Annotated in this window: 52 protein-coding genes (1 of these 52 cut by a window edge); 25 read left to right on the plus strand and 27 right to left on the minus strand. The window is 64.9% G+C overall.

What is annotated here, in order from left to right; genetic code table 11:
• The first annotated feature begins 334 nt into the window (after positions 1 to 334).
• Positions 335 to 1504 (plus strand): IS630 family transposase, encoded by a 1170-nt coding sequence (locus ACFFIC_RS14810; protein WP_377051632.1) that lies wholly within the window; start codon positions 335 to 337, stop codon positions 1502 to 1504.
• 258 nt (positions 1505 to 1762) lie between these two features.
• Positions 1763 to 3115, plus strand: coding sequence for a hypothetical protein (locus ACFFIC_RS14815; RefSeq protein ID WP_377051634.1), 1353 nt, complete (start codon positions 1763 to 1765; stop codon positions 3113 to 3115).
• 87 nt (positions 3116 to 3202) lie between these two features.
• Here ACFFIC_RS14815 and ACFFIC_RS14820 read toward each other — a convergent pair whose 3' ends face one another.
• From ACFFIC_RS14820 to ACFFIC_RS14855, 8 genes are all read right to left on the minus strand, one after another.
• On the minus strand, positions 3203 to 4879 hold the full coding sequence (locus tag ACFFIC_RS14820) for a coiled-coil domain-containing protein (protein WP_377051636.1): 1677 nt from the start codon (positions 4877 to 4879) through the stop codon (positions 3203 to 3205).
• A 57-nt stretch (positions 4880 to 4936) separates the two neighbouring features.
• On the minus strand, positions 4937 to 6010 hold the full coding sequence (locus tag ACFFIC_RS14825) for a dsDNA nuclease domain-containing protein (protein WP_377051638.1): 1074 nt from the start codon (positions 6008 to 6010) through the stop codon (positions 4937 to 4939).
• 249 nt (positions 6011 to 6259) lie between these two features.
• The gene (locus tag ACFFIC_RS14830) at positions 6260 to 6442 is read right to left on the minus strand and encodes a hypothetical protein (protein ID WP_377051640.1); all 183 of its coding nucleotides are present in this window, start codon (positions 6440 to 6442) and stop codon (positions 6260 to 6262) included.
• Between the two features lie 60 nt (positions 6443 to 6502).
• On the minus strand, positions 6503 to 7069 hold the full coding sequence (locus tag ACFFIC_RS14835) for a hypothetical protein (RefSeq protein ID WP_377051642.1): 567 nt from the start codon (positions 7067 to 7069) through the stop codon (positions 6503 to 6505).
• Positions 7070 to 7237: 168 nt separating this feature from the next.
• Positions 7238 to 7489 (minus strand): hypothetical protein, encoded by a 252-nt coding sequence (locus tag ACFFIC_RS14840; RefSeq protein WP_377051644.1) that lies wholly within the window; start codon positions 7487 to 7489, stop codon positions 7238 to 7240.
• Between the two features lie 145 nt (positions 7490 to 7634).
• Entirely contained in the window at positions 7635 to 7799 is a 165-nt protein-coding gene (locus ACFFIC_RS14845; protein ID WP_377051646.1) for a hypothetical protein, read from the minus strand.
• A gap of 205 nt (positions 7800 to 8004) precedes the next feature.
• Positions 8005 to 8754 (minus strand): hypothetical protein, encoded by a 750-nt coding sequence (locus tag ACFFIC_RS14850; RefSeq protein ID WP_377051648.1) that lies wholly within the window; start codon positions 8752 to 8754, stop codon positions 8005 to 8007.
• 380 nt (positions 8755 to 9134) lie between these two features.
• Positions 9135 to 9566 (minus strand): hypothetical protein, encoded by a 432-nt coding sequence (locus tag ACFFIC_RS14855; RefSeq protein ID WP_377051650.1) that lies wholly within the window; start codon positions 9564 to 9566, stop codon positions 9135 to 9137.
• Here ACFFIC_RS14855 and ACFFIC_RS14860 point away from each other — a divergent pair.
• Positions 9565 to 9906, plus strand: coding sequence for an SWIB/MDM2 domain-containing protein (locus ACFFIC_RS14860; RefSeq protein ID WP_377051652.1), 342 nt, complete (start codon positions 9565 to 9567; stop codon positions 9904 to 9906). The genes ACFFIC_RS14855 and ACFFIC_RS14860 overlap by 2 nt on opposite strands.
• Before the next feature lie 654 nt (positions 9907 to 10560).
• Here the strand turns inward: ACFFIC_RS14860 and ACFFIC_RS14865 are convergent.
• The 5 genes from ACFFIC_RS14865 to ACFFIC_RS14885 all read right to left on the minus strand — a co-directional run bounded on the left by ACFFIC_RS14865 (position 10561) and on the right by ACFFIC_RS14885 (position 15112).
• Complete coding sequence (locus ACFFIC_RS14865; protein WP_377051654.1) at positions 10561 to 11715, minus strand: epoxide hydrolase family protein; 1155 nt, start codon at positions 11713 to 11715, stop codon at positions 10561 to 10563.
• A 101-nt stretch (positions 11716 to 11816) separates the two neighbouring features.
• Positions 11817 to 12026: a hypothetical protein gene (locus ACFFIC_RS14870; protein WP_377051656.1), complete on the minus strand. Its 210-nt coding sequence runs from the start codon at positions 12024 to 12026 to the stop codon at positions 11817 to 11819.
• Between the two features lie 447 nt (positions 12027 to 12473).
• Positions 12474 to 12935 (minus strand): DUF427 domain-containing protein, encoded by a 462-nt coding sequence (locus ACFFIC_RS14875; protein WP_377051658.1) that lies wholly within the window; start codon positions 12933 to 12935, stop codon positions 12474 to 12476.
• A 133-nt stretch (positions 12936 to 13068) separates the two neighbouring features.
• A complete protein-coding gene (locus ACFFIC_RS14880; RefSeq protein WP_377051660.1) occupies positions 13069 to 13533 on the minus strand; it encodes a hypothetical protein in 465 nt (154 codons plus the stop codon).
• Between the two features lie 1204 nt (positions 13534 to 14737).
• Positions 14738 to 15112 (minus strand): MarR family transcriptional regulator, encoded by a 375-nt coding sequence (locus tag ACFFIC_RS14885; RefSeq protein ID WP_377051662.1) that lies wholly within the window; start codon positions 15110 to 15112, stop codon positions 14738 to 14740.
• A 231-nt stretch (positions 15113 to 15343) separates the two neighbouring features.
• Here ACFFIC_RS14885 and ACFFIC_RS14890 point away from each other — a divergent pair, with 231 nt between their 5' ends.
• Positions 15344 to 15781: a hypothetical protein gene (locus tag ACFFIC_RS14890; RefSeq protein ID WP_377051664.1), complete on the plus strand. Its 438-nt coding sequence runs from the start codon at positions 15344 to 15346 to the stop codon at positions 15779 to 15781.
• A gap of 18 nt (positions 15782 to 15799) precedes the next feature.
• On the opposite strand, the gene ACFFIC_RS14895 is transcribed toward ACFFIC_RS14890, so the two are convergent.
• From ACFFIC_RS14895 to ACFFIC_RS14905, 3 genes are all read right to left on the minus strand, one after another.
• The gene (locus ACFFIC_RS14895; protein ID WP_377051666.1) at positions 15800 to 16066 is read right to left on the minus strand and encodes a hypothetical protein; all 267 of its coding nucleotides are present in this window, start codon (positions 16064 to 16066) and stop codon (positions 15800 to 15802) included.
• A gap of 131 nt (positions 16067 to 16197) precedes the next feature.
• Positions 16198 to 17568 (minus strand): recombinase family protein, encoded by a 1371-nt coding sequence (locus ACFFIC_RS14900; protein ID WP_377051668.1) that lies wholly within the window; start codon positions 17566 to 17568, stop codon positions 16198 to 16200.
• Positions 17565 to 18104: a DUF2924 domain-containing protein gene (locus ACFFIC_RS14905; RefSeq protein ID WP_377051670.1), complete on the minus strand. Its 540-nt coding sequence runs from the start codon at positions 18102 to 18104 to the stop codon at positions 17565 to 17567. Before ACFFIC_RS14905 ends, ACFFIC_RS14900 begins: the two co-directional genes overlap by 4 nt.
• A gap of 322 nt (positions 18105 to 18426) precedes the next feature.
• On the opposite strand from ACFFIC_RS14905, the gene ACFFIC_RS14910 reads away from it, so the two are divergent.
• The 8 genes from ACFFIC_RS14910 (at position 18427) to ACFFIC_RS14945 (ending at position 28418) form a co-directional block, all read left to right on the plus strand.
• Positions 18427 to 19692: a hypothetical protein gene (locus ACFFIC_RS14910; RefSeq protein WP_377051672.1), complete on the plus strand. Its 1266-nt coding sequence runs from the start codon at positions 18427 to 18429 to the stop codon at positions 19690 to 19692.
• 442 nt (positions 19693 to 20134) lie between these two features.
• Positions 20135 to 20326 carry a hypothetical protein gene (locus tag ACFFIC_RS14915; protein ID WP_377051674.1) on the plus strand — a complete coding sequence of 64 codons (192 nt, stop codon included), beginning with the start codon at positions 20135 to 20137 and terminating at the stop codon, positions 20324 to 20326.
• A complete protein-coding gene (locus ACFFIC_RS14920) occupies positions 20323 to 20730 on the plus strand; it encodes a hypothetical protein (protein ID WP_377051676.1) in 408 nt (135 codons plus the stop codon). Before ACFFIC_RS14915 ends, ACFFIC_RS14920 begins: the two co-directional genes overlap by 4 nt.
• A 42-nt stretch (positions 20731 to 20772) precedes the next feature.
• Positions 20773 to 23103 carry a hypothetical protein gene (locus ACFFIC_RS14925; protein ID WP_377051678.1) on the plus strand — a complete coding sequence of 777 codons (2331 nt, stop codon included), beginning with the start codon at positions 20773 to 20775 and terminating at the stop codon, positions 23101 to 23103.
• Positions 23104 to 23347: 244 nt separating this feature from the next.
• Positions 23348 to 24631: a site-specific DNA-methyltransferase gene (locus ACFFIC_RS14930; RefSeq protein ID WP_377051680.1), complete on the plus strand. Its 1284-nt coding sequence runs from the start codon at positions 23348 to 23350 to the stop codon at positions 24629 to 24631.
• Position 24632: 1 nt separating this feature from the next.
• On the plus strand, positions 24633 to 25046 hold the full coding sequence (locus ACFFIC_RS14935) for a hypothetical protein (RefSeq protein ID WP_377051682.1): 414 nt from the start codon (positions 24633 to 24635) through the stop codon (positions 25044 to 25046).
• Positions 25036 to 26496 carry a phage terminase large subunit gene (gene terL, locus ACFFIC_RS14940; RefSeq protein WP_377051684.1) on the plus strand — a complete coding sequence of 487 codons (1461 nt, stop codon included), beginning with the start codon at positions 25036 to 25038 and terminating at the stop codon, positions 26494 to 26496. The genes ACFFIC_RS14935 and terL overlap by 11 nt, the downstream gene beginning before the upstream one ends.
• 272 nt (positions 26497 to 26768) lie before the next feature.
• The gene (locus ACFFIC_RS14945; RefSeq protein WP_377051686.1) at positions 26769 to 28418 is read left to right on the plus strand and encodes an ATP-binding protein; all 1650 of its coding nucleotides are present in this window, start codon (positions 26769 to 26771) and stop codon (positions 28416 to 28418) included.
• A gap of 299 nt (positions 28419 to 28717) precedes the next feature.
• Here the strand turns inward: ACFFIC_RS14945 and ACFFIC_RS14950 are convergent, their stop codons facing one another.
• The 4 genes from ACFFIC_RS14950 to ACFFIC_RS14965 are packed head-to-tail and all read right to left on the minus strand — an operon-like array spanning position 28718 to position 32540.
• Positions 28718 to 29686 (minus strand): Bug family tripartite tricarboxylate transporter substrate binding protein, encoded by a 969-nt coding sequence (locus tag ACFFIC_RS14950; RefSeq protein ID WP_377051688.1) that lies wholly within the window; start codon positions 29684 to 29686, stop codon positions 28718 to 28720.
• 28 nt (positions 29687 to 29714) lie between these two features.
• A complete protein-coding gene (locus ACFFIC_RS14955; protein WP_377051690.1) occupies positions 29715 to 30377 on the minus strand; it encodes an HD domain-containing protein in 663 nt (220 codons plus the stop codon).
• A gap of 7 nt (positions 30378 to 30384) precedes the next feature.
• Positions 30385 to 31371, minus strand: coding sequence for a Bug family tripartite tricarboxylate transporter substrate binding protein (locus ACFFIC_RS14960; protein ID WP_377051692.1), 987 nt, complete (start codon positions 31369 to 31371; stop codon positions 30385 to 30387).
• 29 nt (positions 31372 to 31400) lie between these two features.
• Positions 31401 to 32540 (minus strand): mandelate racemase/muconate lactonizing enzyme family protein, encoded by a 1140-nt coding sequence (locus tag ACFFIC_RS14965; protein ID WP_377051803.1) that lies wholly within the window; start codon positions 32538 to 32540, stop codon positions 31401 to 31403.
• A 119-nt stretch (positions 32541 to 32659) separates the two neighbouring features.
• On the opposite strand from ACFFIC_RS14965, the gene ACFFIC_RS14970 reads away from it, so the two are divergent.
• A complete protein-coding gene (locus ACFFIC_RS14970; RefSeq protein WP_377051694.1) occupies positions 32660 to 33577 on the plus strand; it encodes a LysR family transcriptional regulator in 918 nt (305 codons plus the stop codon).
• Here the strand turns inward: ACFFIC_RS14970 and ACFFIC_RS14975 are convergent.
• Positions 33555 to 34271, minus strand: a complete 717-nt coding sequence (locus ACFFIC_RS14975) for a recombinase family protein (protein WP_377051696.1) — start codon at positions 34269 to 34271, stop codon at positions 33555 to 33557. The two genes, ACFFIC_RS14970 and ACFFIC_RS14975, sit on opposite strands and share 23 nt — an antisense overlap.
• The gene (locus ACFFIC_RS14980) at positions 34271 to 35023 is read right to left on the minus strand and encodes a DUF3489 domain-containing protein (protein WP_377051698.1); all 753 of its coding nucleotides are present in this window, start codon (positions 35021 to 35023) and stop codon (positions 34271 to 34273) included. Before ACFFIC_RS14980 ends, ACFFIC_RS14975 begins: the two co-directional genes overlap by 1 nt.
• 142 nt (positions 35024 to 35165) lie before the next feature.
• On the opposite strand from ACFFIC_RS14980, the gene ACFFIC_RS14985 reads away from it, so the two are divergent.
• Entirely contained in the window at positions 35166 to 35294 is a 129-nt protein-coding gene (locus ACFFIC_RS14985) for a hypothetical protein (protein WP_377051700.1), read from the plus strand.
• A 479-nt stretch (positions 35295 to 35773) separates the two neighbouring features.
• Entirely contained in the window at positions 35774 to 36907 is a 1134-nt protein-coding gene (locus tag ACFFIC_RS14990; RefSeq protein ID WP_377051702.1) for an alpha/beta fold hydrolase, read from the plus strand.
• Between the two features lie 612 nt (positions 36908 to 37519).
• Here the strand turns inward: ACFFIC_RS14990 and ACFFIC_RS14995 are convergent.
• Positions 37520 to 38668 (minus strand): SGNH/GDSL hydrolase family protein, encoded by a 1149-nt coding sequence (locus tag ACFFIC_RS14995; RefSeq protein WP_377051704.1) that lies wholly within the window; start codon positions 38666 to 38668, stop codon positions 37520 to 37522.
• Between the two features lie 558 nt (positions 38669 to 39226).
• The gene (locus ACFFIC_RS15000; protein WP_377051706.1) at positions 39227 to 39421 is read right to left on the minus strand and encodes a DUF3489 domain-containing protein; all 195 of its coding nucleotides are present in this window, start codon (positions 39419 to 39421) and stop codon (positions 39227 to 39229) included.
• An 887-nt stretch (positions 39422 to 40308) separates the two neighbouring features.
• Between ACFFIC_RS15000 and ACFFIC_RS15005 the strand changes: the two genes are divergently transcribed.
• Genes ACFFIC_RS15005 through ACFFIC_RS15045 form a run of 9 tightly spaced genes read left to right on the plus strand, consistent with a single transcriptional unit; the run spans position 40309 to position 51639 of the window.
• Positions 40309 to 41178, plus strand: coding sequence for an N-formylglutamate amidohydrolase (locus ACFFIC_RS15005; RefSeq protein WP_377051708.1), 870 nt, complete (start codon positions 40309 to 40311; stop codon positions 41176 to 41178).
• Positions 41178 to 42428: a M20/M25/M40 family metallo-hydrolase gene (locus ACFFIC_RS15010; protein ID WP_377051710.1), complete on the plus strand. Its 1251-nt coding sequence runs from the start codon at positions 41178 to 41180 to the stop codon at positions 42426 to 42428. Before ACFFIC_RS15005 ends, ACFFIC_RS15010 begins: the two co-directional genes overlap by 1 nt.
• A 25-nt stretch (positions 42429 to 42453) precedes the next feature.
• Complete coding sequence (locus ACFFIC_RS15015) at positions 42454 to 43956, plus strand: ABC transporter substrate-binding protein (protein ID WP_377051712.1); 1503 nt, start codon at positions 42454 to 42456, stop codon at positions 43954 to 43956.
• 3 nt (positions 43957 to 43959) lie between these two features.
• Complete coding sequence (locus ACFFIC_RS15020) at positions 43960 to 44916, plus strand: ABC transporter permease (RefSeq protein WP_377051714.1); 957 nt, start codon at positions 43960 to 43962, stop codon at positions 44914 to 44916.
• Positions 44900 to 45736, plus strand: a complete 837-nt coding sequence (locus tag ACFFIC_RS15025; RefSeq protein WP_377051716.1) for an ABC transporter permease — start codon at positions 44900 to 44902, stop codon at positions 45734 to 45736. The genes ACFFIC_RS15020 and ACFFIC_RS15025 overlap by 17 nt, the downstream gene beginning before the upstream one ends.
• Positions 45733 to 47739 (plus strand): dipeptide ABC transporter ATP-binding protein, encoded by a 2007-nt coding sequence (locus ACFFIC_RS15030; RefSeq protein ID WP_377051718.1) that lies wholly within the window; start codon positions 45733 to 45735, stop codon positions 47737 to 47739. Before ACFFIC_RS15025 ends, ACFFIC_RS15030 begins: the two co-directional genes overlap by 4 nt.
• Entirely contained in the window at positions 47736 to 48407 is a 672-nt protein-coding gene (locus ACFFIC_RS15035; protein WP_377051720.1) for a GntR family transcriptional regulator, read from the plus strand. The genes ACFFIC_RS15030 and ACFFIC_RS15035 overlap by 4 nt, the downstream gene beginning before the upstream one ends.
• A complete protein-coding gene (locus tag ACFFIC_RS15040) occupies positions 48404 to 49270 on the plus strand; it encodes an N-formylglutamate amidohydrolase (protein ID WP_377051722.1) in 867 nt (288 codons plus the stop codon). Before ACFFIC_RS15035 ends, ACFFIC_RS15040 begins: the two co-directional genes overlap by 4 nt.
• A complete protein-coding gene (locus tag ACFFIC_RS15045; RefSeq protein ID WP_377051724.1) occupies positions 49267 to 51639 on the plus strand; it encodes a xanthine dehydrogenase family protein molybdopterin-binding subunit in 2373 nt (790 codons plus the stop codon). Before ACFFIC_RS15040 ends, ACFFIC_RS15045 begins: the two co-directional genes overlap by 4 nt.
• A 755-nt stretch (positions 51640 to 52394) precedes the next feature.
• Here the strand turns inward: ACFFIC_RS15045 and ACFFIC_RS15050 are convergent.
• Positions 52395 to 53639, minus strand: a complete 1245-nt coding sequence (locus ACFFIC_RS15050; protein ID WP_377051726.1) for an MFS transporter — start codon at positions 53637 to 53639, stop codon at positions 52395 to 52397.
• A gap of 287 nt (positions 53640 to 53926) precedes the next feature.
• Between ACFFIC_RS15050 and ACFFIC_RS15055 the strand changes: the two genes are divergently transcribed.
• The gene (locus tag ACFFIC_RS15055) at positions 53927 to 55336 is read left to right on the plus strand and encodes a hypothetical protein (RefSeq protein WP_377051728.1); all 1410 of its coding nucleotides are present in this window, start codon (positions 53927 to 53929) and stop codon (positions 55334 to 55336) included.
• Between the two features lie 101 nt (positions 55337 to 55437).
• On the opposite strand, the gene ACFFIC_RS15060 is transcribed toward ACFFIC_RS15055, so the two are convergent.
• Positions 55438 to 56154: a M48 family metallopeptidase gene (locus tag ACFFIC_RS15060; protein WP_377051730.1), complete on the minus strand. Its 717-nt coding sequence runs from the start codon at positions 56152 to 56154 to the stop codon at positions 55438 to 55440.
• A protein-coding gene (locus ACFFIC_RS15065) for a type I restriction endonuclease subunit R (protein WP_377051732.1) crosses the window boundary here: on the minus strand, positions 56154 to 56665 show its 3' portion. The gene runs 2542 nt beyond the window's last position; 512 of the gene's 3054 nt are visible here — the last part of the coding sequence; its start codon lies beyond the right edge, outside the window — the gene reads right to left on this strand; its stop codon occupies positions 56154 to 56156. The genes ACFFIC_RS15060 and ACFFIC_RS15065 overlap by 1 nt, the downstream gene beginning before the upstream one ends.

Genomic DNA, 56665 nt, shown 5'->3' on the forward strand with positions numbered 1-56665 from the left:
CAACCTCACCAAGCTCGCCAAGGCAGCAACAGGATGACCCGCACTGCAAGCTGGCGCACCACGGGCGCCCCTCAACGCTCCACAGTGTCAGCTCGAAATGTGGTTACCGAGACGGGCTCCTAGCCCAGAATGCATCGCCGAAAGCACTTCTGATTTGCTGTTCTTGTTAGAGCAAAAGCGGGTAGGTGGATTTCTGTTCCTGGCACCCCAAGCCAAATGGCCCATTGCGCTACGAGATTGTACTGGTTCAATTTTTCTTAAACCTGGGCGCGCGATCAGCATAAACCCGGCCCCGCGAGATCGTACTCAGGAACGGCTAGCCGCGTTCGAGTGGATGCACAAACTCCTCCAAAACAAAGTCAGTCGCGACGCACTATGCCGCCAGGTTGGCGACGTCTCAGGGTTCAAGAGCTTACTTGAACGCCTTCACAAGGGACAGCTGTCCCACCGTAACCGAGCCCTGGTGGTGCTCGCGAATTGCTGTGGACTGAGCCAGAACGTGATTTGCCGTTTTCTCCACATCGACCGTAAAACCGGCCGCAGATACCTTCGCATGTTTGAAAAAGGCGGGGAAGCCGCGCTATTTGCGCCGCAGACCAGATTGCGTCGTAAATTCGATGATGAGGCGATCAAGCAGGCAGTTTTCAGCCTCCTGCATCAGCCGCCGTCCAACTACGGCATCAATCGCACGACCTGGATCATGGCCGACTTAGTGAGGATCTTGAAGGAGAGTGGGCAGCCCGCATGCTCCCAAGTGATCAGGGCAATTGTCAAAGCCGCAGGTTTCAGGTGGCGCAAGGCCCGTATAGTGCTTACCTCGAATGACCCAGCCTACAGCGAGAAACTCGCTCATATTCAAGCAATTCTCTCCGAACTGCGGTCAGAGGATGCGTTCTTCTCCATCGACGAGTACGGTCCATTTGCGGTTAAAATGAAGCCGGGCTATGCGCTAAGCGCCCCGGGCGAGCAGCGTGTCGTCCCGCAATGGCAAAAATCACGCGGCTGCCTGATTATGACAGCTGCTCTCGAATTATCGGGCAATCAAATCACGCATTTTTATAGCGAGCGGAAAAACACCGCTGAAATGATGCGCATGCTAGAGTTACTCCTGGAACGGTATAGCGACCGGCGCAAGCTTTACCTCTCATGGGATGCTGCCTCATGGCACATCTCGAGGCGCTTTCAGCGGCGGGTGGATGACCACAATGCTGCGGTGACCGCCAGCCATTGCGGCCCTACAGTCGCTACCGCGCCGTTGCCATCAGGCGCACAGTTCCTGAATGTTATCGAGTCCGTGTTTAGCGGCATGGCCCGCGCAATCATCCACAACAGCGATTACGAAACAGTGGAAGAAGCTAAAGCGGCAATCGACCGCTACTTTGAAGAGAGGAACGCCCATTTCTTGCTGCACCCCAAAAAGGCTGGCCGCAAAATCTGGGGAAAGGAGCGGGAGGCTCCTGCCTTCTCAGAGGCAAATAACTGCAAAGATCCAATTTACCGTTAGGGCTCGTTTTAAAAATCTTGAGCCTCTGGCAGATGCAGCGCACCCACCAAGAACTAATCCGCCCAAGCTCCTACGGCGATGGGGGCTTGGGACCTCGCCATAGGGCGAGGTAGGTGGCCTGGAATTCGACCGCCCTCTACACCACTCAGAGCAACCGCAGGACCGCCGATCGCTGAGCCAAGACAACCGGGGCTTGTTGAGAGCCAGCTGGTTCTCCCATTCTCCGCGACCCCGCAAACCTTTGCCTGAGGCGCAGGCATGCCAGTCATCCACAAGCTCGACGGCCTGATTGCCTGGACCCGGTGCCCGGAGTGGCGCGAGATCATGGCCGAAACCCTGCTCCGGCATGTCGCCAAGGCCTGCACGGGTGCTGATTTGGAGATCGAGGAGCTCTCGGACGTCCTCGATGACGCCGCCCAGTGGGTGATCTGGGGTGCCGCCTTCGAGGACCTGCTTGCCTCGGATCTGCCGGACGGGCGCAATCTGGCCGATGATTACCTCAAGCGCCGCGGCTGGAAGGATCCCGTCGCCACCCAGGAGTACATCGCCGCGCTCCGCCGCTCGGTGATCAGCCTCTACGAGGTCAGCGAGGTTGTCCCGGGCGAGTCCATGCTGCTGCGCGACCTCGTTCGCTCCTCCGAGCCTGTCCGCGTGCTGGAGAAGTCCGGCACCCGCAGTCTGCGCCAGTGGGACAGGGTGGCCACGCGGGTGATCTCGCAGCGGAGCGGCACGGTAATCAGCGGTACCCTGCTCCCCTACGATCAGGCGACGAGCGAGCAGCTGCTGGCCTTGCTGCGCCGCGTCCGGAGCAAGGCTGGAGGTCTGGTGGCGGAGGTCGCAAGGGAGGTCGGCCGGGCTGTGTCAGCCGATGCAGCCGACGCGGCGCTCACCCCCGAACTACTGCTGGGCCGCACGGCCTTTGCCTTCACCAACCTCTGGCTTGCCGCCGTACTGCGGGCTGAGCTCGATGACACACCGCCTGAGGTGGCGAACAGCGATGGTGACCCGCTGCACTTCGTCACCCTGCATTTCCCGCTGCGCTCTGGTGTGACGCTGGCTGCCGCGCGAGCTGCCCTAGATGGCATTCGGGCTCTGGACCGCGCCGGTCCGAGCTTCTGGAACTGGCTCGCCGCCCCCGCCAAGCCGCCAAAGCGTGTTCCCCAGAAGCCAGACGGGGTGCAATTGATCACGACCATGGAGGGCGGCGCGGTCGTGCTCGGCACCGTCGAGATTTCTGGCCGGAAGGTGATCCTCTCGGTGAACTCCGAAGCCCGGGCGGAACCCGCCGTGGAAAGCTTGGTCCAGCCGCGACTGGCCGACCGGCACGACCATTATACAGCTAATGGAGGAGCAGCGAGCGAATGGAGAGCAGCCCCTTCCTTTGAACCTGCCGCCCGACGAGGTACGGGCCATTTAGCAGCAGCTTGGAGAGCACTACCGGCAGATTCTCGATCAGCCAATTCTTTCTCTCGGCGGCAAGTCGCCCCACGCGGCGGCGAAGATGCCGAAAGGGTAGGGAAAAGTCGTGCTTGGCTGAAGACGCTAGAGAATCACTTGGCAAAGCGGCCGGCGGGGGAACTGAGTGTCGAGGCTCCGCCAGTGAGGACGTGACGGGAAATCGGCTGGAGATGCTGAAGCAGGGAACGTTGCCGCTTCCAATCCACCTCGTGCCCATATCGGCGCCGAGGACGGCGCGAGCTAAATTAGCTGTCCAAGGTACGGCCTGACAACATCGGAGACTTCGTCGTAGAGGTCCTCATCGAGAAGCAGGTTCTTTCGCTTCCCAACGCGCACGATCTTTGCGTCATTGTCGGTAAGGCTGAACAGATCCTCTGTTGCGACGATGACCTGACTGTCAGCTGGACGCTTATCAATGATGAAGCGCATCACGCGTCGCATGTCGTCCTGCCCTTGCTGGTTTGGCGCGTCGATCACGATAGGGCAGAAGGAGGATGACGAGTACCGCCGCGCCGTGTGCAGGAAGGCGTAGTAGTAGGCGATCAGCCCACGAGGACCTTCGCTGCCGCGCCCGAATGGCATGATGGTCATAGAAGGCTGCTTCGTCGTATCGAGCCGCACAGAGAGATGATCGCAGAACTCAAATAGCCGGTCTTTAAAGTAGGCCTTGATCTCCTGACTGCGCTTGCGGCTCACCGCTGCCTGCATCGCTCTTGTCTCGTCATCCTCCTGGCGACGCTTATCGGAAATGCCTTCGTCGATCGTGCTGATGCGGCCTCGGATGATGCGACCGGCCTCATTGCGGCCTTGAGCCGCAATCACGTCGTTGAACGACAGCTCCTCCTTGCGCGCGCCTAGTATGTGATTTATCCGCGCGATGCAGTCTTCTAGTTCAGAAATGTTCTTGCGCTCAGCCTTTGCCTTGTCGTCCAGCTCGTGCAGCTTTTCCTGACTGACGATCAGTGAGTTGAATAGGCCGTCCTTGTCCCGAACAATCTCGAATTGGTCGGCGATAGAGTTATGATAGTGGTGGCCGCAGGTTGGGCAGGCCACATCGGCAGGCCTGTCCAAGGCCGCAGCGAAGGCCTCATCCATCTCGGCCAATGTGGCTTTGACTAGATCCCGTTGTTCAAGCCAGAGCCGCCGCTCTTCGCTAATATTCGAAAGGCGCTGCCGATATGCGAGCTGGTCCTGATGCAGCTTGCGGCTCTCCGCCAGCAGCTGCTCGGTCTCGACCTGGAAATCGGTCAGGTCGAAGGAAAGCACGACGTCCGAGACGAGCTCGCGCATGCTCTCCAGCGTCTGATGTAGCACCTCGCGCTCGCCTTCGAGCGCTTTGCGCTGTGCCTGAAGCAGGTTTCTACGGGCCTGAGCCGCGTAATATGCGTTCGGCTTCAGACCGGAGTGATAATCAGCGAGCGTCTGCTTCGAATTGGCCATATAGAGCCCGCGGAAGGACGCCCATGGCTGCCGCCAGTTGTCCTGATCGACGTAGAACGGGGCGAACATATAGTCTGGCGGTGGCGTAATAGCTTGATCTTCGCGGTTCACCATCTGCAGCTGAAAATTTAAAAGCCTGGCAAGGTAGGCGGTCAAATCCTTGACGATGGATGTCGTCCGCAGCTGCATCTTCGTATTGCCGTCGAACACGGCGAACCGTCCACGCCCGGCGAGCATGACGTAAGACGTGCCGTCGACCGTAAACTCCAGAAGCGTCTCGACCTGTGCGCTGCGCCAGGGCGCATCGATCTTGTGAGGTTCAGCTCCGAGGGCGTTATACAGGCTCTTTAGAACGGCTGACTTGCCGAACCCGTTTCCGGCCTGCAGCACCGTTGCCGCCGAGCTGAAGCTCAGTTTGAATGCTCGCCTTTCGTGCTGTGACAATAGGCAGAGACGCGAGAACCGCAGCATGCGCACCGTTAAAATCCTTCATGCTGGTCAGCAAGCGGCGCAAGCCAACGACGTTCGGTCTGTTCATTTTACCGCCTCAAATGCCTCAACGAATAGGGCGCCATCTCGATTCTCGTAATCAGATGGAACCCAATCTCTTAACCGCGCGGCGATCTCCGTCAGGGTCGTGCATGCCGCGATTTCCGCTGGATGCGCGACTATGGCATCCTGGCATGCCACGTTGAAGGTGGCAGCCCCGGACTCCCCGGCGGAGCGCGCCCTGATGTAGCGGAGACATGCGTTGTGGAGGGTGAGCATCTGGATTGTGGTCATGCCGGCGGCAGCGAGATCGACCTGAATGGCCGTCCAGCTCTCGGTGAAGCGACGCCCGCCCGTAGCTCGCGCGAACATAGACTCTATATCGGCCCGACAGAGGGTTTTGCGGTCGTAAAACTCCGCTTCGGTCGTGAACTCTTGAGTGACGCCGGTCTTGGTGAAAACGCTACCCCGCAGGGTTTCGTAAAGCGAGATTACAGGGACATGATCCGCACCGCCGCGCTCATGAAAATAGTCGAGCAGAGAGCCTTTAACGAATTTATCCTGATCATTAATCCCGATGGATGTTCGCTCGAAGGCAAATAGGCCGCAGCCATCGACAGCGGGCGGATTGACTGCATCGTCGGCGACCGCCTTCGTGAGGGCAGCTACCTCATTGGCGTGTAGCTCATGCGAGCGGACGAGATGGTGGTCCGGACCGGTCTCCGTGCCGTCGGCCAGCTTCAGCTTGAAGGACAGGTTGGAGACGAAGACGAGTCGGCCAACCATCTTGCCGAACGTCGCCATGTGGTGATGCAGACGACCGAGGAACGTAGCGGGCTTGCCCTTGCCCTTCTTGGCGGCCATCGCCTTCAGGGTCCACTCACCCTTGTCCTGCGACTTGATCTGATAGAAGTCGACCTTTGCCGGCTGCTGGGCTTTGTCAAAGACCATCAGGTCGTCGAAGTGGTCAAAAACTGCCCGGTAGTCAGACCCGCTTCGATGCAGATCCAGCATCTTCAGGACGGAGGCATGCACCTGGAACCCGTAGCGTGCCATGGTGTGCGCTCCAGCCTTCTCACGAGGCTTGGCCGAGGCCACGACCTTCATCAGGCTCGTCATTACACGGCTGGACTTCTTCCCATGTAGGTTGGATGCCTCAGATCAATGCATGAGACAAGCTGCAAACCGCTTAAGAACATGCCATTAGAGGCAAGGATTGGTGCATCAGCGATGGTGGCCAGACGCGAATAAAGCCAAAGGTGATGGGTTTCACCACTCTGTTCCTGTGTCCGCGAGTTTGAGCCCGAATGCCTCCTGCTGCAGCGGCCACTCCACAGGGGATGGCTGCAGGAAACGCGAAAGACCGACCTACTCCGTGGCGCCGCCGTCTAGGATCGCCTCAACGGTGTCCGGCGCCAGCAGCGTCAGCTGCAGCAGCCGCCCCATGTAGCCGCGGTCCAGGCGCTCAGCCTCGGCCATCTCGGTGATGGAGGCGTATTGCCCCTCGTCCAGCAGCCGCTGGTACCGGAAGGCACGCGCCAGTGCTTCCAACAGCCGAGGGTTTACTGGCCGGAGACGAGCGGGCGGTTGCAGCCTCGCTCGCTGCCCCTTCTACGCGAGGCTCCAGGAGCCGTCCCCTGGACGACGGACGATGGCCACCACTCCCATGTTGCGCTCCTCCTCTACCTGGCGGCGCCCCTCCACAGCGAGGGTCGGACGCTGCTGAACGAGCTTTGCTGCCGACCGGAACAGATCTGGGTCCTCCAACTTCCGTCCTGCCTCACGTAGCTTCACCCGAATGAGGTCCGATGCCAGTTTAATGGCCCGCTCCTCGCCAGCGTCCGCGGCGAAGCGGGACAGCTCCCGCATACGGTCAGCTTCCTCCCACCTTCCGTCGACCTCGAACCGCACGTGTAGGTAGGCGTTAGTAGACGGTTCACGGACCGTGTTCACTGCGCGACTCGCCGTTGGGAAGCGCGTCCGAGCGTGCTCGCCATCCAGAACCTCGAACCAACCTTCACGGCAGATCCCCGAGACATAGAACCGGCTTTTTGGGCCGTGGAGGGCGATGCTGAACCGCGTACCGCTCGGCACGGCGAAGCCATGTGCGTACCCAGGATCTTTCGACGGCCAGTAGCATCCGCCTGCGGCAAGCATATCGATCAGCGGCAGCATCATGCGTGTCCTCCGTGATCGTATCACATCATACCGGGACCGGCCGGCCAAGAGTTCATTGCGATTCCATCAAATCCGACCCTGTAGCCGAGCAAATAGGAACATGAACAAGACCACCGACACGGGGCGAAGCAGACGTGATCTGGAGGAAGCGCAATTGCCCTGGCGCGCTCAGGCTAATGAAAATCCATGCTTCTCCCAGTCTTCGGGGAATGGCTTCATCAATGACAGAAGGTTGAGCCGCTCGGATTGTTTTCCGTCGAGGACCGCTTCGATGATCGCCGGTGCGAGCAGCGTCAGCTGCAGGAGCCGCCCCATGTACCCGCGGTCCAGCCGCTCAGCCTCGGCCATCTCGGTGATGGAGGCGTACTGCCTGTCATCCAGCATGCGCTGGTACCGGAAGGCCCGGGCGAGTGCCTTCACCAGCGCAGGATCAGCGCGTGTAGGGATCGCACATGCCGACATGCCCTTGCTCGTCTTCCCTTCCGGCGTAACTAGCGTCTTCCGCCCTGGCCTGCGCCGTATCGACAGCGGCACTGCATTGTGAGGCATGTCGGGTGGGCGGCGCTCATTCGGCAACCTCCAGCAACGCCGGGCGGCTTGCCCCCAGGTCCCGCACCAGACTAGCCGGCCCCTCCACCCGCAGCCGGATATCTGCCCCCGTGCCCAACACCGTCACCGGCTTGACCAGCAGCCGGACAATTAGCGCCTGCTCGGTGGGTAACAGCCGCATTCCAGCATATAAAGCTGATTAAGGCCGGAGCTTGCTCGCGCTAAGTCGAGCGGAGGCTCTCAAGCTTTCAGCCGAAAGCTGCCGGTCTGAAACGCTAAGCGGACCAGCTCGACCAATTCTAACCTCATTGACAGCTTTGGTACCCTCGATCCACCAATTGTCGCGCCTCAACCAGGTGGCTCCAAGGACCGGGAGCTCGCGCAGCCTAAGGCTCATCGTCGAGTCCAGGCGGTAGGTCGCTCTCATGAATGTCGGGATTGCTTCTAAGCACCCGTTCGATGGTGAAGCACCTCACTGCTTGGTGCCCCACGTACTTTGTCATTCCGTAATTCATTCCCGCGCTCAGTGCGACACCGACGCCTCCAGGTATAGCCTTTTCAGCAGCTTTCCTCGTAAAGTTGACTCCAAATTTTTTCAAGAATTGCTTCACGGTTTGAAGGGCCGCGCCTTTCAAATACATATTGAGCATTTTAACACCAGCTTTCGACGCAAGCGGCGCACCTCCGCCCACACCAAGCTTTTCAAGCCCCCCCATGACAGCGATGAGCAATGTCATGTGGAGAGCGTCCTGATCGTCTAGATCCCAGCCATAGTTGGCCGCTAGCATCATAGTCATATCAACCTGAAGCTTCATGCAGATAGTCAGATCGGTGGCGCCTCCGCCAAGCATGCCAACCAAAGTTCCCACACCCGGCATTACTCCAGGAAGAGCGGTCACCCCGCCGCTCATAGAGGCGTAGCGCGCGTATCTGTGGATAATCTTCCTGGCGACGATTTTCTCAATCTCTGCGCCAGAGAGTTGTGGATTTACCTTCTGGGCAGCTTTTTTGTACTTTGCCACCGCCTTCATGGCATTTTGCGGACTGATGGCAACGGTCTGAAGCGTCTTAAGGAGAAGACCTCCATCGTACTCTTTTACGGCTTCCACTGGCCACTCTCCGATCAAAACAACCATCGAGCCGAGTGTCGCTCAGGCAGAAAATGTTGGCAATTCGTTGTGAAGCGCAGATGATCTCCTACCGGAGAAGTTCCTGCGACAGCTGCAGCCCCACGTAGCCATGGTTCAGGCGTTTGGTCTCCGCCGTCTCCGTGATGGCCGCGCACTGCCCCTCACCTCGCATGCTCTGGTACCGGAAGGCCGCAGCCAGCACTTTTATCTGGACCGTATCTGCCGGCGTCGGGATGAAGCCAGAAAGTCTCATCGGAGTCGCCGGCCCAGCTACACCTACCGGCTTCACTACCGCTTCCTCACCTCCGGCGCTGTATCCTAAGCGGCCCCTGAACCGTGAGGCTCATACCGCTGCGTCCAACACTGCAGCCCTGCCTACCTCGAGATCACGCTCGAGGCTCGCTGACCCGCGACCCGAATCCGAATGTCCCCCCACGTGTCGAGACCGCCACCCGCTCCACCAGCAGCCGCACGATCCTCGCTTGCTCGGCCGGGAACAGCTCATCCCAGAGCCGCTCCAACTGGTGCAGGGCGTCCTGCGTCTCCGCCTCGGTGAGGTTCGGGTCGCTGTCCCGTACCGCCGCCCAGGTGCCGACGGCGACTCTCGGCTCGCGCAAGAGGGCGCGCACCTGCCCGACCGCGGCCGCTTCGATCTCCGCCACCGAGATGCGCCGCACTAGGGTCGGATTGGTGCTCTTCGACCAGCCCGGCTTGGCGCCAATAGGGCAACTGCTGCGGATAACGGCCGTTGCGCTTTCACCAACGCTGATGGCCGGCTTGAGGTTCGCATTGGCCGTGGCGCTCAGGAGTACAACCATGACCAGCAAAGCACCTTCAAAGAAGTCCGAGCAGAACGCATCCGAAGACGCCAAGCCGGTGGAAGCAAAGAAAGTCGCTAAACCAGCCAAGGGTAACAAGCCGAACGCGCTTCAGCAGCCTCTCCAACCCTCAGAGGATCTTGCAGCAGTGGTGGGTGAGGAGAAGCTCGCCCGCGGCGAGGTGGTCAGCAAGGTCTGGGCATACATCAAGGCCAACAAGCTGCAGAACCCGAAGGACGGCCGCGAGATCCTGGCTGACGACAAGCTGCAGAGGGTGTTTGGCAAGGAGAAGGTAACCATGTTCGAGATGAACAAACACCTCGCTCAGCACCTGAAATAAAGAGGCCGTTCGCCGTCCATGCAGTCTGGCGCACAACTGGCCAAGCGGCATCTGTGGCAGGGGGTAGAACAGCTTTCCCTGTCCCTACCCAGGCACCTGGATTGGATCTCAGGAAACCAGTGGCATCCGGCCGTCGCTTCTGCAGCGTGCGGCGCCTACCGAATACCGCAATCCTGCAAGAGCAAAGGGAGAACGGGTGATGACTACTTACCGATTAATGGCACTGCTTGCCACAGCTGCACTTTTGGCCACCGCCCCCCTGGCACATGCGCAAACCCAGCGCGACGGCAGGCCGGGTAACCCACCCTCGACCGCAACAGGGCGGGCCGTGGATCGAGCCCAGGGTCAGACCCCCCGCTCGGATGGCACCCCCGGCAACCCGCCTTCGACCGTGACGGGGCGCGCGGTAGACCGAGCCCAGGGTAGGGCTTCCCGTCCCGACGGCACCCGTGGCAACCCGCCGGGTACGGCCGTAGGCCGCGCCGTCGACAGGACCCTTGGCACGAACACCACTGGTGCCAACCCGCCTGTACGATAACGATAGTCTCAGGCAGGGAGGGAAAATCCACCCTCTCCCTGCCCCTCTACTACCCGCGGCTGTGCGACATTGAACTAATCAGGCGGACTTTTCCGTTGACCGGCCAGCCTTCGGGTTCACCTCCCTCGAAGAGGGCGGAAGAACGCACGAATCTCCTCTGCCAGCGTATCGGGCTGCTCCATCGCGGCGAAATGGCCGCCGCGCGGCATGACGCTCCAGCGGCGGATGTCTGCATAGGTGCGCTCGGCAACGCAGCGGGGTGGGCGGATGATCTCTCTCGGAAACTGGCAATAGCCAGCCGGCACTTCGACCCTGCCCGGGATGGGCCACGGCCCGTGCATGCGGGCGTAATAGGGATGGAATGATGCGCCGATGCAGCCCGTGAACCAGTAGAGCGAGATGTTCGCCAGCATTCGATCCCGGTCCACCGCGTCATCTGGCGTCCCGTCATTGTCCGTCCACATGCGGAACTTCTCCGCAATCCAGGCGGCGAGCGCTGCTGGGCTGTCCGTCAGGCCGTAGGCAAGGGTCTGCGGCCGCGTGCCCTGGATCCACTGGTAGCCGGTCTCCTCCTTCAGGAATGTCGAGAGCTCGTTGAGGTAGCGGCGCTCCTCCTCCGTTGCGTTCTCCGGAGGCGTGGGGTCGCGCGGTACGGCGAGGAAGTTGAGGTGTATGCCGATCATCCTCGCCTTGTGCGCGGCGCCGAGGCGGGACGAAACGAAGGCCCCCCAGTCACCGCCCTGGGCAGCGAAGCGCTCGTAGCCCAACACCCCGGTCATGAGGTCCGCGAGGCAGTCGGCGATCGCCTCGATGCCGAAGCGCTTCTGGCCCGGGTGGAAGGACAGGCCGTATCCTGGGAGCGAGGGAGCCACGACGGTGAAGGCGTCGGCCGGATCGCCTCCGAACTTCGACGGCTGCGTCAAGCGGGGAATGAGGTCGAGGAACTCGAACACCGAACCGGGCCAGCCATGCGAGAGCAGCAGCGGCATGGGAGCGGATCCCTCGCCGGGCACGTGCAGGAAGTGCAGATCGATGCCGTGCAGGGGCACACGGAACCCTGGAAAGGTATTCAGCGCCGCCTCCTGCGCCCGCCAGTCAAACCCGTGACGCCAGTGATCAAGGAGGCCGCGCAGGTATCCAACGTCGGTGCCGTAAGTCCAGGGCGGCTCGGGCGCCTGATCTGGCAGGCGCGTGCGGGCGAGCCGTTCGTGGAGGTCGGTGATCGCCGCGTCGGCCACACGCAGAGTGAAGGGAAGAGGTGCCGAGGTCATGGGGTCCTCTGTCGCTGGAAACGACAGGATGGACGATCCCGCGGGTGTAGAGGAAGGCGCGATAGCTTCACCCGAGGCTGGGACGCTCCGGGGCGCCAAGCTCACAGCGCTCCTTGCTGCTCCCACCCAGCTGCGAAGGGCTTCAGGAGCGAGGCAAGCGCCACCTCCGCTGGCTGCCGCCCGTCCAGGACGGCCTCAACAATGTCCGGCGCCAGCAACGTCAGCTGCAGCAGCCGCCCTATGTACCCGCGGTCGAGACGCTCCGCATCAGCCATCTCGGTGATGGAGGCGTACTGTCCCTCATCCAGCATGCGCTGGTACCGGAAGGCCCGGGCCAATGCCTTTACCAGCGCAGGATCAGCTCGGGTAGAGATCGTGGGTGCCGGCATGGCCGCGCTCGCCTTCCCATCCGGTGTGAACACTGTTTTCCGCCCTGGCCTGCGCCGTATCGACAGTGGCACCTGAACCGTGAGGCATGTCGGCTGGGCGGCGTTCATTCCGCAGCCTCCAGCAACGCTGGGCAACTCGTACTCAGATCCCGCACAAGAATAGCCAGCCCCTCCACCCGGAGCCGGATGTCCGCCCCCGTGCTAGACACCGTCACTCGCTCAACCAGCAGCCGCACGATTCGCGCCTGCTCGGCCGGAAACAGCTCACCCCAGAGTGGCTCCAGCTGGTATAGGGCGTCGCGCGCTTTTGCCTCAGTACCGTCGGGGCTCTAACGGCAGCTGCCCAGGCGCTCCAACTGTTCTGCGTGCTCACCAACACATAGTGCCGGGTTCGCCCTTGAAGGGACCCTTGAGGTCGCGGGTGATCCAACCACCGTAGAAGCCACCGGGCTGAGGCGTTACCGCCTCATCGTCAACGAGGCACCGATCCATGGCGCCGGCGTAAACCGCCAGATGGTCGCGGATGGCGGCGAAGGCAGGTGTTGGATCGGGATAGCTCCAGGCGGCCCGTTCCGCCACTCGGTTCCCTACCCAGATGCTCCAGTAATTTGCCTCACCCTTCCACTCGCAGAAGCTGCGTCCAGGCGCGGGCTCCAGCGTGCAGCCGGTGAAGGCAGCGCGCGGCAGGTAGTAGACGGGTGGATGCGAGGTCTCCAGCACGCGGAGCGCCCCTTCCGTTGCCGCAATGATGCGCCCTGCAAACTCGATGCGGATCGGCTTGGTAATTGGTTCGAGCGCGGGCGGCCGCGGGTAGTCCCAAACGTTCTCCATCGTCTCTCGCCCTCCGGGAGGCCGTCTTGTGTCCACAGGCGTCACGTCGGCACCACCTCAGCCAGAGTGGCGCAGGGGAGCCAGAGCGCCGGGATGATCTTGGACTATCCAGGTGCTGCCGCACGTCCATTCATCAAGCGTGCAGTGCCGTACGGGTGGTGGACGGACGAGACGGAGGAGGGCGTGAGGTGACGGGTCGAACGTTGCCTGTGAATTTCCAGGCGCCGCGGAAGACCGCAGCCGCACCATCGCCCATCTCCTCCACCCGCATCGCCGCTCGCATGCTCTCCGGCGTTTCCAGCGTCGCAAGGTCGACCAGTAGGTCGAACGGCACCTTGTTCATCGACGCTCTGGGCTGTGCCAGTTCCACGGCCATCCGGTTGAGGACGAGCGCCCCTACCGTGCGGGCCGCCTCGCGCTCGGCCAGCGGCACAGGCCAGCTTGGGTGGTGACCGGCGAAGAGCGCGACAGCCTCGTCCCATGCCTGCACCGTCGACACGCCACGGTCCACCAGGGTTCGGTAGCGCTGCTCGGCCAAGCGCGCGGCCAGGACGTCCATGTCAGGCGAAGGGGCGTGGGTATCGTGGAGGTGGCTCATGGGAGGAGCCTAGACCGACCATGAACGATTCGGGAACATGAAAACTGCGGCGCCGGTCGGGGGCGACGCACAGTCGGCGCTTCTCCCAAGGTTAGCCAACGTGCCCAAGCAATTCTGCAAAGTGGTCACGTTCGGAACGCAATTTCGAGGTGAAGTTGATATTGGCAATCGTCATCGGTCGGCAGATTCCTCGGCAAATCGATGTGACCTTTGCTCAATCGAACCGTTACCATTTACGGGTGGCTGGGAGTACGAGCGCCGGCGCGACGGTGATCGTCACGGAGGTGAATACTCCCGAGGCGATCGGCCTCAGGGTGGACTGCAGGTTCCAGCGATCATTGGTCAATTCTCGGCGGTCGGTGATCTGCGGAGAGTACCTGTAACTTCGTGAACCAGGCCGGACACACCGGCCTTTGAAGGAGGTTTCGAGCATGCGAAAGACAGGCTTTGTGCTTCTTGGCGTGGCTGTGCTCGGACTGAGCGGCTGCGGCTACAGCACCGGCGACCGTGCGGTTTCCGGCGGCCTTCTTGGGGCCGGGGCGGGAGCGGGCGTAAGCGCACTAACTGGAGGCAGCGTTGGCACAGGTGCCCTCATTGGCGGCGCAGCAGGCGCTGCAGGCGGTGCGCTGACCAGCGGCCGTGACGTGAACTTGGGACGCCCTGCCTGGCGCTGAGATCGGACTATTCAGTCGTGGAGCTGTGCCGGGCCGGTCGTTCGGCACAGCTCTGTTCACCCGGTTCGACAGCCTGTTCTCTCCAAACGGCCGGGAAGGCCTTCATCAATCTGTGAAGGCCGATCACCGGGCATGGGGATCCGTTCAGCACTACCTCGATCAGGCCCGGTGCCAGCAGGGTCAGGTGCAGCAGCCGTCCCGTGTACCCCTTGTCCAACTTCTCTACCTGCGCCGTCTCGGTGATGGGGCGTGTTGCTACTCGTCTAGCAAGCTCTTCTAACGGAAGGCTCGGATCAAGGCCCTACCGAGCACCGGGTTCGCTCGGCTGCAGATTGCAAGGCGCAAGTCTGGCCGAACTCGCCATCTCTGCTGATCACCGTCTTGCGCCTCAGCCAACGCCCGACGATGAGCGCCACCTCGACTGTGATGTGGCTGGGTGCAGAACGCTCACTTCGCTACCGAGAACGCCTCCAAGCGTGCCTCAGCGCGCGCAACTTCGCCGCCAGGTAGGATGAACAGGTTCAGGGACGCTATGCCGCGGCGTGCGTCGCATTCACCTCGTCGGAGGTGGCGGCAGCCTCGCCCATGATGGTGTGCATCTCGCGCAGGAGAGCCGCGCCCTTCACCGTGCGCTGGACCAGCACGGAGCGGCGATCCTGCGGGTCGGTCCTCCGGCGAGCGAAATCCAACTCGCCCAGCCGGTCCAGCGCCCGGGTGATCGCGGGCTTGGAGACGTTGAGCGCGGCGGCCAGCCCGCGCACAGTGTGCGGACCCTCGCCGAGATAGACCGTCAGAAACACGCCGAGCTGCCGCGCCGAAAGGTCAGGTCCGTCGCGGCGAACAAGCGCAACAACCGTTTCCTTCAGCATGCCAATAAACTGGTCCGGTGTGCCTTGCACGGGCATGAGAGGGCTTCCTTCTACCAGAACATTGGGCATGCAGGTCGTTCCGGATGCTGTTTATAAGGTGATCAACCCTACAATTCAACCCAAAGTTGCACTTGCGTGTACTTACCTCGCGTTAGAAGCTGTCAGTCCGTCCAAATTGGGCGGAGCTCAGGCTGAGGGGCTTAGCTCGATGAGGGACATCAGGATCTCCATCAACGCAATTGCGGGCGGCAGTCTGGAGCTCAGGTGATGGCTGAGACACCATCAAGTTCAACTCCTCCTATGCCGCTTCAGTCTCTTTCCGGGTTTATGCGTGCGGGTTGGAGTGGCTCCCTCCTACCCGTTTCTAACCACCCCTTATCTGCTAGCGGCGACTGCGCTGCGGACGATTTCAATCCGGATGCTGAACTAATAAGCTGCTGCGCCGATCATGCCAAGTATATGGCTGCGGTAAAGGACGCTCCAGACGAGGCAGAGGATGGACCTGCTTGGCGCGCCTATGAGGATAACCGTGACGCAATCAGCGCCGCTATGCCGCAAACCTTGGCCGGCATGGTCGCAAAAGCACGTGCTGCAAAGCTGGAGGCGACGTTCTGGGACAGTTCTGAGAATATCGATGGGACCATGGGCCAGCCATGGGCATGGGACTTGGTAAACAGCCTTCTGCGACTGGCGGGTGAAAGGTAAGCCTCCTTCACGTCCCGCTCAGACTGTCTGAGGTCGTACCACAGCAGCAAGCTGGCGAGCCCAATCTGGTGGGATCGGCTGCATGAGCCGAGGCAGCTTGAACTCGTCAGGCTGTGTTCCATTGAGAACCGCCTCGATGATATTCGGGGCCAGCAGGGTGAGTCGCAGGATCTGCCCGGCGTAGCCGCGTTCGATCCGCTCTGCCGCCGCCAACTCCGTGATCGATGCGTAGTGCCCACCGTCCAGCATTGCCTGCCAACGGAACGCGCGTGCGAGCGCCTTCACCAGGGCAGGATCTCCTCGGATTTGGGCTGCAGCAGGCGAGCTACCGTCCGGCGTGACCACCGTCTTCCGCCCAGGCCTGCGCCGTATAGCCAGGGGCACCTGCACCGTAAGGCAGGTTGGATGGGCAACGCTCATTCCGCCGCTTCCAACATCTTGGTGCTCCCCGCTCCTAAATCCCGCACGAGGCTGGCCAGACCCTCGACCCGCAGCCGGATGTCTGCCCCCGTGCTGAACACCGTGACCCGCTCCACCAGCAGGCGTAAGATCCGCGCCTGCTCGGCGGGGAACAGCTCATCCCACAGCGGCTCCAGCTGGTGCAGGGCGTCCCGCGTCTCAGCTTCGGTCAGGTCGGGGTCGCTGATCCGCGCCGCCGCCCAGGTGCCCACGATGATCTCCGGCTGTCGCAACAGGGCTCGGACCTGCCCGACTACCGCCGCCTCGATCTCCGCCGCCGAGATGCGCCGCACGAGGGCGGGGTCGGTGCTGTCGTGTTGGCCGCCGCCCTTCAGCGCCGCCTGACTGACGTAGTACCGGTACAGACGGCCTCGGCGCCGCGTGTGGGTCGGCGAGAGCGCCCGCCCGTCTGTCCCGTAGATCAGCCCCTTCAGCAGCGCCGGCGTCTGGTTCCGCGTGCCGTTACCCCGGGTGTGGGGGCTCTCCTTCAGCAGCGCGTGCACCTTGTCCCAGAGCGCCCGCTCGATGATCGCCTCGTGCTCGCCGGCGTAGACCTCCCCCTTGTGCGCCGCCTCGCCGACGTAGGTCCGGTTGTTCAGCAGCTTGTAGACGTCACCCTTGTCCAGCAGCCGCCCCGACCGGCTGGTCAGGCCCTCCGCCTGGAGCAGCCGGGCAGTCTCGGTGCCCGATCCGGTGTCCAGGAAGGTGCTGAACACCCGCCGGACCGTTCGGGCCTCGGCCTCGTTGACCAGGAGCTTCCTGCCCCTGACCTCGTAGCCGAGCGGCACGTGCCCGCCCATCCACATGCCCCGGGCGCGGGAGGCAGCGAACTTGTCCCGGATGCGCTCGCCGATCACCTCGCGTTCGAACTGGGCGAAGGAGAGCAGGATGTTGAGGGTCAGCCGCCCCATGGAGGTGGTGGTGTTGAAGGACTGGGTGATGGAGACAAACGTCACCCCGTGCGCCTCGAAACTCTCCACCAGCCGGGAGAAGTCCATCAGCGAGCGGGAGAGGCGGTCGATCTTATAGACCACCACTACGTCCACCCTCCCCTGCTCGATGTCGCGAAGAAGGCGCTGCAGGGCCGGCCGCTCCAGGGTGCCGCCCGAGAAGCCCCCGTCGTCGTAGCGGTCCGCCACCAGCGTCCAGCCCTCTGCCCGCTGGGACAGGACGTAGGCCTCACAGGCACCCCGCTGGGCATCGAGGGTGTTGAACTCGCGGTCGAGCCCCTCGTCCGTGGACTTCCGGGTGTAGACGGCGCAACGGAGCCGCCGCACGGGGGTAGGAGGCGGCACCACCTCGGCCGCCCTGCCCTGGCGCCGGCTCATGCGCCCCTCCCCTGGCCCTTGAGGCCGAAGAAGGTCCAGCCGTTCCAGCGGGTGCCGGTGATGTGCCGCGCCACCGCCGAGAGGGAGCGGTAGGGCCGGCCTTCAAATTCAAATCCGTCGGCCAGCACGGTGACCGCGTGCTCCACCCCCTGCCACTCGCGCAGCAGGCGGGTGCCGGCCAAGGGGCGGCTGTCGGCCCGGATGCGGCGGAGCACCACGTTGCCGCCGTCTAGCTGCTCGCCGAGCGCCTCCAGGCGGGCGCGGGTCTCAGCCTTCAGCCCGCCATAGGCGAGCTCCTGGATGCGGTAGGCGAGGCGGCTCTGGAGGTAGGCACGGTTGAAGGGAGGCGGCTCCTTGCCGAACAGCTCGCGCCATTGCTGCTTCAGCTGGGCGGTGGGGGCGCTCTGGAGCGCTGCCAGGCGGCCGAGCACGTCGGCGGGCGGGATGGTCGGGAAGACGGACGTGGGCGGCGCAGGCGGGGCGGTAGGTCCATTACCGGCCCCCCTCCCCTGCCGTTCGATGGCTCTCTGCGTCATGCGTGTCTCCGAGTTTGGGGAAGGACACGACCGCTCTGTTCGGCCGAAAAGTGTAGCGAACTCTCTCCCAGGCCCCGGCCCTGCTCGACGTCACGGGCGAGATCCTCACCAGTGTGGGCGCGAAGCCGCAGCAGCCCGGCCGCGAGGATGGTGCACACCTCGCGGAGGTGAGGGGGCAGGTGCAGGTTGAGCTCACGGGGAAGTTGGCCGGCTCGGGCCTGACGCACCGGTTTGGAGGGCTCGACCGCCTGGCGATCGCCGTTTAGAACAAACGAGCAACCTTGCTTAGGAGTCGACCTCATGGCCGGAGCCCCAGCCCCTCATGACACCTGAGCCGCTGGTCTCCCTGCCACTCACGGAAGCGCTGGCGAGGCTGTGTGGTCGGGGGCTCGCCCGAGACCTTTGGGAGGCCGATCGGCGCCTGGAAAAGTTGCGTGCACAAGCAGCTGCTGCAGGCGGGCAAACTCCAGTGGGTAGGAGCAGCGAGAAAAGCCTCCAAGCTGAAATCGCTGGTGCAGATTTCAACCAGCTCGCTGCGAACTCCGCTCTTCAGTGCGACCTTGCTGCCCGGATCCGGCGTGGCGAGTTTCACCTGCACGGTCGGCGACGCCCTGTTACTGCCTGCGATCCATCGATCGTGCTTTCGATTGCAGATGCAGACTCGGTCACATTCACTCCTCTGTTCAACACCATCGAACTGAACGGCGAGAGTTACGACGACGTCGAGGCCGTTTTTGGCCCTGTGCCAATCCACGACGTGGCCGAACCACGCCGGCTGCCATTGCTCCAAGCCCTGTCGCACTGGAGTAGTCCCTGGACTTTGCTGAACATCCGTCGCAGCGAAGCCTACTTTCGTACGGACGAGATCCGAGCCTTCGGACTTCCTACACTCAGTGGAACCAGCCGAGCCAAGAGTGCTGAGCAGGGTCTCTCCCCAAAGCAGCATGTCGAGGGACAGCGCCTCTTGGAAACACTCTGGGCAGAGCTGGGTAAGGACCTGCAGTCGCGGATCGCTGGCCGTGAGATCTATCTCACCGGTGTTCAAACCAGACCGGCAGTGATGACGACCCAGCAGCTCATCCCAACAACTTGGGCGTATGACCTTCGGTTCAACTTCGATGTCATGTCCGTCACAGCACATGGCCACCGGTGGACAGCAGTCGAGTGTTGGCTGGATCCGCCAGATATCGGCTCCGACCCAGCCGAGCGCGCGATCTCCGATCCAGCGACGCCTGCACCTCCCGCGACACTGCAGCCCGAGGATGTCGCAGGCCTGACCGACGAGGCAATCCTCACGCTGCTTGAAGAGCATGCGAAGCGTGTGGTCGAAGGGCCAGACGCTAAGCTGATCGCGCCGGGCAAGATCTCCTTGCTGCCGATTGTGAAACGCAAGATGGAGTACCGGGCAAAGCAGGGTGCACTCATGCCCAAGATCGCCGACGAAGCCGAAGTTTTGGCTGACTGGATTGCGTTGAAAGTTAAATCGCATGCAGTGCCCACAGCCTCCACAATCGCAAAGGTTCTGAGCGGGACTTACGCAGCGCTGAAGGCGCGATCCACGGCCGCGATTCAAAACTCTGGAGATTGAATCGCGGCCGTGGATCGCGGTTCCTGGAAAGCGCTTCTTGACGACAAGCGAAGTCGTCATAAGGTGCTGCATTGCCTGTCAGAATCGCTCAATTCGAATGGGTAACTCTCACTGAGGCGACACTCTGCGCCTGGACTGGCGCCGCCGCTCCCGGTGACTACCTCGTCTACCACCGAGGGTTCCTTAGCTGGGATCTCGCGCCGGAGCTGAGCGTTCTCAGCAAACCCCAGCGCGCCACCCTGAGCCGCCTCGCCAGTCGCGCCCGCCAGCTGTCAGAGCAAGGTCTCGTCCACCTCGTGCAGCGTCGCGAGGGGCTGGGTGAATACACCTACCTCATCGTGATGCGACCGCGGCTTCGCGCGCCGTGCACGGGCGTACTCCAGCGAGTGCTCTCGGGCACCGAGGCTGTGCTGGCATGAGAGACGCTGCGACAGCCGCTGCCATGTCTGATCCCGAGCGGAACCGCTGGTTCAGCCGCCGTTGGCAGGACTGGGTGACCCTGCCCGCCATTTCGCCCACCCCGCTGCCCGAGCTGCTTGAACCGGACGAGGCGCTGGAGGTGACCGGCCACGCGCTGCTGCTCGCCTGGCGTGAGGAGCGGGCCCAGCAGTCGCAGCAGGAGCGGGCGCCATGAACGCCTGGACGCAAGCCGCACCCGAGGCGCCCGACATGACCCCCCGGACCATCACCTGCACCTTCGGCCACTACACGGACACGGTCTGGACTGACCGGCGCAAGCTGATCTGGGAAAGCTTGGCCGCGATCCTTACCGATCACCGGGTTGGTTCAAAGGACGGCACCTGCATCGTCCCGGCCACCTTCACCGGCACACGCCGCCACAAGAACGACGCGGCGCGCATCGATGTGGTCGTGCTCGACAGCGACGCGGGCTTCACGCTGGAGGAGATCCACTCTGCCCTCACCAGGCAGGGCTGGACCGCGGTGATCAGCTCCACCCACTCGCATCTCACCACCCGAACGCTCGCTCGGCGGGGGAGCTGGGACAAGTTCCTCCTGACCGCGGCAGATCCGAACTAGGCCCCAACCGAGTTCCTCCTCGGCAAGGGCTATCTCCGCCCTGTGGTCGCGGGTGCACGGGTGGTCGAGGAGGGGGACGAGTACGTCTTCTTCGAGCACCAGCCCTGCCCGAAGTTCCGCATCGCCATTCCCCTGCTCCGCCCATGGCTCGCTGCCAGCTACGACAAGCAGCAGGTGGCGAACGCGGCTTGGAAGGAGCGCATTGAGGCGCTCGCCGCCGTGCTGCACCTCGACCACGACCAGGCCTGCACCGACACGTCGCGGCTCTTCTTCCTGCCCCGCCGCCCTGCCGATGGTCCGCCACCCGAGACCGCAGTGCTGGAGGGCGAGCCCTGCGACCTGTTCAGCCTTCCCTCGGCACCGCGTCAGGAGTGCGCCAAACCGGCAGGTAGTGGCGAGGCAAGGTCCCGCAAGCGCCAGGCCTCCCCGGATGGCGGCCTGACCTTCACCGACCAGGAGACCGGCGAGGTCCTTGATCTCCGGGCCTGGGCACGCAAGCACGCCGGGCAGTTCGAGATCGTCGATGCCTTACGGGCGCGCCGTCCCGACGTGTTCACCGGAAAGGTGGCCGAGAGCACCAAGCACCACCTCCGCTGCGTCAACGAGGAGGTCCACACGCAGGCGGGGGTGGATGCCGCCACCTTCGTGGTGAATGCGAGCGAGAGCACCAGCCGCGGCTTCGTCCACCACTGCCGCCATGCGCATTGCGACGGCCGCGACCGCCTGCTGTTCCTGCACCAGATGCTGCAGCAGGGCTGGCTCAGGGTTGCGGACCTGACCGACGCCGCCTTCCTGGCCGAGGACGTGCCAACCCGCCCCCTCATCCGGTTCGTCGGGGGCGAGATCGCGGCGATCGTGGATCAGGCCGAGCACGCCCTCATTGAAGCCGAGCTCGCCGTCTACCAGCGCGGTGCCTTCCTCGTCCGGCCCGGCCTCGTCTCGGTCAGCATCGCCCAAGGTCGAGAGGTCTCGGCTCAGCGGATCATCGAGGTCAGGGAACACGCTCTGGTCGAGGCCATGACTGTGGCAGCGGACTGGGAGAAGTTCGACGCCCGCTCCGAGTGCTGGGTCCGGATCGACGCGCCCATCAAAGTCGCGGCCACCTACCAGCAGCGAATCGGGCACTGGCGGACGCCTATCCTCACTGGGATCGTCAACGCTCCAACACTCCGCGCGGACGGAAGCATTCTCACTCAACCCGGCTACGACGGGGCGACTGGGCTGCTGCTCGACACCCGAGGGGAGGCCTTCCCCCCAATCCCAGAGCAGCCCTCCTACACCGAGGCGGTCCAGGCCATGGCCGTGCTGGACACCCTCGTTGACACCTTCCCCTTCGTGGACAAGCCGAGCCGGGCCGTTGCCCTCTCTGCCATCTTCACCGCCTGCATTCGTCGGTCCCTGCCGACAGCACCGATGCATGCCTTTACGGCGCCGACCGCCGGATCCGGCAAATCCATGCTCGTCGATCTGGCCAGCGTGATCGCCTTCGGGCGGGAGGCTGGGGTCATCGCTCAGGGCAAGACGGAGGAGGAGCTGGAGAAGCGTCTCGGCGCCCTGCTGCTCGCAGGCGACCAGGTAATCGCGATCGACAACTGCGAGGCCCCACTCGGGGGCGAGTTTCTCTGCTCCATGCTGACCCAGACCGTGGTTCGCCCGCGCATTCTAGGCCGGTCAGAGGCGCCGGAGCTGCCGGCCAATGCCATGGTCACGGCAACCGGCAACAATCTCGTCCTTGTTGGTGACATGACCCGCCGGGCCGTGCTCTGCCAACTCGATCCCAAGGAGGAACGGCCAGAGCTCCGCACCTTCGACACGGACCCCATTGCGGCCGTGAAGGCCAACCGCGGCCGCTACCTTATCGCCGCCTTGACGGTGTTGCGGGCCTACCATGTGGCCAAGCGCCCGAACGCGCCGGCCCCACTCGGTTCCTTCGTTGCCTGGAGCAACTGGGTACGCGGCGCCCTGATCTGGGTTGGCCAAGCGGATCCTGTCGAAACGATCGAGGAGGCTCGCGACCTCGATCCGAAACTCGACATGCTGGTCGCGGTGCTGACGCAATGGAGCAAGGTAGTCGAGAACACCGACGTCTCTGTGCGTGACCTGATTGAGGCGGCGACGAAGCAGCGGTCATCCAGTCTGGGCGCGTTCCAGCACGTGAAGCCGGAGTTTCTCTACCCGGATTTCCGGGAGGCACTCCTTGCGGTGGCCGGCGATGGCGGTGCGGTGAACAGCCGCCGCCTCGGCAAGTGGTTGGCGGCTCATCAGAACCGTGTCGTACAGGGCGCCAAGATCGTGCGCCTCGGCCTCAGTGCGGGGATCATGCAGTGGCGGCTTGAGGGTAAGATCAAGGAGGCCACCCATGCTGCGCCATGATGGCTCTGGTGGGTTTGGTGGGTTCCATGGGTTTGCTGCCCTTACCCCGCGACAAGTGTCGGAACAGCTTCATCACCGTGTTTGTGACGCACGTATGTGTTCTGACACTTACTGGTATAGGACCGGGACAAACCCATCACATCCACCAAACCCACCAGAACGCAGCACCTGCGAGGCGCGCGCCCCACCACGTGGGCAACCACCCGATGCTTGCCGATTTGTGTCCAAACTGGAGGTCCCGCTGATGGTATCCCTCACAAGCAACATTTCGCCTGCCGCGTTCCCGCCTTACAACCGCGCCCGCGTCGCTGAGCTGATCCCTTACGCCCGCAACGCCAGGACGCACTCGCCCGCGCAGGTGGCGCAGATCGCCGCCTCCATCCGCGAGTTCGGCTTCACCAACCCCATCCTCGTCGATGGCGAGCGCGGCGTCATTGCCGGCCATGGGCGCCTACTTGCCGCGCGCCAGCTGGGCATGACCGAGGTGCCGACGTTGGAGCTGAGTCATCTCACCCCGGCACAGCGCCGCGCCTACGTTCTCGCCGACAACCGCTTGGCGCTTTCGGCCGGCTGGGACGAGGACCTGCTGCGGGTGGAGCTGGCAGAACTCGGGGCGGAGGGCTTCGACCTGTCGCTCACCGGCTTCAACGAGCTGGAGATCGCGTCCTTCCTGGCTGAGCCCACCTCGGGGCTGACCGACCCTGACACTGTCCCTCTCCCACCCGAGGCGCCTGTATCCACCTTGGGTGATACGTGGCTGCTGGGCCGCCACCGGCTGCTCTGCGGCGACTGCACCCACCCTGCCGTCGTGGAGGCGGTACTCGCCGGCGTGCGGCCCCACCTGATGGTCACGGACCCGCCCTACGGCGTGGACTATGACCCGGCCTGGCGGAACGAAGCCCTGGAGGGCAGCAACACCCAGCGTACGGGCAAGGTCCTCAACGACGACCGTGCTGATTGGACCCAGGCCTGGGCGTTGTTCATGGGCGACGTTGCCTACGTCTGGCACGGCGCCCTGCACGCGGGCACCGTGGCGGACAACCTCACCGACTGCGGGTTCCAGATCCGGGCGCAGATTATCTGGGCGAAAGAGCGCCTGGTGCTCGGCCGCGGGCACTACCATTGGCAGCACGAGCCTTGCTGGTACGTGGTCCGCAACGGGGCGAAGGGCCATTGGGCGGGAGACCGCAAGCAGACCACCGTGTGGCAGATCCCCAGCCGCGACCAGGACACCGACACCGTCCACGGCACCCAGAAGCCGGTCGAGTGCATGCGCCGCCCGATCGAGAACAACTCCTCGCCCGGGCAGGCGGTGTACGAGCCCTTCTCCGGCTCCGGCACCACCCTGATCGCTGCCGAGATGACGGGCCGTGCCTGCCACGCCGTCGAGCTGTCTCCCGCCTACGTCGATGTGGCGGTGCTCCGTTGGCAGGCCTTCACCGGGCTGGAGGCGCGCCTGGAGGCCAATGAGCGGACCTTTGCCGAGGTCAGGACCGAGCGCTGCCCCGCCACCGCCGAGGAGGCCTGACATGGCCAAGGGCGGGCTCTACGTGCCCACCGCCGAGCAGCGCCGAACCGTGCGGGTGATGTCCGGCTTTGGCATCCCCCAAACCGACATCGCTACCCTCCTGGAGATCGACCCAAAAACGCTTCGCCTGCACTTCCGACACGAGCTGGACCGAGGCGCGGCCGAGGCCACGGTCAAGGTCGCCCAGACGCTATTCTCCATGGCGACCTCCGGTCAGAACACGGCCGCCTCGATCTTCTGGATGAAGGCGCGCGCGGGATGGCGCGAGAAGCACGAGGTGGTGCTCTCGGCCAAGCCCACGGGCGAGATGACCGACGCCGAGCTGGAGGAGGAGATCGCCCGCGCCAGGGCGGCCCGCCTGGTGCTCGACCGGGCTGCCCCGAGTGCTGACGAGGACCCCGGCGATGGAGAGTGACCCCGCCTGGGAGCTGGGCCAGCGCCGCGCCATTCGCCGCGAGTTCGGCCTGTGGTGCGAGCACGCGCTCGCTCCGCAGGGCATGCTGCCCGCCGCCCACCATCGCCTGCTCATCCGCGAGCTGCAGGCCGTGGCCGATGGGGTGCACGACCGGCTGATGGTGTTCATGCCCCCGGGCTCGGCCAAGAGCACCTACACCTCCGACCTGTTCCCCGCCTGGTTCCTCGCCCAGGGCCGGGACCGCCGAGTGATTGCCACCTCCAACACTGCCGACCTGGCCGGCACCTTCTCTCGCCGCGTTAGGGGCCGCATTCGCAGCCATGGCCCCACTCTGGGCTACCGCCTGGACCGGGAGGCGGAGGACCTCTGGACCACCAGCAACGGCGGCGAGTACCGGGCGGCCGGCATCGGAGGGGTGATCACCGGCCTGCGCGCCGACCTGGCGCTGATCGACGATCCGGTGAAGTCGCGCGAGGAGGCCGACAGCGAGGCACGGCGGAACCGAGTGTGGGAGTGGTACCAGGACGACCTCCGCACCCGCCTCCGGCCCGGTGCCGCCATCGTGGTGGTGCAGACCAGGTGGCATCAGGACGATCTCTCCGGCCGGCTGCTGGAGGCGCAGGGGGATAGGTGGCGGGTGGTGTCGCTCCCCGCCGAGGCCGAAGAGGGCGATCCCCTCGGTCGGGCACCCGGCGAGATGCTGTGGGCGGACGACACCTACGGCTATGCTGCTTCCCTGGCCCGCGTGAAGGCGGAGGCGAGCACCCGCAGCTGGGCCGCGCTCTACCAGCAGCGGCCGGTGCCGGAGACAGGCGACTACTTCCAGGCGGCCTGGCTGCACCCGGCGGACAGCCTGCCGGACCGTACCACGCTCCGGGTCTACGGCGGCTCGGACTACGCGGTGACCTCGGGCGGGGGTGACTGGACGGTGCATGTGGTGGTCGGCATGGACCCGCAGGGCCGGCTCTGGCTGCTGGATCTCTGGCGCGGGCAGGCGGCGGCGGACGCTTGGATCGAGGCCTTCTGTGACCTCGTGCGCAAGTGGCGGCCGATCGGTTGGGCGGAGGAGACGGGGCAGATCCGCGCAGGTGTGGGGCCCTTCCTTGAGCGGCGTATGCGCGAGCGCAGGGCGTATGTAGCGCGGCACCCCTTCCCCACCCGTGGCGACAAAGGCGTCAGGGCGCAGTCGATCCGAGGAAGGATGGCGCTGGACGGGCTCCATGTTCCGAGGAGCGCATCTTGGCGCCAAAGCTTTGAGGCGGAGCTGCTGAGCTTTCCCGCCGGCAAGCACGACGACCAGGTGGATGCGCTCGGACTGGTGGGGCAGCTGCTCGACCGTATGGTCCGCGGCACCCCCGCCAAGCGCCAGGAGCCTGCACGCCGGGACGGGTACTTACGCATGTTCGATCGCGACTACAACGAGGTGGGCAGATCTTGGAAGACGGTTTGATAATCAAGCAGGGGAACCTACGCACGGATTGCCCCCTCCTCCTGACATGCTCAAAATGGCATACTACCCTCCACACCAAGTGGGAGCTGCCGTAACCCTTCGGTGATGCCATACCGCTTGGGCGCACGCCGTTTCAGGACCGGATGCTCGCACCTTCTCCCACCCCACCCTATGCACGTCACCATGGTGCAGCCTTCTGGCCACTGTGGGCGGCATCGGTGCTCTTGCCCTTGATACTATTTGCAAGCGGAGCGTGGTGGACCTGGCACCAGGTGAAACAGGAAACCCAAACTCACGTCGTCCGAACTGTGGATCTACTGCGAGAGCACGCGCTGCGCGCACTCGAAGCAGGAGATGTCCTACTCACTGCCGTTCAGCAACAAACCGCTTCCATGAGTTGGCATGACCTTGCGTCGAGCCGCGAAACAGCCAGATCTCTGCGCGTTCTAAACGGTGCAGCGCGATGGGTCAGCGCGATCGGCATAGTCGAACCCGCTGGACACATGGTCCAGCTCACCGCCGCTCCTGTTGAATCTCTTCGCATCGACGTGTCCGACCGTGACTACTTTCGTGCCCACCAGGGACTTGGTGGATTGTTGTTAGGAAATTGGGTTGGCGAGACATCAGCCGGTCGTGTGGACGGCACCGGCATTTTCCCGGTAAGTCGTGCTCGTCTTCGGGTGGACGGCACACCAGATGGCGGCGTGCTCCTTGTCGCGTTCCGGACGGTCGACTTCGCGACCTATTACGCCACAGTCGCGGAAGGATCGTCTGACGTTGTGATGCTCCTGCGGGATGATGGGGCCGTTCTGGCGCACCACCCGGCCCTCTATCCGGAATTTGGACAGAAGCTCTCGTCGACCGCACCACCGATGCTAGCACTCCGCCGTGCGTCAGAGACCTCCGTAACCCATCCGCTCGGTGATTCGCTTAATTTGTTCGGGTCAGATGAAGTGCTTTATACCGCGCGCCAGATCCCTGGTCACCCGCTAAGCGTAATGTATGGGCTACATCCAAGTGTGCCGCGCACCGCGTGGCTCCAACGGCTCACATCGATCGGTGCAATTGCCGGTGCTGCGGCACTGCTCTTGCTATGGCTCACTTGGTACGTGCAGCGCCGGGCTTTTGGTGAGCGCGACGCACTTGCGCAAGCTCGACGTGAGGCAGAGCGAAGGGAGCAGGCGGAAGCAGCGATGCGCGAGGGCCAGCGGTTTGAGCTGCTTGGTCAGCTTGCGGCTGGTGTTGCTCACGATTTCCGCAATGTCGTTCAAGCCGTACAGAGCGGCGCACGGTTGATCCAGAATGCAGCCACACGTGACCCGGGGCGGGTACACGCCCTGGCTGAGATGGTTTCCGATGCGGCAGGTCGCGGGACCGAGTTAACCCAAAGGATGCTCGGCTTCGCTCGTGGAGGTGCAGGGATCGCCGCAGGGCATGAGCCGACCACCATGCCAGCCCTTGCCGTGGACACAGCTTGCTCTCTCATCAGAGCGGCACTCGGCCTGAAATACCAAATTCAGTGCAAGGTCGACGCTGGCCTTCCAAAACTCGTACGTGGAAACCGTGCGGAGCTGGAAGCAGCACTTATCAACCTTGCCATCAACGCCCGTGATGCAATGCCTGACGGTGGAAATGTCTCGATAATGGCAGATCCTGAGGATGACCCTACAAGCCTTCCTCCCGGACGCTACGCACGCATCAGCGTAGTCGACACTGGAGCCGGCATGGACCAGTTGGTCCTGGCGCGCGCCACAGACCCGTTCTTTACGACGAAGCCGCGGGGCAAAGGAACAGGCCTCGGACTAGCCACAGCACGCACCTTCGTTGAGGAGATCGGTGGTAGATTGTTCATCACCAGCGCCCCGGGCGAGGGCACAACTGTTACCCTGTGGCTTCCAGCATACGCCGACGGTGCTGAGTAGCAAACTCGACGGAATGAAAACTGCGAGGCTCCTCCCTCACTCACGCCCGTGTCTATGTGGCCTCATGCCATGTTCACCACCCACCAACGACCGTTGATGGGTGGTGAACACCTCTCCAAGGAAGGCCTCTCCTTTGTCAGCGCCACATCGGCCAACGTTCTCCCAAGTTACCAATGCTGCTGAGCGGCCCAAGTGCCCTATCCTGCTGTAGCATCGTTCTCACCTCAGAGAAGTACGATGTCCCGATGACAGACTCCGACGTCTGGGTGCACCGCTGTCTCAGTCAAACCGGGGGGCGTTCAATCGGCTTGAATGCCGGCCTCGTGGACCAGGGTGCTCCATCTTGCCACCTCGCCTCGCAGCATAGCGTCCGAAGCCGCAGCGTTGGGCAGTCCGCGCTCCAGGCCTACGTCGCGTAGGCGTGCCTGAAACGCTTCTGTGCCAAGGATGGCCGCGACCTCCTGGCGCAACCGGTCGAGCGTCGCCGGCGGCGCGCCCGCGCGCGCGGACAGGGCATGCCACACGGTAAACTTAAACCCGGGGACGCCCGCCTCGGCGACGGTGGGCAGGTCCGGGCTTCCGGGCGACCGCCGCTCCCCTGTGGTGGCCAGGGCGCGCAGTCGGCCGGATTGAATCTGTCCCATCACCTCGGACGGCCCGGCGAACATGAAGTCCAGCGTGCCGGCCACCAAGTCCGTCACCGCCGGGCCACCGCCGCGGTAAGGCACATGCTGCGCGCTGATCCCCGTCATCTTCGAGAGAAGGACAACCGTGACGTGGGAGGGTGAGCCGACACCCGGAGAGCCGTAGCTAAGCTCACCCGGCCTGGTGCGTGCGATGTCGAGCAGCCCCTTCAGGTCCCGGATCGGGCTTGCCTGCGGTACCACCAGCACGGAGGAGGAGGTGGCGGGCACCGCGACGGTCGTGAAGTCCCGCAGCGTGTCATAGCCCGGGCTGCGCATGATGACGGGCGTGATCGCATGGGTTCCGATGTGGCCCTCGACCAACGTATAGCCGTCCGCGGGGGCCTGGGCTGCGGCGGCCATGCCGATGGCGCCGTTGGCACCGCCGCGGTTCTCCACCACGACGGGCTGGCCGAACCGCGTCCCAAGCTCTGTTCCGATCAGGCGCGCGATGAGGTCAGAGCTGCCGCCCGGCGCGAAGGGCACGATGATGCGGACCGGCCGGTCCGGCCATTCGGCGCGGGCAGGGACGGCGGCAAGGAGGGTTGGAAGAAGCAGGGCTGTGCGGCGCTGAACCGATCTCATGTCGGCTTCCTTTTCTGGACTTCGGGGCTCAGTCGAGGAGCGGACGGGGCACGATCTTCCTGGCTTCGAGGATAGGGTCACCGGACGGCTGCAGCAGCCCGCACCCGCCGGCGATCGACCACCAGAGATGGTCCGCCCGCTGCACAATGAGGCATTCCAGGCTGCGGATCAGGTGCTCCCCTTCGAAGGAATGCGCGAGGGCAATGTGCGCCAGTTCCTCGGGCAACCCGGCCGCGATGCAGAGATGCGCGCCGTAGACGGGATGGCGCAGGGAGGGCAGGCCCGAGGCGGAGGGATCGCCGGTCCAGCGCGCCCGGTTGGCCGGGTCGAACTCCCAGGGCTTGCCCACATCGTGTGTGAGCCCGCCGGCGATCACCAGATCACGATCTATGCGAGTGGCAGGGTCCATGGCCGCGAACTCGTCGGCGATGGAAAGGGCGATGCGGGTCACGCCTCGCAGGTGCGTGGCCTGGTCACCCCGCCGCAGGGCGAACTGGCCAGGGTTCGACTCTCCGGGGACGTCCGAGACGCGCGCGAAGCTGCTCTCGGACAATGCCAGGCACCAGACCTCCACGCATTTGCGCCGCAGTTCCTCGTTCCCGATCTTTGCCAGTTCGGGCAGGTCCTCCAGGACCTCGGCACGCATGGCATCGGTGATCTCACGCCGTGAGCGGCGGTCGAGGAAGTTCATGGCGCGCCTACTCCAGCACGATGTTGAGGTCACGCGTCACGCTCCCCCACTTGTTGATCTCCGCGTCGATGAAGCGGGCATATTCGGTGGACGAGCCCTGACCGGGAACGTAGCCGCTCGCTGCGAAGCGCTCGCGGATCTGCGTGTCCTGCAGCGCACGAGCTGCGGCGTCGTGCAGGCGTGCCACGATGTCCGGCGGCGAGCTAGCCGGAAGGGAGAGGCCTAGCCATCCGACCGCGGAGAAGCCGAGATAGCCGCTCTCAGCGACGGTGGGCGCCTCCGGATAGAGGGGGCTTCGTGCCTCGCTCGTCACGCCTAGCACGCGCAGGCGGCCGGCGCGCACGTGCGGCAGGGGAATGTCGACGTTGATCATTACGATCGGCACCTGGCCCGCGAGCACGTCAGTGATGGCCGGCGCGGCACCGCGATAGGGGACGTGCAGCATCTCAATCCCCGCCGCGCGCATCAGCATCGCCATGGCGAGATGGCCGGAGGAGCCGCTGCCGGGGCTGGCAAAGGTGAGGTCGCCCGGCTTCTCCTTCGCCATCCGGACTAGGTCCTGCAGGGTGCGGGCGGGGAAGCCCTCGGCGACGACGAGGGCATTCGGCAGGGAGGCGAGCTGGGCGACGTGCGTAAAGGCCGTGCGGGAGTCGTAGGGCATGTTGCGGTACAGCCCGTGATTCATCGCGTTCTGGCCATTGCCGGAAACGAGCACGGTGTAGCCGTCCGGCGCCGCGCGGGCGACCTGCGCCGCCCCGATGCTGCCGTTGGCCCCGGGGCGGTTGTCCACCACAAAAGGCTGGCCAAGCGCCTGGGAAAGGGGCTGGGCCACCATCCGCGTCACCACGTCGTTGCTGCCGCCCGGCGGAAAGGGCACCACGAGGGTCACGGGCCGCTCGGGCCAGGTGGCGGCACGGCCGGCGCGCGGCAGCGCGAGGGCGGGCACGGCCAGGGCCATCGTGCCAAGGGCCGAGCGGCGGGTCAGCTTCTGCATGTTGTCTCCTCCGTCAGGGGGTGGGGCGTTCAGACCGCAAGGCGCCAGGTTTCGCTGGTCCAGGACGCCAGCCGCTCGCCCTGCAGGTCCAGCCCTGTGCCCGGCGCGTCCGGCACGGCCATCGTGCCGTCCGCCTCTAACGGAAGAGCCCCCGCGATCTCCAGCAGCGGGTTGGCGGAGGCGTCGTACTCAATCCAGGGGTACTCGCCCGGTGCGCCGCGGCGCGGGGTGACGAGGGCAGCGGCCTGGAGTGCTGCCCGCATGTTCACCACCGTCCCGAACACGTGCGGCATGACCGGGATGTCGTAGGCAGCGGCGAGCGAGGCGATGCGGAGGAAGCCCGTATAGCCGCCACAGACGGTGAGATCGGGCTGCAGCACGGACATCGCGCCTGCGGCGAGGAAGTCCCGGAACGCCGCGAGGCTTGCCAGCGCCTCGCCGCCCGCGATGGCGACCGGCACCGCGGCGGAGATGGTGGCATAGCCCGCCACGTCTTCGGGCTGGACCGGCTCTTCCATCCAGAGCAAGCCCGCCTCCTCCATGCGGCGCGCCGACTCAATGGCAGCGCGGGCCGTGTAGCCCTGGTTGATGTCCACCATGATGGAAACCTCCGGCCCGACCTGCTTGCGCACCGCCACCGCCATGATCCCGTCCGCCCGGGGCGAGACCCCGGCACGCGGCTTCAGGGCGCGGAAGTTGCGGTGGAGGATGGCGTCGATTTCGGCCGCATAGTGGCCGTAGGGCTCGGCAGCGTCCGTGGTGATGAAGGGCGCGCTGGCATAGGCCGGTAGGCGCGTGCGAAGGGCTCCGCCGAGCGCCTCCGCGACGCTGATGCCGCGATCCCGCGCGGCGAGGTCATGCAGCGCCATGTCCATGGCCGAGATGGCCATCATCCCCGGGCCCCGCCGGTCGTAGCCGAGCGTGCCAAGCATACGGTCGTAGAGACGGCCGTGATGGTGGGGCGAGGCGCCGAGGATGATGGGCGCGAGCCGCGTGCGGACCAAGGCGGCCGCGGCAGCCGGCGAGGCGAAGACCTCACCCCAGCCCCGAGCGCCGGTGTCGGCCACCAGCTCCAAAAGGAGGAAATCTCGCCGGCGGATCATGCGCGAGGCGTTGCCGATGGCGGGTGAGGGCGCGAAGCCCAGCAGGTAGCCGCGGATCTCCACCACCTTCAACGCATCGTTCCTCCGCTCCTGGGCAGGCTCTCAGCGACCCGACCAAGGTAGTTTGTCGCGTCTGGGATGATGTGCGCAAATGCCGAAATGCGCAGAGATCATGTCTGGTGGTTATGACCTTCGAGTTGCGGGAGATGGAGGTCTTCCGCCGCGTGATGGAGCTCGGCAGTGTCACCGCCGCGGCGGCGGCACTGAACATCTCTCAGCCCGCCGTCACGCGCATGCTGCAGAAGGCCGAGGCCCGCCTGGGCTTTGCCCTCTTTGTGCGGGAGCGCCGTCGCCTACGTCCGACCGCGGAGGCCCAAATCTTGTTCCCCGGCACGCTTGGTGCCTTCACCGCAATCGAGCTGGTGCAGCGGATGGCCGAGGAGTTGAAGGAGGGCCGCGCGGGCATTCTCGCCATCGCCGCCATTCCGTCGCTCGCGGCCTCCATCCTGCCGGCTGCCATCCGACGGTTCCGGGAGAAGCGGCCGGAGAGCGCGATAACCCTACAGACGTTTAGTGCCCACGAGATCATCGAGCGCATTGCATCGCATCGCGATGATCTAGGCTTCATCATTGGGCCCGTGGGCCACGAGGCCCTAGCGGTTCAGGACCTACTAAGCACGAGCCTGGCATGCGTCATGCCGCCCGATCATGCCTTAGCGAGCCAGCGCAGCATTGGTCCCGAGGACCTTGCGAACTATCCTCTCATCTGTCCTAGCCGCCACCTAGTCCTGAGCGAGCAGTTGGCCCGCGCATTCGCGGAACGGAATGTCCCGTTCCGCATCGCCGTCGAAGTTTCTCACACCCACGCCGCCTGCGCCCTCGTCCGTGCCGGGGCGGGCATTGCCCTGATGGACGGGTTTGGCCTGATGGGTGCTCGGGCTGAAGACCTGGTCACCTGCCCTTTTCGACCTACCCTCCTTAGCACGGCCCGCATGGTTTCAGCATGCCTGCGCCCAGTATCGCGGCTCGCGCAGGACTTTATCGACGCGCTTGAGATGGACGACGCGACACTCGGCCGCGTTAGACGGGCCGGTCAGACTTGAGCCGCTCGACGACCCGCGTCACCGTGGTGTGGGTCCAAGTGATACCCCCACGTGGCGTCAGCACCCCTTTCTCCGTCAGCGCCCGCGCCATTCCGGCGTTGGTGGCGATCCCTTGCGCCCGGAGAGCCTCCACCTCCAGCGCGAGCCGATGCGCAGTGCGGATTGCCTCCTCCTGCCGCGTCTTGGCCGCTGCCACCGCGCATGGCGGAGCGGACGGCCTCCAGCCCCTGTCACCACCGAGCACCGCTCCACGTGCCCGTGCCGCCACCAGCGCTACCCGCGTGCGCTCCGAGATGAGCTCCCGCTCCTTCTGCGCCATCGCGGCGTAGACCCGCATCATCAGGTCGTCCGCGCCCGGCATGTCAGCGGTCCGAATGGACAATCCCTCCTCCAGCAGGCCCGAGAGCGTGTGGGCACGCCGGGTAATCCGATCGAGCCTCGCCGCGACGAGCACCGCCCCGAGCTGCCGACAGCGGGTGAGCGCTGCCTGGAAGCCTGGCCTGCGGTCGTCCTTGCCTGAGGCGATGTCCTGGTACTCGGCCACCAGCATCCTGCCCTCCCGCTCGACGAACACCCGGACGCTCGCCTGCTGCGCTTCGAGACCAAGGCCAGAGTGCCCCTGCTCGGCTGTGGAAACCCGGTAGAGCGCGACGGCGTAGCGGGGCTGGGCCGACGTGCGACGAAGCACGGCCATCAGCCCTGCTCCCCGGCGGCGATGCGGTAGACGCTGTAGCTGCCCTTTGCGCCCTGGGCTCCCGGCCCGACCTGCCGAACCCGCTCCAGCACCTCGACCGCGTGTCCCCTCTTCTTCAGCCCCGCCAGGAAGCCGCGGACGGTGTGCTGCGCCCACCCGGTCGCCTCCATGACCTGGGCGATGGTGGCCCCCTCAGGGCGGCGCAGGAGGGTCAGGACGGCCTGCTGCTTGGTGCCCTCTCGCGGGCGACGTGGAGCGGAGGGGTCCCGAGGCGGGCGAGCCCCGCCACCGCGGCTCAGGGCTGCCCTGAGCACCTCCATGGCACCCGGCAGGGCCGAGTGCTCCACGCCGGCGTCCCAGGCCACCAGCAGGGTCGTGGCGGCCGCACGGAGCGAGGTGTGGCTCAGTAGCGTGGCAGGATGTTCGATAGGCGCGTCCTGGCCATCCGGTGCGACGACCGAGACCGACTGCCCTTCCCTGCTCTCCAGCGCGTCCGCAGCAACCCCTCTGCCCACCTTCACGGAAACCGGCGCAACGACGGCCCTGAGTCCAGCCGGGGTGATCCGCAGCACCATTGCAGGGCCACCCTCCGGATTAGACACTTCCTCCAGAAACCCGGCCCTCAGCATGCTCTGGAGCACCGCATTTCGAGCAGCGGCTGGCAGGTTCCGAGGCGCCTCGGCGAGCCGTGCCGGGTGCTGGGCAGCGGCGGTGAGGGTAATCGCCTGGGTGGGGGAGAGCGGCTTCGTCATCGTCAGGTCCCTGGGACAGACCCGATCAGCCGGGTCCTACGACCCAGAGCCCCGCCGAGAGCCGGTCAGGGTGCGCGGAAGGGAAGCTAGCAACCCGCGGCTCGACCATTCGCTCTAGTTTGAGAAGCACGCAAGCGCCTCAGTGGCGCGTTTCCACCAGGAGCTCGGCGCGGCCATGCAGGCAGGCCGGCTCCGGCACGACGGCAACCCGGCGCTGGAATGGTGCATCAACAGCGTGGTGGGGCACCTCGACGCTCGCGGCAACGTCTAACCGCGCAAGGCACGCCCAGAGCAGAAGATTGACGCGGTTGTAGCCGTCATCATGGCGCTTAGACGCCCTATTAGCGGCGAGGTGGCAGTATCGACATGCACGCCTTCTTGGGCGATCCGCTGTTCCTGTGAACCCCAGCATCGCGGCAGCCTGTTCGTCACCAACCATGGACCATTGATCGTGGGCACAGGGAGCGCACCGGGCAGCCTTCTACACCTCACCAAGGCAACCTCCAGTCCTGCCCTGGTGCAGTCCATCCTGCACAAGACATGACGAGGGCGTCACGCGGAACGTGCGGCAGGAACCTGAGCTTGCACTTTGAGCCTTTCAAATATTAGCTCATGCAGAGGCCCAACACAGAGGCCTGGAAGAGGAAACCCATGACCGGATTTGATCCTTTGCCTTCGCGCGGGCCGGACAGACTGCCACCTCGCGAGCGCCACCGCCTGCACGTTCGACACGCGGTACTCGGTGTAGCCATGGCCCTGACGGCGGCCTCAGGCATTTCTCAGGCGGAAGCCCAGACATCATCTGTGCAGACCTGCGAGCTTGGCGACCTGCGCCTTGAGAGCGGCGCAGTGATCCCGAACGCCCGGATGACCTACATCACGCATGGCACCCTAAACGCTGAGCGTAGCAACGCCATCCTCTCGATTCATGGCTTGCGAGGCAACCGCGACGCGCAAAGCTTCCTGGCAGGGCCCGGTCGCGCGCTCGACACAACGAAGTACTTCGTCATCCAGCCGGACACGCTCGGCGTCGCCTCCGTCGATCCAAATGCTACCACCTCTCCGACCCGGTCGGGGATGAACATGAGCTTCCCGCGTTTCACGATCCGCGACATGGTGCAGGCTGAGTACCGCCTGATCACGGAGTGCCTGACCATTCGGCACCTCGTCGCTGTGACCGGAATTTCGATGGGCGGGAACGGTGCGCTGCAGTGGGCGGTGAGCTACCCCGACTTCATGGACGCTGTGATACCGGTCGTTCCAATGGCTCGCGCCAGCTCGCAAACGGCCTTCATCTGGGAGCTTGCGCGCCAAGCCATTATGTTGGACCCGAAGTGGCGCGACGGAGACTATCCTGCTGACGACCCGCCGCGTCGCGGCACCGGGGTCGGCATCAATATCCAGAACGCCTTCGGTTTCTCTCCTGAGTCTCTTTCCGAAATGTATGGCGACCGTGCCGCGGTGGACCGCTTCGTCGCAACAAGCTCCGAACAGCTCGGCAACACAACGCAGGCACGTGATTGGGTGTACCGCACCTGGGCGATTGTGGACCATGACATCTCGGCGGCGCCACCCTTCAACGGCGACTTGCGTGCCGCGGCACGCTCCATCAAGGCGCGTCTGCTCCTGATCCCGAACTGCTTTGACCAGTTGCACACGCCCGGTGCAGGCGGCGTGATGGAGCTTGCGGCCAACGCGCCGAACGCCAAGATCGTGGACATCGACGATATTCTTGGCCACAGCGGTAACTCCTCGCCCCGCGGCGTGACAGTCATCACGGCGGAGGTGCAGAGCCTGCTGCAGCGCATTGCCGATGGGCGCCAGGGCTTTGGTGGCCCGAGCTTTCCACGGCACTGGACCCGAGCGGACCGCTGCCCAGGTTAAGTTCCTTGAACTTGTCCTTCTCCGGCGAGTAGCAGTCGCAGCCTGGAGCAAAATCTCCAGGCTGCATAAGCTGTGATGCCCCCGCTCTCGGCCAGAGCCATGTGCGCGTTTATGCGTTCGCTCTTGTCATCACTCTCGGGTCCGCCGTGTGCGTCCACGCTCCGAGGCTGGTCAGCGCCGGCGTGCGGCACACGTGTAGTGCCCCAACCAGCGCCGACTGGCCCAGCACGCCTTTAGCCATGAGGCGCTCCACCTGCAGGGCGAGGCGGTGCGCTCCATGTGCCGCCGCATCCCGCCGCGTTAGGGCGGCCGCAGCCGCATCCAGCCCGGAGCCGGCGATACCCCCTGGCCTCGCCCAGCACTGCCCCCCCTCGCCCATGCCGCGGCCAGCGCTGCCCGTGTACGCTCCGAGATCAACTCCCGCTCCTTTTGGGCCATTGCAACTCGCGACTGACCATTCGCTCTGAATTGCAAAGCAAGCAAGCGCCTCAGTAGCGCGCTTCTATCAGGAGCTTCAGCTAAGTCAGGCGGGCTGCAGCGAGCCCTGGCCCGGCACTGCAGCAGGGCACCGGCAGCAAACGGCCGGAGGCACTCCGGCCGCTACTGGCAAGGCTAACGCCCCGGCGAACGAAACAGCTCAATGTCAATGCTGTTCGACATGGCGGTGTACCCTGCCGGGCTCGGGTGCAAGTGATCGCCGGAATCGTACTCAGGGCGCATCCGCGTCGGCCGGGTCGGGTCCTGCGTAGCCGCGGCGAAGTCGAAAACGGCGTCGTAGGCCCCGCTGCTCCGGATCCACTCATTGAGCGCCTGGCGCTTCGCTTCTCCCTCAGGAGTCCAGTACGCCGCTCCTTCGAACGCGGTGAGGGTCGCGCCATAAACGCGCAAGCCGCGTGCGTGGGCGCGATCAATGAGTTGACGATGCCCGGCAATGAGTTCTGCAACGCTCGGATTGGGCTTGGCTCCACCGTTACCGATGTCATTAATGCCCAGCATGATCGTCACATGCGTCGTGCCAGCCTGAGCAAGTACGTCGCGGTCGAAGCGCGCTAGACCGTTCGGGCCGACCCCGTCCTCAAGCACGCGGCCGCCGCCTATGCCGCCATTGATAACGCTCATGCGAATGCCCGCAGCCGTGAGGCGAGCGTCAAGAAGGTTTAGCCAGCGCCGGTTCTGGTCGAGACCGGACTGGGTGCCGTCAGTGATAGAGTCGCCGAACGCCACCAGCACCCCGGTGGGCTGTCTCGTTACGACCTCGACCCGGCTTAGGAAAAACGAGGAGGCAGAGGGCAGCCCGTCGCTGCGGCGGTAAGCCGTGGTCGTCGCGACCGGCAATGAGACCGCACCTACGTGATTGCCTTGAGCCGACACGTAGTTGGTCTGCCAAGAGGCGGGGTGGTACGTCACCGACGACCTAGATGCCGCGGTGTTATCCGGCAGGTAGACGTCGACAACGACGTCGGCGGAGTCCGGCACCTCCATATCGACGGGGTCGCTCACCATCAGGGCGCCAGGCGGGATAGCCGGCTGCGCGAGCCCACCGAAGGTAAGGACGCGGTTGGTGCCGGCCACGATGGACGCGCCCTTGTCGCGGAGCGCGACCTGAGCGGCGCCAATGCGCAGCGGCACGGTTCCAAATGTGTTCGTCAGGACGACCCTGACGCGAGTTCCACCCGTGGAAAGACGGGCAATCTGTCGAAGGGTCTGGTTATTGAAATGAAGACGGGAGCCGCCGGCTACCTCAAGCTGCTGGCTCGGCACGGACTCACGCACAGCCTCAGGGACATCGTTCGCCCACGGAAAGGCTAACGCAGTGGGGCCCAATGTCTGTGCAGTTTGGTCAACACGGGCTACGTCCGGCGCAGCCCATGTTGGGATCCACCGCTCGGGGGCAGATTGGGCATACGCAGTCAGTGACATAGCGACCGAGAGCACCGCAGACGCGAAAAGATGACGGAACGTCGGCATTCGACCTCCTCCCCCAACCCGGATGGATCATCTGGTCGCGCGAATGCCACTCTGCGGCATTCACTCCGTGCCCATCCCGTTGGCTAAATCATCCGCAGATCGGCGGATGGCTGGCAAGGGGTAAGGTCTCTGCTCAGCTTTGAGCTACCCACTCATTGGGGGATGCAAGGTGAAGCTCGGGGCACAACGCCGCCATGCTCGATACCCTGCTCTCCGCGGGCGATGCGGTAGATGCTGTAGCTACCCTTCGTACCGTGGAGCCCCCGGCCCGACCTGTCGCACCCGCTCCAGCACCTCGACCGTGCGCTCCTTCTGCAGCACGGTGAGGAAGCCGCGGACCGTGTGCTGGGCCTAGCCAGTGGCTTCGATCACTTGGGTGATGGTGGCACCTTCTGGGCGGCGCAGGAGGATCAGGACGGCTTGCTGCTTGGTGCCCTCCCGCAGGCAGCGTGAGGCGGAGGGGGCCCGAGGCGGGCGAGCCCCGCCACCGCGGCACAGAGCGGCCCTGAGCGCCTCCACGGCACCCGGCAGGGCCGAGCGCTCCATGCCGGCGTCCCAGGCCACCAGCAGGGTCGCGGCGGCCGCACGGAGCGAGGTGTGGCTCAGTCGCGCGGCAGGAGGGTCGATAGGCGCCTCCTAGTCCGCCGGTGCGGCGACGGAGACCGACTGCCCTTCCCTGCCCTCCTGCACGTCCGCAGCAACCCCTCTGCTCACCTTCACGGTAGCCGGCGCAACGACCGCCCTGAGTCCAGCCGGTGTGATCCGCTGCACCATTGCAGGGTCACCCTCCGGATCAGGCACCTCCTCCAGTAGCCCTGCTTTGAGCATGCTCTGGAGAACTGCATTTCGGGCGGCGGCTGGTAGGTTCGCAGGCGCCTCGGCAAGTAGGTCCGGGTGCTGGGTAGCGGCGCTCAGAATCTGCGCTTGGGTGGGGGAGAGCGGCTTCGTCATCGTCAGGTCTCTTCGCGGACCCGACCAGCCGGGTCCTACGACCCGGAGCCCTGCCGAGAGCCGGTCAGGGTGGCGCGGGAGGGAAGTGCCGCCGCGTTGCCGTGCTTCGCTCTGTCCGGCGGCAAAGCCAAGCGCCAGCAGAATGATAGGCAGGGTGCCCAGGTCAGTATGAGAAAGCCTCTCGCGTTGGGGGGTGCTGCAGTAAAAACGTTGGCCATCTTGATCGGCACCCCGCCCGCACCATCAGCTTCCCAGTTACGACCGCTCGTACCATCGCACCAGCGTGTCTTAGAGCAGAACGCCAGTCTGACCGCTCGCGACGGGCGCGCCGTTGGCGATTGGCGCCGGCCTGACTTTGGCCACGAACCTGAGTGGTGAGCACGGGACCATCCTCCACGCAGTCGGGTGCGCCGCGCTTCTCGCATCCACAACGATGCTTGACAGCTCAGATCGAACTCACTCAACGTGGATATATTGCAAATATGTTGGGGGTGGCGGTGGAGTATAAACCCGGAATCTACCTGTACACTCCTCCGGAGACCGATGCCGCCCCGAGCGTCTTCGACGTTCCGCGAAGCGGACGGGAGTACCCGCTGGGCTTTCACAGCACGGCCCCGTTCAACGATGTCCACTTCCTCGTTTCCCAATATGTGGAAGAGATATGGGCTGGGGCTCCTCATTCGGGCAGCGGCTTGCTCTACGCCACCTTCGTCAACAACTGGATTGACGCCAACCGTGGCGAGCGTGACATCGACCCCTCGCTCATGCTGGAGCCCTGGCCTGAGCCGCTGGATCCGACGGACAAGTCGAACCGCCTGGGCATGGGACTGATCCACAGCAAGGCCCGCGGCCATGCCCTCTACCCGGACAAGCTCTCGGTCGCAGAGGTGAAGCACCGGATCGAGCACTACTGGCGCCCCTACCACACGCGCCTTGCAGAGCTGATCGAGGAACGCCGGCAGAAGTTCGGCATTGCCTTCCATCTGAGCTGCCACTGCATGGGCACGATCGGCCCGGTCACGGCCCATGACCACGGCATGCGTCGCAAGGATTTCTGCCTCAGCGACCGCGACGGCACCACCAGTTCCCGCGAGTTCATGGAGGCGATTGCCGAGGCGATGCGCAAGCGGGGCTATAGCGTCACCTTCAACGATCCCTTCAAGGGCGCCGAATCGATCCGGCTGCATGGCAACCCTGAGGCCGGCGTGCACAGCGTTCAGATCGAGGTGATCAAGGAACTCTTCATGGATGAGGAGAGCTTCCAGAAGAAGCCGGACTTCGACAAGGTCCAGGGGGACCTCGGCGGCGTGGCGGCCGATATCGCGGCTTATGCGCGGAGCCAGGCGCGCTGATGGACAAGGCAGGCCTCCTCGCCCGGATCGAGGCCGACCGCGACGTCATCATCGGTTTTCTGGCCGATTTTGTCCGCGCGCCGTCGCCGAACCCACCGGGTGACACGCGGGAAGCGACAGCCGTCGTCACCCGGTTCCTCACGGATCGAGGCCTGCCGCACCGCGTCGTCGCCGCCCAGGACCACTTGCCTAATGTCGTCGGCTCTTTCGACGGCGGTTCGCCCGGCAGCCACCTAGTCCTGAACGGGCATATCGACGTCTTCCCCGCCGGGGATGGCTGGACGCGAGATCCATGGTGCGCGGCAATTGAGGGCAAGCGTCTCTGGGGGCGGGGTACCGCCGACATGAAGGCGGGGACGGCGGCATCCATCATGGCCTATGCCTACCTCTACCCGCATCGGGACAGGCTCCGCGGCCGTCTCACCCTTACCGCCGTCTCGGACGAGGAAACCGGTGGGAAGTACGGGGCGAAGTTCCTGCTAGAGGAGCACGCGGCGGAGTGCCTCGGCGATGCCGTTCTGAACGGCGAACCTGGCGGCCTGCGGACGGTGCGCTTCGGCGAGAAGGGCACGCTTCGGCTTACCTTCACCACGCGCACGACCGGCGGCTTCGGCGCGGCGACCCATCGCAGCGCCAATGCGGTGAAGCTCGCCGCACGGCTAATCGGGGAGTTGGAGGAGCTCACCACCTTTCCCGTGTCCCTGCCTGCACCGCTCACGGCCATTCTGAGCGAGCCCGGCACGATGGGGGCGCTCGACAGCGTCATGGGCCCCGGCACGATGGAGATGATCGGCAAGGTTAGCGTCAACGTGGGCGTCATCCGCGGTGGCGCGAAAGTAAACATGATCCCCGGCCTGTGTGAGACGCAGGTGGACATCCGCCTGCCGCCGGGGATGGACAAGGCGCCCGTCATGGCGCGCATCTACGAGATCCTGGAGCACCACCCGGAAACGGTGGTGGAGGAACAGGTGGCCGCCAGTAATCCGGCGAGCTGGTCAGATCCCGCGCACCCGCTGGTCGGATTGGTGCAAGCCAATGTCCGCTCCCTCGGGCATGAAACGCCTCTGCCGGCCTGCAGCCTCGGCGGTTCGGACTGCAAGTTCTGGCGCTACCGCGGCATTCCCGCCTTCTACTACGGGGTCTCCCCGGATCGGCTCGCCGGCCCGGATGAGGGTGTCGACCTGGACGAATTCTTGCACGTCGTGAAAGTCCATGCCGCCACGGCCTGGGATTACCTCGGCGGTTCCTGACCCCAACACCCAAGAGGAGTTCGCGATGCGGCGACGCAGCCTTCTGGCCTCCGGCCTCGTGCTCGGTTCCCCTGCCCTGCCCCGACCGGCCTCCGCCCAATCGGCCGGCGTGCTGCGCGCCACGCTGAACGCGAACCTGAACAATCTTGACCCCGCCCGCGCCGGGATCGCAGAGGACTATGTCTACTCCAATCTCGTCTTCAACGGCCTGACACGGATCGATGAGGATCGGAACCTTCACCCCGACCTCGCGGAATCCTGGGAATCATCGCCTGACCTGAAGAGTTGGACCTTCCGTCTGCGCCGCGGCGTGAAGTTCCACCACGGACGGGCGATGACGAGCTCGGACGTGCTGGCGACCTACAAGCGCATCCTCGACCCCTCCACGGGGTCCCCAGGCCGCAGCCAGATCCTGATGGTCACGGGTGTTGAGGCGCCTGACGATCACACTGTGCGCTTCGACCTCTCCATCCCCTATGGTGACTTCCCGTCGCTGCTGATGGAGCGCCAGCTCAAGATCATCCCTGCGGACCGGCTGGACAAGCTCTCCACCGAACCCTCTGGTACCGGTCCCTTCCGTTTCGTCTCCTTCCAACCAGGCGACCGCCTAACCTTGGAGCGGAACCCGGACTATTTCGAGCCGGGCGTGCCGAAGCTTGCCGGCGTGACCTTCCGGATCATCCCGGAGGATGCGGCGAAGGTCGCGGCGCTGAAGGCCGGCGACATCGATATGATCTGGAACGTTCCGCTTGAGGCTGTGGAGGGTCTGGAGCGCGAGCAAGGCATCAAGGTGGACGAGGCGACCACCGGGACTTGGGACGGACTGGTGCTAAGCAACGTCCAGAAGCCATTCGACGACGCCCGTGTCCGCCGCGCCGTGCTGCTGGCGTTGGACAAAGCCGCGCTCGTCCGTTTCGCGGTCTTCGGACGCGGGGCGCCGACCCACACGCCTATCCCGCCTGGCAGCCCCTTCTTCAACAGCGATATCGGCTTCCGACCGAACGTCGCGGAAGCGAAGCGGCTCCTGGCCGAGGCTGGGTATCCGAACGGCTTCTCCGTCCCCCTGATCGTCCCAGTGGGTCGCCCGACCCGTGAGCGGATGGGCCTAGCCGTGCAGCAGATGCTGCGTCCTCTGGGCATCCAAGTCGAGCTACGGCGCCTGCCCTACAATCGCTTCAACGCCGAGGTGACGGGCAAGGCAGTGTTCTACGCTGATGGCTACTTCGCCCGCCCGACTGCCGACACGGCCACCTATCCCTGGTTTCACAGCACAGGCACTTGGAACGGTACGATGTGGCACTACAAGAACGAGGAGGTTGACCGGCTGCTGGATGCCGCTCGGGCTGCCCGCACGTCGGAGGAGCAGGCCACGCTCTACAAGCGCTTCCAGCAGGTAGTGACAGAGGATCCGCCGGGCATCATTGCCTACATGTTGAACTTCGCCACGGCCTACAGAACGCGGCTGAAGGGCTACCGCACACACCCTTACGCTTGGTTGGACCTGCGTAATGCGACGCTGGAGGGCTGATTGGTGGCGGCCTACATCGCCAAGCGGCTCGCAGCGATCCTGCTAGTGCTCCTGGCGGTGTCGGCGCTGATCTTCTGGATCACCCAGATCCTGCCGGGCAACGTCGCCTATTCCATCCTCGGGCAGTTCGCGACGCCGGATCAGATCACGGCGGTGGAGGCGAAGCTCGGCCTCGACCGGCCGATCATCGTGCAGTACGGCGACTGGATCGGAGGCGTGCTGCAGGGTGACTTCGGCCGCTCCATGCTCATGGACCGACCAGTGGCCCCGCTGGTTATCAATGCCATGGGAAACTCCATCCAGCTCGCCGTTATCTCCATGGCGCTCGTGACCGTCATCGGTATCTGGTCCGGCGTCTGGTCAGCCCTGCGCTACGGGCGGCTGGGCGACCGGGTGGTATCCTCCCTCAACTTCATCTCGCTCGCCATCCCCGAGTTCTTCTGGGCCATCGTGTCTCTTATGATCTTCGCGGGGCTGCTGCGCTGGCTTCCCGCCACCGGCTACACCTCCATCAGCGAGGGTGTGGGCCCCTGGGCCTCGCACCTGGTTCTTCCGGTGGTCACCCTAGTCGCCGGCCTTGTGCCCCATGTCTCGCGCCTTACGCGATCGAGCATGGTGGAAACGATGCAGGCGCAATACGTGGTCGCCGCCCGGGCCAAGGGCCTCACCGAATCCCGCATCGTGTGGCATCACGCGCTGCGCAACGCCCTGCTGCCGACGATCACCATCCTTGCCATCGATGTGGGCGTTCTGATGGGCGGGATCGTGGTGGTGGAGACGGTGTTCTCCTACCCCGGCCTTGGCCGCCTGCTGATCTTTGCCGTGGAGCAGAAGGACATCCCGGTCATCCAGGCCGGCGTCCTCGTCATCACCGCGATCTACGCCTTCGCCAATCTAGGCGCCGACATTCTTTACAGCCTCCTCAATCCCAGGATCCGATACCATGGCGCGGCTGAATAGGGGCGGCAGGCTGCCGACCTCGCTTCTCGTCGGCGGCGGGCTTTTCGCCCTGCTGGTCGCCATGGTTGTCGCGGCACCCTGGGTTGCGCCCTATCCCTACGACGAGATGGACATCATGGCGATCAAGGAGGCACCTTCGCTTGCCCACTGGTTCGGCACAGACGAGTTCGGGCGGGACGTCCTAAGCCGTCTCCTGATCGGAGGGCGCACCTCTCTCTTTCTCGGCGCCGCGGCCACTGCGGTCAGCCTTTTCATCGGCATCCCGCTTGGCCTCCTCGCCGGCTACCTGCGCGGCGTCGTGGACGAGGCGCTGATGCGGATCATCGACGTGCTGATGTCCGTCCCGCCAATCCTGATGGGACTGCTCATCCTATCTGCAACGCGTCCGAGCGTCTGGAAGACGGCCATCGCAGTCGGCATCATCTACGTGCCCGTCATGACGCGCCTCGTCCGCAGCGTGGCGCTCGACCTGTCGCGCGAGGAGTTCGTGCTCGCCGCCCAGGGCCGCGGCGAGCGCCTGCCCTGGATTCTGCTGCGCGAGATCCTGCCCAATGCTTGGCCTTCCATCATCGTAGAGGCCTCGCTGCGGATGACCTTCGCCGTCATGCTCGCTGCCGCCCTCTCCTTCCTCGGCCTCGGGGTGCAGCCGCCCAGTTCCGACTGGGGGCTGATGATCTCGGAAGCCCGGCCCTTCATCGACAGCGCGCCCTGGATCGTCCTCGGGCCTGGCCTCGCTCTCTGCGTGACGGTGGTTGCCATTAATCTCATGGGCGACGGACTGCGGAACCTGCTCGATCCCCGAATGCGGGGCCGCGCATGACGGCGCTGCTGGAGATCGACGACCTCGCAATCGCCTACGGCACCGGGCGCGGCCCGATGCAGGCGGTCGAGGGCTTCTCTGCCCGGCTGGAACGCGGCCGTACCCTCGGCATCGTCGGCGAGTCCGGATCAGGAAAGAGCACGGTGGCCCTTGCCCTGATGGGCCTCCTCCCGGCGGGCGCCAGGGTCACCGCCGGCTCCATACGTCTGGCGGGCGAGGAGCTAACGACGATGCCTCTGGAGGAGCGCCGCCTCACGCGAGGCCGGCGCATGGGCATGGTGTTCCAGGACCCCTTCCTCTCTCTTAACCCAGGGCTGACCGTCGGCGCGCAGGTATCGGAACCGCTGACCGTGCATCGCGGCCTGGACGCTGGCTCCGCCATGGCGGAGGCAGCGCGCCTGCTGGACAGCGTCGGGATTGGGCGCGCGGTGGAGGTCGCCACCTCCTACCCACACCAGCTTTCCGGCGGCATGCGGCAGCGCGCGATGATCGCCACCGCCCTGGCCTGCGACCCTGAGCTGCTGGTGCTGGACGAGCCGACAACCGCGCTGGACGTGACGATCGAGGCCCAAATCCTCGACCTCCTCCATGGCTTGCAGAAGGATCGGGGCGTGGCGATGGTCTTCATCAGCCACAACCTCGGTGTCATTCAGCGCGTGGCGCATGAGGTCGCTGTTCTCTACGCCGGACGGGTCATCGAGCAAGGCTCGGCGGAGGCGATCCTCTCCGCTCCGCAGCATCCCTACACCGCCGGCCTGCTGGGATCGCTGCCGACGCTCGACCATCGCGGCCACCGCCTGACGCCAATTCCCGGCGGCCTTCCAGACCCGTTCCAGCCGATGCAAGGCTGCAACTTCGCCCCGCGCTGCCGCTATCGCGAGGAGGCTTGCGTGTCGGAGCGGCAGGTGATGCGTCCCCTGGCGCCAGACCACCTTGTCCGCTGCTGCCGCGCTCCGCTGGAGGACCCGGCCCCGACCGCGCCGGAGCCGGCGCGCGCTCGCTGGGCGGCGGCCGACGGGGCAGGTCCCGTGGTAGAGATACGGGAGGTCAGCAAGACCTTCTCCCGCGGGGGCTGGGCGGCGGGCCTCTTCGGCCGTGCGTCGGTTCAGGGGCTGCGGGCGCTGGACGGCGTCTCCCTTCGGATCGAACCTGGCGAGATCGTGGGGCTCGTCGGTGAATCCGGCTCCGGCAAGTCCACCCTCGGCCGCTGTGTCATCCGCCTCGTCCAGCCCGATGCGGGCAAAATCGCTGTGCAGGGGCAGGACGTGCTACGCGCCTCCGGCGGGGCGCTGCGGCGCACTCTGCTGGCGACGCAGATGATCTTCCAGAACCCGAGCTCCTCGCTCAACCCGCGCCACACCGTCGCGCAGGCGATCGGCCGTCCGGTTCGCCTCTCCGGCTGGAAGGAGACGCCCGTTGCAGCCCGGGTGGCGCAACTGCTGGAACTCGTCCGCCTGCCCGCCGCCTATGCGGATCGCTACCCGCACCAGCTCAGTGGCGGCGAGCGCCAGCGCGTCGGCATCGCGCGCGCGTTGGCCACTCGCCCGAGCGTGCTGCTCTGCGACGAGGCGGTCTCGGCGCTCGACGTCTCGGTCCAGGCCTCCATCGTGAACCTGCTGGCCGATCTGCGGGACGAGCTGGGCGTGGCCATCCTCTTCATCTCGCACGACCTCTCCGTCGTGGCGCATCTGGCGGATCGCGTCGCCGTTCTCTATCGCGGGCGCCTCGTTGAGGAAGGGCCGACGGAGGACATCTTGCGCGCGCCGAACCACCCCTACACGGAGGCGTTGCTCTCGGCCGCGCCCCTGCTCCGCACCGGGGCTCGCATTCGCCTGCGGGGCGAAATCGACACCGGGGCGCCGATGCCTGGCTGCTGCTTCACCGGCCGCTGCCACCGCCGGATCGACGAGCGCTGTGATACCGTGCCGCCGCCCCTGCGCCAGGCCGCCACGGATCACAAGATTCTGTGCCACATCCCGGTCGAGGCGCTGGCCGCGCGATGAGCGCCGCGGAGGCAATCGCACGGCTCTGTCCCGCGGAGCCGCTGGGCCAGCGCGCCTATGCCGAGATCGAGGGGATGATCGTCACCGGCGCGCTCGAGCCCGGGGCCATCATCGGGCAGAAGGCCCTGGCCGCCATGCTCGGGCTCGGTCTGACCCCGGTGCGGGAGGCGATGCTGCGGCTGGAGGCCTATGGGCTGGTCGAGGTCGTGCCACGAAGCGGCTTCCGCATCTCCGAGGCCGATTTCGCGCAGCAGTTCCTGCTACTGGAGGCGCGGCGGGAGCTTGAGCGCGGCCTGGCCCGCGCCGCCGCCCTCCGAGCCCGCCCGGAGGAGCGTCGCCGGATGCGCGAGGTCGGGGAGGCCCATATCGCGGCAGCCCGGACCGGCGACCGGCATGCCGTCGCGCACTGCGACCGCGAGTACAAAGAGCTTCTCGTCCAGGCGGCGCGGAACCCCTATCTTGCCCGCGCCATCGTCCCAATTCACGCCCTGTCCCGCCGCTTCTACTTCACCTATGCTGGTGCGGTGCTGCCCGAGGTGGCGCAGGCCTGCGCTGCTGTGGTCTTCGCGGCCGCTGAGGGGGAGGCGCAGGCGGCAGCCGAGGCCTCGGATGCGCTGATGGACCTCATTGAGGCCTTCAGCCAGGCCTCCCTAGGACGCCGCCCGTGAGGCTGCCACACACGCTGGTGGAGGGTGTCCTTCGGCGGGACAACCCGACCATCCCCGGCCCGCTGGTGATCGACCTCCCGCAGAGCGGCACACACTACCCGCCGGACTTCGACGCGGTCGCGCCTTTGCGCGCCCTGCAGGGCAACGTGTCCCTTCACGTGGATGCGCTCTATGCCGATGCTGTCGAGGCTGGCGCTTCCGTACTGACCGCAATCTTCGCCAACAGCGTCATTGAACCGAACCGCGCCGAGAACGACATCGACGAGAACCTGCTGGATGCGCCCTGGCCTGGCGGTGCGAGGCCGGGGCCGAAGGTCGGGCTGGGCATCGGGCTGGTCGCCGCCTTCGGCCGGGGGCGCACCCCCATCTACGATCGCAAGCTAACCGTCGCGGAAGTCCAGGCGCGGATCGAGCGTTACCATCGCCCCTACCACGCCGAGCTCGCCCGCATGATCGACGAGGCGCATGACCGCTTCGGGCGAGCCTACCACCTCAATTGCCACCGCATGGGGCCGGTCGGCACGCCCATGTCACCCGATCCTGGAGAGATCCGCGCCGATTTCTGCATCGGCGATCGAGACGGCACGAGCAGCGCCCCTGACTTCCGGGACCGAGTCGCCTCCGCCCTTTTGCGTCTGGGCTACACGGTCGCGATCAACCGGCCCTTTAAGGGACAGGAGATTTTACGGCGCCACGGCGATCCCGGCAGGGGCCGCCACAGCCTACAGATCGAAATCAATAGCCGGCTCTACCTAGAGGCGGACGGCGTCACGCGCTCTGCCCAGTTCGACACCGTGCGCGGGCACTTGCGAAAAATAGTGGGGGATGTCGTGGCATTCGCCCGAGGCGCGGCGGTCGCATGAAGGACGGCACCGGCATCGGAGCGTCCGTCCGGCGCCGCGAGGACCGCCGCTTCCTTACTGGGCGCGGGCGCTACGTGGCGGACCTGGAGCGACCGGGCATGCTGCACGCGTGCTTCCACCGCTCACCCCACGCCCATGCGCGGCTTCTGGAGCTGGACCTTGCCCCGGCCCTCGCCATGCCCGGCGTCGTCGCGGTCTTTGACGGGGCCGCACTGCAGGCGGACGGCATCCTGAGCATTCCAACCGGCTGGAAGGTCACAGGCACCGATGGACGCCCTATGGCAGAGCCGCCCCACCCACCGTTGGTGCTCGATCGGGCCCGGCACGTCGGGGAGCCGGTAGCGGTGGTGATTGCGCGCGACGCCCGGCAGGCCCGCGACGCCGCCGAGAGGTTGAATCCGGTGTGGGAGATCCTTCCCGCGGTCACAGACAGCGCGGCCGCCCTGGCGCCCAGCGCCCCACCCCTGTTCGACGACGTACCCGGAAATCTTTGCTGCGATTGGTCCATCGGCGATGCGGCGTCCGTGGAGGCTGCCTTCGCCCGCGCCCAACACGTCACGCGCCTGTCCCTTGTCAACAATCGGCTCGTCCCTCATCCCATGGAGCCGCGCGCCGCCCTGGCGGAGCACGATCCCGGCACCGGCCAGACGATCCTTCACACTACGAGCCAGAACCCGCACACCGTCCGCTCCACCTTGGCCAATTTCGTGCTGCGAATGCCGGAGAGCCTTCTTCGCGTCATTTCCCCGGATGTCGGCGGTGGCTTCGGCACGAAGATCTTCCTCTATCCCGAGGAGACGGTGCTCACCTGGGCCGCGCGGCGCCTGGGCACAGCGGTCCGCTGGGTGGGCGATCGGTCCGAAGCCTTCCTTACCGACGTCCAGGGACGGGACCACCGCACAGTTGCGGAGCTCGCGCTCGACGAGGATGGCCGCTTCATCGGACTGCGTGTGGACACGCTGGCAAATCTCGGTGCCTACCTCTCGGGCGCGGGGGCGGGGATCCCAACTTACTACTACGCACCGCTGCTGGCAGGCGTGTATCGCACGCCCGCCATTCACTGCCGCGTGCGCCTAGCCTTCACCAACACCGTGCAGGTGGACGCCTATCGCGGTGCTGGCCGGCCGGAGGCGACCTATGTCCTGGAACGGCTCGTGGATCAGGCAGCGCGAGAAACCGGACGGGACCGGGTCGCGCTGCGCCGCCTTAACTTCATCCGCCCCGAGGATTTTCCATACTGCACGCCACTCGGGTTGGAATACGACATAGGCGACCACGGCGCCTGCTTGGACGCAGCCCTGGCAGCGAGTGGTTTCGACGGCTTTGAGGAGAGGCGGCGCGAGGCGGCCGCACGAGGGAAGCTGCGAGGCCTGGGGCTCTCGACCTACGTCGAGATTGCCGGCGCGACGCCATCTCGAGTGGCGGGGCAACAGGGAGCCAGGGGTGGGCGCGCGGAGTCCGCTCAGGTGCGGGTGCATCCGGGCGGCGACGTAACAGTGTTCAGCGGCGCCCACAGCCATGGGCAGGGGCACGAGACCGTCTTCGCCCAGATCGTGTCGGAGAGGCTGGGAGTGTCGATCGATCACGTCCAGGTCGTGCAGGGCGACACGGCTCAGGTGCCGTTTGGGCGAGGCACTGCGGCTTCGCGCTCGCTCGTCGTCGGTGGATCCGCGATCCTGCGGGCCTTGGAGAAGGTCGTCACGAAGGGGCGGCACATCGCCGCGCATCTTATGGAGGCATCAGAGGCGGATCTGGTATTTGAGGAGGGCCGCTTCGCCGTTGCCGGGACCGATCGCGCCATCTCGTTCCAGGAGGTGGCCCGCGCTGCCTACACCCTGCACGACTATCCCGCTGAGCTTGAGCCCGGATTGGACGAGACGGCGTTCTACGAGCCTGCGAACTGGACCTTTCCCAGTGGCTGCCACATCGCCGAGGTCGAGGTTGATCCGGAAGTGGGCGAGGTAGCCCTCGTCGCGGTTACGGCGGTCGATGATGTCGGGAACGTCATCAATCCAATGATCGTAGATGGCCAGATCCATGGCGGGCTAGCGCAGGGCATAGGGCAGGCGCTTCTGGAAGAGCTCTCATTCGACAAGGCCGGGCAGCCTCTCGCAGCTTCGCTGCAGGACTACTGCCTCCCGCGGGCCGGTGACGTGCCCTCCTATACAGTTGTCATGTGCCCGACTTCTTCGCCCGGCAATGCCTTCGGAGCCAAGGGATGTGCAGAGGTTGGGTCAGTTGGATTGCCGCCCGCGATCATCAACGCCGTTCTCGACGCCCTCTGTCCTTTGGGAGTTACCGCCATCGAAATGCCGGTTACGTCGCAGAAGGTTTGGCAGGCCATCAACAAAGCTTTTCTGCCTGGGTAAAGCAGCGCCTGAGAAGCAGTGATCAGCCGTATCCGAGCGGGGCGGACAAACTCCATCGTCCCAGAGAATGTTTGCGCCCAGTTCCTCTCGCTGCTCCAACTTTCCAGCAGACAACTTTTCTCTGGCAGGTTGGAATCGCGTCTCTCCGTGCGTTCCGGCTGCATTTTCCGCACATAGCTTGATGTTTCGAGAGCGGAACGAGCGCCGTTTTCTCTCTCCGGAGAGGTAGTTGTCTCCGAAGCTTGGGACTTAGGCGATTTAGTCTACAAGGTTTAGCGCCTTGTAATCACTACATCTTTGATCGACGTTCCCTCTCAGGGTTGGTGTTGCTGTCGCCCAGGCGATGGCAGTTCCAGCATCAGTGGGCGCTTCACCCCCGAGCTCTCGTGGCGCCAGCTGCACGCCTACCACAGCGAGGTTGCTTCGTTCTCTACGTCCTTCCCCGTCGCATTTACGGGGTACTTCCACGACCAACCTCCCTCCCCTTCCGCCCGCCGGCCGTGCCCCTCAGGGCGGCAAGAGCGCCGCTGAGGGTAAGCCGAATGCCAAGGACGCGCGGGCTGACGGCGGCCGCAACGACAGCAGCACGCAGGGCGGCGTGAGCGTGGCTACTCAGAGCAACCGCAAAACTGGCGATCGCTAAGGGTCAGGTCCTTTCCGACCTGCTCTGATCGTCCTCAGATCGGTGTTCAGAGTTTCGCACGCCACCCGAGCTGCCGCTCCCCGCTCGGCTGAGTGACGCGTCGAGAAATGGACTAAGCCGCAGGTTGAACAACGGGGCGGCTAACGGCTGCCGCCGCGACCTCCTTGGTTTCCGGCATGGCCACCCAGAACAGGGCGGCTCCGAGGGCTGCGACCGCCGCCAAGGCGAGGAAGGTCACGTCATAGCCGGCGTGAACCACCAGCTGGCCGGCCACTGCCAAGCTGACAACGCCGCCGATACCCTGCACCGTACCCACAACGCCTTGGGCAGCTGCGAAATGCCCGGTACCGCGTGTCAGGTCAGCCACGACGACCGGAAAGAGTGCACCCATGAGCCCTGCGCCGACGCCGTCCAGCAGCTGGACGCCGATCAGCCAAGCGGTGTTGTCGGACAGGGTGTAGAGCGCCCCACGCAGTGCCAGTGCAATGAAGGCTGCCAGGATGAGCGGCTTACGTCCCCAAGCATCCGCGCGTACTCCGGCTAGCGCCGCTGTAGGCACCATCACCAACTGCGCTGCGATGGCGGAGGCCGCTGTAAGGGCAATCCCCTGACCGAGATTTTGCTGTGCGAGCTTCTGTGAGACCAACATGAGCATGGACCCGTTGGCGAGGTGGAACAGGGCGCCACAGGCGGCGAAGACTAGCAGCGGCCGGGATTGTAGCAGTACCCGCCAAGCAGAGGGTCTAGCCCCAAGCACCGCCTCGCCGGGCAGCAACCCCCGAGCGACGTCGTGGTCGATCGCGCGCGCCGGAACCGCCGCGGCTGCTGCCAAGGTGGCCACCAAGGTGAAGGCCATGGACCAGAACAGGACCTTGCTGCCGAACAGGGGTGCCGTCAGCAAAATTGCCACGCTGACCGCCCCATCTCCCAGGTGGAACAGAGACTCATTCCTGCCTGCACGCCGCGCGAAGCGCCCCGGACCGACCACCCCTAGCGAGATGGCGGCAAGCGTTGGCCCGATGGTGACGCCAGCCAGCGCGCCAACCAAGCCGGCTACGGCAACCGACCAGAACTGCGGTGCGAGCGGGACCGCGAGGCAGGTCACGGTGACGACGAGGGCTGCGCAGGCAATCAGGGCACGCTTCGCCCGTACGGCATCCACAAGCGCACCCATTGGTGCCTGGGAGACCAGCCCGGTCAGGCCACCAATGGCGATGGCCGCGCCGATGCTCCCCGCGTCCCATCCGTGCTCCGTCATCAGGTAAACGCCGAGGAATGCACCGAGCCCATACCGGGCATCGGAGACAAAGAAGCTCAACGCGTCCAGGGCGCGTTCGGCGCGCCGCTCCTGTTGCATGTGTTGCCTCTCGGAGCAGAGTTCCGCCAAGCTAACCGGCCTGACATTCCTGCGTTTCAAAGCCAGCGGTGCGGAGGAGCAGAAAGCAAAAGCGCCACTGGCGGCAAGGCCAATCCGAAGGATTGCTCGTGCGGGTGGTGGCAAAGGCAACCAGGGCGGTGTGAGCAAGGTCACTCAAAGCAACCACAAGACATGCAATCGCTGAGGCAAACCGCGCCAAGCTTGTTCAAGACCCCCTGCATCGCCCATTCTCTGCGGCCCGAGAACCCTTTGCCTGAGGCACAGGCATGCCAGTCATTCACAAGCTCGACGGCCTGATCGCTTGGACCCGAGGCCCCGAATGGCGCGAGGTCATGGCCGAAACCCTCGTCCGGCATGTCGACAAGGCCTGCGCCGGCGCCGATCTGGAGATTGGGGATCTCTCAGACATCCTCGACGATGCAGCCCAGGGGGTGATCTGGGGTGCAGCCTTCGAGGATCTGCTCTCCTCCGATCTGCCGGACGGACGCAACCTGGCCGATGAGTACCTCAAGCGCCGTGGCTGGAAGGAACCCGTCGCCACCCAGGAGTATATCGCCGCGCTCCGGCAATCGGTGATCAGCCTCTACGAGGTCAGCGACGTGGTCCCGGGCGAGGCCATGGTGCTGCGCGATCTCGTCCGCCCCGCCGAGCCTGTCCGCGTGCTGGAGAAGTCCGGCACTCGCAGCCTGCGCCAGTGGGACAGGGTCGCCACACGGGTGATCCCACAGCGGAGCGGCACCGTCATTAGCGGCACCCTGCTCCCGTTCGACCAGGACACGAGCGAGCAGCTGCTGGCCTCGCTACGCCGGGTCCGGAGCAAGGCTGGAGGCTTGGTGGCGAAGGTCGCAAAGGAGATCGGGCGGACCGTGTCAGCGGAACGGGCCAACGCGGCGCTGACCCCTGATCTGCTGCTCGGCCGCACGGCTTTTGCCTTCACCAACCTCTGGCTTGCCGCTGCACTACGGGCTGAGTTCGACGACACCCCGCCTGAGGTGACGAACAGCGACGGTGACTCGCTGGAGTTCGTCACCCTGCACTTTCCGCTGCGGCCTGGCGTGGCGCTGGCTACCGTGCGCGCTGCTCTGGATGGCATCCGGGCCCTGGACCGCGCCGGTCCGAGCTTCTGGAATTGGCTCGCCTCCCCCGCCAAGCCGCCGAAGCGGGTCGCGCGAAAGCCGGACGGGGTGCAGTTGATCACCACGATGGAGGGCGGCGCGGTCGTGCTCGGCACTGTCGAGATCTCTGGCCGGAAGGTGGTCCTCTCGGTGAACTCCGAGCCTCGGGCGGAGCGTGGCCGCGCGCTCCTGGAGCCCGAGTTGCACGGCTTGGTCCGGCCGCCGCTGGTCGAGCGGCAGGAGTTGGAGCAAGTACTGGCCGAGCACAGGGCGAGTGGCGAGCAGCCCCCTTCCCTGGACCTACCGCCTGAGGAAGTACGAGCCATTCTTCAGCAGCAGCTGGAGGAGCACTATCGGCAGATTCTTGACCAACCCATCCCAGCACTGGGCAACGTCTCGCCGCGCCGAGCTGCGCGCACAGCCAAGGGGCGGGAGAAGGTGGTGAACTGGCTCAAGACGCTGGAGAACCACTCATCCAAGCGCCCCGCCGGCGACCCTATTGGCGAGTACGACTTTGCCTGGATGTGGCAGGAGCTCGGCGTTGCCGAACTGCGGGAGTGAGCGACCGGCGAACGCCTCAGCCTCAGCCTCAGCCTCAGCGCCCAGCCTGGAGGCGGCTGCACCAATCCGACATGCGGGTCCGTCCCTTATCCCTCAAAGGATCAGTAATCCCAGTCCGCATGCCGCACCGGCAGGCGGTTGAGTTGGTCGCGGCGATGCTCCCAACCAGGCAAAAATTGATTCATCAGTGCCACGAAGTGCGAATTGTGCGTCGGCTCCAGCAGGTGCACCAACTCGTGCACCAGGATGTATTCCAGGCATTCCCGCGGCTTCTTCGCCAAATCTGTGTTGAGACGGATAGCGTGGCTAATTGGGTTGCAACTGCCCCATCGTGTCTTCATGCGCTGGATGAACACCCGGTTCACACGGACACCAAGCCGCCGCTCCCAATCGGCCATTAGCGGCTTCACCTCCTCGCGGAGCTGGTCTCGGTACCACGCCTCCACGACCTCAGCCCGCCGATCCGCATCCATCCCGGGGCGGACGGTCAGAATCAACTTGTTATGGCGCCATTCGACCATGGGGGGGCTGTCCCGTTCGACGATCTTCAGCAGACAACGGCGGCCCCATACGTAATGGCTCTCGCGATCGAGATATTCGCGCGGCGTCTCGCGCTCCTGAACTTCTAGCTTCCGCTGCTGCTGCCGGATCCAGGATAGTTTGCCGATCGCGAAGGCCCGGATCGCACTGATACTGAGGTGTCGAGGGGCAGCAATACTAACGCGGCCAAGAGGGGGATGAACGCTCAAGTGGACGTTCTTAATGTCCTTCTGGGTGACCTCGACAGAGAGGTCACCGATCTGGAGCTTTGTTGCCATCAGTATTCCGGTTGCGCCCTGATAATGGAGAAGACCCGCTCGACCTCTGCGGCGTCTCCACCCAGGAGCGGCATCAGCGCGCGCTTGATGATATTCTCCTTCGCCTGGTTTCCACGGAAGCTATCCGGCCGCACCATCTTCACCTTCGCGTCTATCGCGAGGGCCAACGCCTCATCCTGGCCCAGATTGTTAAACAGGGCGCGCTTGCCGGGCGTGTCGAGGGCCTTCGGGGTCGCGTCCCCCTTCCCTGACTGAACTTGGGTCGCGAGGTCTGCGATCTTTTGGAGGAACTCCTCGTAGCTGATCCGGTTTGCCCGCAGGTCGGCCAGCACATCGTTCAGCAGAGCCGACATCGAGTCATAGAACGCCGGATCGTTCAGCTTTTCCTTGATAATCTTACTGCGGACGTTGTTCGCGATGGTCTCCGCCACTGCGCCCTTGTCCTTCTTGATCCCCGGCGGCAGCCCGTTCACGGCTGTCGCGATACCGCTCTTCACGATCAGCTCCAAGA

The sequence above is a fragment of the Muricoccus vinaceus genome (assembly GCF_042433125.1).
GTDB classification, from domain to species: domain Bacteria; phylum Pseudomonadota; class Alphaproteobacteria; order Acetobacterales; family Acetobacteraceae; genus Roseomonas; species Roseomonas vinacea.

What these genes read in the sequence shown, in the direction of transcription:
- ACFFIC_RS15015 (WP_377051712.1), top strand. Translation starts at nt 42,454, where the DNA reads ATGCGGCGACGCAGCCTTCTGGCCTCCGGCCTCGTGCTCGGTTCCCCT.
- ACFFIC_RS14975 (WP_377051696.1), bottom strand. Translation starts at nt 34,271, where the DNA reads ATGGCCGTGCTTCGTCGCACGTCGGCCCAGCCCCGCTACGCCGTCGCG.
- ACFFIC_RS14980 (WP_377051698.1), bottom strand. Translation starts at nt 35,023, where the DNA reads ATGACGAAGCCGCTCTCCCCCACCCAGGCGATTACCCTCACCGCCGCT.
- ACFFIC_RS14990 (WP_377051702.1), top strand. Translation starts at nt 35,774, where the DNA reads ATGGCCCTGACGGCGGCCTCAGGCATTTCTCAGGCGGAAGCCCAGACA.
- ACFFIC_RS15025 (WP_377051716.1), top strand. Translation starts at nt 44,900, where the DNA reads ATGGCGCGGCTGAATAGGGGCGGCAGGCTGCCGACCTCGCTTCTCGTC.
- ACFFIC_RS14960 (WP_377051692.1), bottom strand. Translation starts at nt 31,371, where the DNA reads ATGCAGAAGCTGACCCGCCGCTCGGCCCTTGGCACGATGGCCCTGGCC.
- ACFFIC_RS14845 (WP_377051646.1), bottom strand. Translation starts at nt 7,799, where the DNA reads ATGCGGCTGTTACCCACCGAGCAGGCGCTAATTGTCCGGCTGCTGGTC.
- ACFFIC_RS15030 (WP_377051718.1), top strand. Translation starts at nt 45,733, where the DNA reads ATGACGGCGCTGCTGGAGATCGACGACCTCGCAATCGCCTACGGCACC.
- ACFFIC_RS14970 (WP_377051694.1), top strand. Translation starts at nt 32,660, where the DNA reads ATGACCTTCGAGTTGCGGGAGATGGAGGTCTTCCGCCGCGTGATGGAG.
- ACFFIC_RS14950 (WP_377051688.1), bottom strand. Translation starts at nt 29,686, where the DNA reads ATGAGATCGGTTCAGCGCCGCACAGCCCTGCTTCTTCCAACCCTCCTT.
- ACFFIC_RS14910 (WP_377051672.1), top strand. Translation starts at nt 18,427, where the DNA reads ATGACACCTGAGCCGCTGGTCTCCCTGCCACTCACGGAAGCGCTGGCG.
- ACFFIC_RS15045 (WP_377051724.1), top strand. Translation starts at nt 49,267, where the DNA reads ATGAAGGACGGCACCGGCATCGGAGCGTCCGTCCGGCGCCGCGAGGAC.
- ACFFIC_RS14815 (WP_377051634.1), top strand. Translation starts at nt 1,763, where the DNA reads ATGCCAGTCATCCACAAGCTCGACGGCCTGATTGCCTGGACCCGGTGC.
- ACFFIC_RS14890 (WP_377051664.1), top strand. Translation starts at nt 15,344, where the DNA reads ATGGCTGAGACACCATCAAGTTCAACTCCTCCTATGCCGCTTCAGTCT.
- ACFFIC_RS14930 (WP_377051680.1), top strand. Translation starts at nt 23,348, where the DNA reads ATGGTATCCCTCACAAGCAACATTTCGCCTGCCGCGTTCCCGCCTTAC.
- ACFFIC_RS14920 (WP_377051676.1), top strand. Translation starts at nt 20,323, where the DNA reads ATGAACGCCTGGACGCAAGCCGCACCCGAGGCGCCCGACATGACCCCC.
- ACFFIC_RS14880 (WP_377051660.1), bottom strand. Translation starts at nt 13,533, where the DNA reads ATGAGCCACCTCCACGATACCCACGCCCCTTCGCCTGACATGGACGTC.
- ACFFIC_RS14870 (WP_377051656.1), bottom strand. Translation starts at nt 12,026, where the DNA reads ATGCTGGATGAGGGACAGTACGCCTCCATCACCGAGATGGCTGATGCG.
- ACFFIC_RS14825 (WP_377051638.1), bottom strand. Translation starts at nt 6,010, where the DNA reads ATGACGAGCCTGATGAAGGTCGTGGCCTCGGCCAAGCCTCGTGAGAAG.
- ACFFIC_RS14810 (WP_377051632.1), top strand. Translation starts at nt 335, where the DNA reads ATGCACAAACTCCTCCAAAACAAAGTCAGTCGCGACGCACTATGCCGC.
- ACFFIC_RS15010 (WP_377051710.1), top strand. Translation starts at nt 41,178, where the DNA reads ATGGACAAGGCAGGCCTCCTCGCCCGGATCGAGGCCGACCGCGACGTC.
- terL (WP_377051684.1), top strand. Translation starts at nt 25,036, where the DNA reads ATGGAGAGTGACCCCGCCTGGGAGCTGGGCCAGCGCCGCGCCATTCGC.
- ACFFIC_RS15035 (WP_377051720.1), top strand. Translation starts at nt 47,736, where the DNA reads ATGAGCGCCGCGGAGGCAATCGCACGGCTCTGTCCCGCGGAGCCGCTG.
- ACFFIC_RS14900 (WP_377051668.1), bottom strand. Translation starts at nt 17,568, where the DNA reads ATGAGCCGGCGCCAGGGCAGGGCGGCCGAGGTGGTGCCGCCTCCTACC.
- ACFFIC_RS14905 (WP_377051670.1), bottom strand. Translation starts at nt 18,104, where the DNA reads ATGACGCAGAGAGCCATCGAACGGCAGGGGAGGGGGGCCGGTAATGGA.
- ACFFIC_RS14875 (WP_377051658.1), bottom strand. Translation starts at nt 12,935, where the DNA reads ATGGAGAACGTTTGGGACTACCCGCGGCCGCCCGCGCTCGAACCAATT.
- ACFFIC_RS14885 (WP_377051662.1), bottom strand. Translation starts at nt 15,112, where the DNA reads ATGCCCGTGCAAGGCACACCGGACCAGTTTATTGGCATGCTGAAGGAA.
- ACFFIC_RS15000 (WP_377051706.1), bottom strand. Translation starts at nt 39,421, where the DNA reads ATGGAGCGCTCGGCCCTGCCGGGTGCCGTGGAGGCGCTCAGGGCCGCT.
- ACFFIC_RS14855 (WP_377051650.1), bottom strand. Translation starts at nt 9,566, where the DNA reads ATGGTTGTACTCCTGAGCGCCACGGCCAATGCGAACCTCAAGCCGGCC.
- ACFFIC_RS14935 (WP_377051682.1), top strand. Translation starts at nt 24,633, where the DNA reads ATGGCCAAGGGCGGGCTCTACGTGCCCACCGCCGAGCAGCGCCGAACC.
- ACFFIC_RS15060 (WP_377051730.1), bottom strand. Translation starts at nt 56,154, where the DNA reads ATGGCAACAAAGCTCCAGATCGGTGACCTCTCTGTCGAGGTCACCCAG.
- ACFFIC_RS15055 (WP_377051728.1), top strand. Translation starts at nt 53,927, where the DNA reads ATGCCAGTCATTCACAAGCTCGACGGCCTGATCGCTTGGACCCGAGGC.
- ACFFIC_RS14850 (WP_377051648.1), bottom strand. Translation starts at nt 8,754, where the DNA reads ATGGTTGTTTTGATCGGAGAGTGGCCAGTGGAAGCCGTAAAAGAGTAC.
- ACFFIC_RS15005 (WP_377051708.1), top strand. Translation starts at nt 40,309, where the DNA reads ATGTTGGGGGTGGCGGTGGAGTATAAACCCGGAATCTACCTGTACACT.
- ACFFIC_RS14955 (WP_377051690.1), bottom strand. Translation starts at nt 30,377, where the DNA reads ATGAACTTCCTCGACCGCCGCTCACGGCGTGAGATCACCGATGCCATG.
- ACFFIC_RS15050 (WP_377051726.1), bottom strand. Translation starts at nt 53,639, where the DNA reads ATGCAACAGGAGCGGCGCGCCGAACGCGCCCTGGACGCGTTGAGCTTC.
- ACFFIC_RS14860 (WP_377051652.1), top strand. Translation starts at nt 9,565, where the DNA reads ATGACCAGCAAAGCACCTTCAAAGAAGTCCGAGCAGAACGCATCCGAA.
- ACFFIC_RS14835 (WP_377051642.1), bottom strand. Translation starts at nt 7,069, where the DNA reads ATGATGCTGCCGCTGATCGATATGCTTGCCGCAGGCGGATGCTACTGG.
- ACFFIC_RS14915 (WP_377051674.1), top strand. Translation starts at nt 20,135, where the DNA reads ATGTCTGATCCCGAGCGGAACCGCTGGTTCAGCCGCCGTTGGCAGGAC.
- ACFFIC_RS14865 (WP_377051654.1), bottom strand. Translation starts at nt 11,715, where the DNA reads ATGACCTCGGCACCTCTTCCCTTCACTCTGCGTGTGGCCGACGCGGCG.